The sequence below is a fragment of the Microcoleus sp. B5-D4 genome, assembly GCF_036705145.1.
Taxonomy (GTDB): domain Bacteria; phylum Cyanobacteriota; class Cyanobacteriia; order Cyanobacteriales; family Microcoleaceae; genus Microcoleus.
On sequence record NZ_JAUBTV010000049.1, the window covers coordinates 1 to 57266 of the forward strand.

The window sequence follows — 57266 nt, forward strand, 5'->3', positions numbered from 1 at the left end:
AACCTTTTAAGTGGACATATAAGGGTAAAGTCTTGGCTGTTTAATAGTCTGTGTATTTACGCCGAGCTGTACTAGTTATAAAATGGAATCTACTAAAGATCGCGATCGACTAAATTCTCACAACCCTTCACTTGACAAGTGGCTGCGATTTTTAATTATCGCCGTATTAGTCATAGGCATTTTATTTCGCTTCGCCAATCTCGATCGCAAATTTTACTGGATCGACGAAACATATACTTCTTTGAGAGTTTCTGGCTACACCGAAGCTGAAATAATCAAAGAAATTTCGTACCAGAAAATAACCTCGCCTGCGGATTTACAAAAATATCAGCAGATAAATTCCGAAAAAACTTTAAGGGATACCCTGAATTCTTTAGCAACAGAAGACCCCCAACACCCTCCTCTGTATTATGTACTAGCGCGATATTGGGCGCAATGGTTCGGCAGTTCCGTTGCAGCAATGAGAAGTTTGGCCGCCGTGATTAGCCTGCTAGTATTTCCCGCAATTTATTGGCTGGCTTGGGAGTTATTTGAATCTTCAGCCGTAGCGTGGATGGCGATCGCACTTTTCGCAATTTCTCCCTACCACATCCTATTTGCCCAAGAAGCAAGACAGTACAGTTTGTGGACATTAACTACTATTTTATCCAGTGCAGCCTTGCTGCGAGCAATGCGCTCTGACGAAAATCAAAATGCTGTCGCCCTCGTTCTTTCCTGGGCGCTTTATGCAGGCACAGCAACACTGGGATTGTACACCCACTTGTTATTTGTCTGCGTCGCGGCTGCCCACGCACTCTACGTCGCAGTTATTGCCAACTGGCGCGATGTGAAAACATTCATTTCCTATTATGTAGCATCCTTAATCGCATTGAGTGGCTTCATGCCTTCCCTGGTAAATACTGTAGAAAACTTCAATCAAGTTAGAAGCACAACAATATGGGCAGAACAAACAAATTACTTAAGATTAGTCAGCAGGTGGGTTGGTTCCGTCACCATAGCATTTTTTGATATTGGCATTGATGGAAGTGCCAACGCCACACAACTAGCCTTGCTAGTTCCTGTTGGCATAATCCTGCTAGCTTTAGTCGGCTATGCCCTTTATTTTTTATGCCGACAAACACCAAAGCGAGTGTGGTTGATTGTATTGTTATTAATTGCAACAACTGCTTTGTTTTTAGCAGTACCTGATCTAATCAAGGGTGGAAGGCGATCGGCAAATCCGCGATATTTAGTTCCTTGTTATGTGGGAGTTCAGCTAGCAGTGGCTTACCTGCTGTCTGCGAAAATTAGTAACTATTTGGAGAAGTTAAAACAGCAAAAACTGTGGAAAATAGTTATAGTTGCAGTTTTTTCAGCAGGTATTATATCCGGTGGAGTTAGTTCTCAAGCAGATATTTGGTGGAATAAAGGCAGCGGTTGGTTGCGTGCCTTGGAAGTAGCTGAGACTGTCAATCAAGCCAGCAATCCCCTAATTATCAGCGATGCCAATATCGCACATATCATGCCTTTAAGTTATTACCTAGAACCAAAAGTCAAACTGCTAATAGAACCACGCTGTTACACTTCTTGCTACAAAAATCGAGAATTGGCAAAGAAAAAACCCCAACCGCCACCAATTCCCGGCGGTTTCAGTGAGTTGTTTTTATACAGACCTTCCTCTACTTTGCGATCGGCAATTCAGCAACAAAACTATCAAATAGATCCGGCTGACACTAAAGTCGATCTTAATCTGTGGAAAATTACCAAGAAATAATCTCAAACATTAAGGCCAAAAACACGGGTTTGCTGCCAAAAAATAAATGTCTTATTCACTGCGACATACTGACCCTAAACGGCATTTGTGGAAGTATGTCGCAAGTATAGTTTAATAGGGTTGCTTTTCGTGGTAAGCTAAAAGTTAAGAATAAAAAAATAAGATCAAAAATCTCAAATGACAGTCACTGAAACCTCCAACATTCGTAAACTGCTGTGTGATCCAGACTTAGGGCTGATTCCTCACCTAGAAAAGTGCCTGAAAGATTTGCACTCATCTGCGATCGCCAGTGGAGAGAAATTCAAGGTAGAACCTTACGATATAGAACTCAAAAGCTGCCACACCCAGAAGCATCCCAACGACCAAAAACCCCTCGTCACCCAGTCAGTGTTAATAAAAGTTCCCCTGACTGGGAAAGTTCAAGACAAGATGCACCTATATCTGATCGCAACTGAGTTGCAGAACCAAATCGACGTTAAAATTATCGACTGGAGTGCCTTAGAACGCCGCCAATACGACATTCAGGGCATCCCCTTAAAGCAGCCGATCACCAAAATAGACGGCCAGATGAATTACGAGTTAGTATTCGATCGACCAACCTACTGCTGCATCACCCTGTGTCGCCAATTTGACTTAACTTACGCCGCCAATTTTTAATTTGGCTTGTAGGGACGGGTTTCACCAACAATATTTAGGTTAATTAACAATCTATAAAACCCGCCCCTATCCCACGGTAAACCCCTTGTACATTTTTCGCATTCAATACAAATCAATGTTGATGTAGATTGTTAGTTGTGTGGGGGCGGGATATTATGGTTAATCGATCGGACATGATATTATCAATGAATTCAAACCGCTCGATTCGCAGTTTCCGCAAGAATCCTCTTAATATCAGCAGGAGTCAGACTCGGATTAGCTTGCAACATCAAAGCTATCACGCCGGATACTTGTGGCACTCCCATTGAAGTACCGGCAAAATATCGATAGGGAATCCCCGGTTGAGAAAGGGGCACAGTTGAATAAACATCACTAGAATCCGCCCTACCACCGTCGCCGCCCGGAGCAACAAAATAATTAATTGCCTGCGAACCAGCCCGGTTAGAATAATCCCCAAACAAGCCATTTCGGGTAACACCACCGACAGCAATTCCTACCTCATTGGCAAACCGAGCCGGATAATCTACTTGTGGGCGAGCATCATTTCCCGCCGCCGAAATCACGATCGCGCCTTGAGCTTCGACCGCTCGAATCGCCTCCAATTCTTGAGCATTCAACTGTAGGCCGCCCAAACTCACATTTATGATCTTTGCTCCATTTGCTACTGCATAATTAATCGCATTAATTTCATCCCGAATTTTACCCACCCCTGCCCTATCGAGTATTTTCAAAGGCATAATCTTCGCAGTCGGAGCCGTTCCAGTAATCCCAACCCCATCTTTTTTCGCAGCAACTAAACCCGATATATGAGTGCCGTGATTGTTATCATCCATCGGGTCATTATCGTTGTTGACAAAATCCCATCCTCGGAAATCGTCAACAAAGCCATTGCTATCATCATCAACCCCGTTGCTAGCTTTATTGCGACCGATCGCATCAACACCAGTTTCCCCCGCATTACTCCAAATATTCCCCGTCAAATCCGGGTGATTGTAGTCAACTCCGCTGTCAATAACTGCCACCACAATTCCGTCTCCAGTCAAGCCCTGGGCCCAAACCTCTGGAGCTTTAATTAAATCTCTGCCCCACTCGTCGCCACCCAAGTCGGGAACATCAGGGAAAGTTGCAGTACCTTGAGCTTTAGCAACTGCCGCTGCTGCATTCACCAAACCGAACCCAAAACGAGAGTCAAAACCTTGCAAGTTGCTCGGATTGTTAGGAGAAACAGTTGCAGGAGTTGCAGACAGATTGAGGGAGAAATTTGTACTGCCTTGGTATTGATAAACTCGGATAAAGTAAGTTCCTGCCGCTAAACCGTTGATGTCGATCGCTTCCGGCGATAAATTCGGTTGTTGAGAAGAAGCAATAATATCGGTGAAGTCAATAGAATTGTCGCCGTTAATATCTTTAATTAGAGCAAGATCAACATCCGCAGTCAAACCGCTGACAGTTAATTTAAAGTCGCTATTTGCAGGCAAAGTAAAGCGGTAAAGGCCGTCTGGCCGGGCGTTGTTAACCGAGTCTGCGATCGTTTGAGTGCCACCCAAAACGCCTAAATCGCGAGCTTGATCCAGTTGGTTGCCCAATACGGTAGTTGCAGAGATGAATGTATTGGCGAGGTCTTGTGGAGATGCGTTGGCTACCAAGCCTAAAATAGCATTGGATTGGCGAATTTTAATTAATGTATTGGAAAGACCGGGGGCGATCGATATTTCTTCGAGAATCAAGTCAGCTTCGGTAAGATTGTCAGTCAGTCCGATCGAATCCACAAAACTGTTAAAGTCAGTAATCACGTCTGCCGCAGTCGCATCGGAGACTGCAGAGTCGCTGCGGAGGACAAAGGTATCTGGGCCCAAACCGCCTGTTAGCGTATCTTTACCCCCATCGCCCACTAAAACGTCGCTGCCGTCGCCGCCGTTGAGGGCGTCATCTCCCTTACCTCCCTGCAAGGTATCGCTACCGGCATCGCCAAACAGGAAGTCGCTGCTGACACCGCCGTTAAGTACATCGTTGTCTGCGCCCCCTAACAGCGTATCGGAATTGCCACCGCCGAGAATGCGATCGTTACCATTATCACCGCTAATTATTTCGGCATCCGACGAACCGACAATAAAATCGTTGCCGCCGAGGGCAAAAAGTCCGTTAGGATAAGGAGTCACAAAGCCCGGAGTCAAGGCGAAACTATTGGGGCTATCATCTAAAAGATAGGAAAAACCGTCAGGGCTCGGGCCGGGCATAGAAATGTACTCCTAGCGAGGTATATCGATCTAAATTTTAGATTTTAAATTTAAGTTTGTGGTTAAAAACGCCCTAAATAGTCTGTAATGCGGGCATTACGCACAGTCTGTAGAGGTCTGCATAGGTTAGGTTAAACTAAGATGTTCCACCCTTCTCAATTACTTGTTTAGGAACAGGCTTTTCGGCCTGTTCCACAAGAATGTTGATTTATTGTGGAACGGGCATCTTGCCCGTTTAGGAACAGGCTTTTCGGCCTGTTCCACAAAAATGTTGAGTTATTGTGGAACGGGCATCTTGCCCGTTTAGGAACAGGCTTTTCGGCCTGTTCCACAAAAATGTTGAGTTATTGTGGAACGGGCATCTTGCCCGTTCTTGACAAGGGTGCAACATCTCAGGTTAAACAGATTTATTCCGTCATATCATGCCGTGTAAATCAAGCACAATTCCGCCTTAGCCCATCTAAAATATAAAATCTCAAACAGTATAACTTAATCCCAAATTCAAAATCGGGATCAGAAAATGGGAAAACAACACTTGCATCGAATTCAAAATTTTTTCAACATCGCGAAGTCGCATTTAAAGCCTTATTTGCGCTATTTGATTTTAGGCGGGACGTTTTTATTTATTGCCAAAGCTTTTTTAACTCACTGGCGAGAAGTCGCGAATATCCAAATTCGAGCCGAAAGTTTTCCGTTGCTGGCGATCGCCCTTGGCGTCACTTTACTTTCTCTAATTTTTGTCGGCTGGGTGTGGATGTTGATTTTGCGGGAATTCCGTCAACCTGTAACTGCCGCCTGGGCGATTCAAGTTTTTCTCAAAACTAATATTGCCAAGTATTTGCCGGGGAATATTTGGCATTTTTGGGGTCGAATATTGGACGCCAAAAAGGCAGGAATTTTCCCGAAAGCTGCTACTCTCAGCGTGTTGCTGGAACCGCTGCTGATGGCTTCTGCGGGCGTTTTGATTGGGTTGATTTGTTTTGAAAAATTCAATTGGTGGTTGCGGATTGTCGGTTGTGCTGCTATTTTAACGGCGATTCACCCCCGAATTTTAAATCCGATCGTCCTATTTGTAGAGCGGTTGAAGTTATCCAAGAACAATGGGGAAAATTCAGAACTTGGGGAGGATCGGGGCGAGCGACAAACTTTGCGTTTAGAGTCTACCTCCAGTCTAACTAAAAAAACATCGAGTGTCAAGTCTAAGCGCCCAATTAATTTGCCAATTAAACGCTATCCTTTAGTGCCGTTAATCGGACAAATGTGTTTTATCGGATTGCGGGGCGGCGGTTTTTTGCTAACTGTAACGGCTTTAACTCCGGTGGAATTTAGCAATATTCCCAACTTGTTCGGTGCTTTTTGTTTTGCGTTTGTTGTCGGTTTAGTCGTACCGGGAGCACCGGGGGGAATGGGAGTATTTGAAGCAACGGCGATCGCCCTGCTGTCCGATCGCTTTTCTACGGGTATAATTTTGAGTGCCGTGGCTTTGTATCGGATTATCAGCATTCTGGCGGATGTTTCGGGTGCATTTTTAGCTAAACTCGATCGCCAGCGAAATCAGCGCAGTAAAAAAAGGTGAATTTAAAACTAAATATTGTCGTGATTGTAGGGTGCGGGGCTGAGAATGTGAGATTATGTGCGATCGAACTACAAACCTATTTAATTGCGGATGCGATATCAGATTAAAGCATTTTTTCCAGAAATTGCTTGGCGCGATCGCACTTCGGGTGACTAAAAAACTCCTGCGGCGGCACATCTTCCGCCACCTTTCCGCCATCCAGAAACAAAATCCGGTGGGCGACTTCCCGCGCAAAACCCATTTCGTGAGTTACAATTGCCATTGTAATTCCCGTTTTCGTCAAAGCTTTCATTACATCTAACACTTCTTTAACCATTTCTGGATCGAGTGCAGAAGTCGGTTCGTCCATCAACAAAATTTCCGGTTCCATAGCCAAACAGCGGGCGATCGCCACCCGCTGTTTTTGTCCCCCCGAAAGCTTAGAAGGATAAATCTCGGCCTTATCTGACAAACCCACTTTTTCCAGCAATTCTAACCCCTTCAGACGCGCCTCATCCTTAGCCACCTGCTTCACCTTTACAGGGGCATACATCACATTTTGCAGCACAGTCATGTGGGGGAACAAGTGGAAATGCTGAAAAACCATCCCCACTTTCTGGCGGATTTTCAGAATATCTACCTTCGGCAGAGTAATATCCACCCCGTCAATATATATGTGCCCCGAAGTCGGAATTTCCAGTAAATTCAAACACCGCAAAAAAGTAGACTTGCCGCACCCCGAAGGGCCGATAATGGCAATCACTTCTCCTTTATGAATCTCAGTAGTTATCTCGCGCAAAACCTTCAGATTGCCAAAAGATTTATACAGGCGATCGACCTTAACTGCTAGTTTGGAGTCTGCGTTCGAGTACATTGGCCCCCCAAGTTAAACTAAGCACCATCAAATAATAAATTGCACCGACAAATATCAAAGGTTCAAAGTAAATATACTTTTCTGCTCCCACAATTGTAGCGCGGCGCAGCAAGTCTTCTACGCCAATTACTGAAACTAAAGCTGAATCCTTCAGCAAAGCAATACTTTCATTCACCAATGCAGGCAAAATATTTTTCAACGCTTGCGGCAAGATAATATCGCTCATCATCAGTTTGTAGGGAACGCCAAGGGATTCTGCGGCTTCTTTTTGACCTTTATCTACGGCTTGAATTCCCGCGCGGATTGTTTCGGAAATATAAGCCCCAGAATTCAGGAAAAAAGTAATCACGCCAGCTTGCAGCGCCGATATATTATAGCCCGTAAGCTGCGGCGTTGCAAAATAAACTAAAGTCAACTGCAAAATTAGCGGTGTTCCGCGAAAAATTGAGGTGTAAGCAGTGGCAAACCAGAACAGCGGTTTAATGCTAGAAATCTTAAACAGAGACAGCACGATTCCCCAGATAAATCCCAGAAATGCTGACAGCAAGGTAAAAGTTAGCGTTACCCAAAGCCCGGACAAAATATAAGGCAAACTCGGCAAGATTTTGCCAAAATCTAACCCGAACTTGGACGCTACCGCAGGCTGATTTGCTTGAGCAGGTTCTTGCGGAATCGGTCGAGAAAACCACTTAGTAGCTAGTTCCTTAATTTGACCGCTGGCTTTCATTTGCTGAAGGACTCGGTTGAATTCTGGAACTAATCTCGAACCTTTCGGAAAGGCGATCGCCGAACCGCTTTCTTCAGTATTTGGGATTGTGTTAAATTCCAAGTCCGGGTTCGCTGCGGCATAACCCGTAGCGACAGTATCCTCAATCACTCCTGCGGCGATGCGGTTCGATTTAATTTCTTGAATAATGTCAGGAATCCTATTGAGAGCAGCCAGTTGCACCCCGGCCATTTTTTTCACAGCTTCCTGCTGAATGCTTCCGAGTTGAACGCCTACTTTTTTCCCCGCTAAATCTGCCGCTTTGGTCAAATTGCTGCCTTTATTGGCGACAATTGTATTTTGAGCTTCGTAGTAAAGGTCAGAAAAAGCAACATTTTTTTTCCTTTCTGCTGTGGGAGTCATTCCAGCCATCACAAAATCGGCTCTTCCCGCCTGCAAAGCGGGAATTAAGCCGTTAAAATCCATGCCAACTACTTTCAGTTCGTAGCCTAATTTTTTAGTAATATATTTGGCAATATCGATGTCAAAACCGATGATTTCGTTGCCGCTAACAGCAGTATCTTTAAATTCATAGGGCGGGTAGTCTGGGGAAGTCGCTAGTGTTAAAGTCTTGTTGGCTTGGGCGTAGCTGGCGATCGCAATTAAACAAATGGCGATCGCGATCGCCGCCACCAGCATTGACTTTAATTTTAAACGTTTCATATCGAACATTGTCCTAAAAAATCCCCTCGCCAACAAATTATGCGAAACTTCACAATTATGTCACCACTCTCAAGATAGATAAGATGGGTAGGGTGCGTCAGGTTGGAGATTCTTAGTCAGCATAGAAAGTGTGATTCTGACGCACTATTTGTTGCAAAATGCGTTAGTTATGAAATTGTTGGTTTGTAGGAAAAATCATGCTAACTGACGCAGGCTACTTAAAAGTAAATCACGCTCAATACTTAATCCGTGTATCCGTGTCAATCCGTGTCGTGCCTGCCTTCTTCTCTAACATTTGAGAAAGTAAAGCTGGTTCGCACAACTCCCACCCATGTTGTACCGTTGTCTTAGTTGCGATCGGTATTTCTAATCATCCAGCATATTCCATTTGTATGTGGTGCACGGTATTCAGTAGATGAGAGCAAAAGCTGATTGGGCGCGGGTTCCTTACGATTTGTTGGAACTGATCAGGAATCGGATTGTGAATGAGGTTAAGGGGGTGAATCGGGTGGTTTACGATATTACTTCTAAGCCACCGGGTACGATCGAGTGGGAGTGATTTTTAGTTAGCGATCGAGTAGGCGGACAGATTTTTTTGTCCGTCTGCACAGACTATTTAATTGCGATCGCGCATTTCAGCATCCAGGAGCAGTTCGCACTGTTGAAATACGTAATTAATACTGGCAAATAGTCGATTTAGGTCATCAATCAAGTAAGACTGTTTGTTTTTAGTAAAACTATTTGACTTCAGCTTGCCAAACTGCCATACTCCCCCATTCGAGACAATTCCAAATACTTCTTGCTCTGAGTTTTCATTCAGTCGCTGTGCCGCAATCATTTCAGCTAAACACTGAGCCCATCCATTTTCAAAGTTATCTTGTTTCGCTTCCACTAACAGAAAGTAAGGTTGTTCAAAAACCACTTTTCCTAATGAAGAACGTTTAGCCAAAATATATTCAGGAAATCCCGAAAGATATTGGTCATAGGTGAGAGATTGATGGCTCCACAAAACAAACCCGCTGTAATAGCGCTTCCAAACTTCTTTGAGCACTGGGTAAATTAAATTTTCGCAAATTGCAAATTCTGAATTATCAACAACTCCTTCTCGCATTGTAAATTCTAAATCTTCTCTAAAATAGTCAGAGACATGAAACTCTGTTTCTACTATGAAGTTAGATTCCGTGTAGGTAATCTGAAATTCTTTGAGGACTGAACTGACTGTTTTGTAAGCGCTAAAGGGCATAGTTATTTCCTGTGAAAAACGACGCGAGTTTTACAGAGTCGTACAACGTCATGAGCATCAATTTCTTTCCGGGGCGGGTTCGATCGCAATTGCTAATGTCATAGGCTCTACCAAGTTGCTACTTCTATATTAGCAAGCATCTGTTATGGTTCTAGATTACCGCAGTTTTTTCGTGAAAGTCGATCGCCCGTATGGCCCCATAAAGCTTGAAACTCAAGCGAAATTTGCAAATCCGCCCTCAAAATTCCGCGACAACGATTTGTTAGCCCGCTCGGTACACTAGAGTTGTACTCTAATTTGAGAGAGTTCAACCTCCTCTGATTTGATGGCTCTAAAATACTGAAATTTCCCTACTTCAGTATTTTCAATTATTCTAAAACCTGCTAGTTCAAGTCCCCTAATAAACCCTTGAATATCTTTCATGTGGGAAGTGACCTCATAAATCCAGAGCTGTCCATCAAGTTTGAGTGTACGGGCGGCTTCTCGAATATAATCAGCGATGTTTAAACCCATAAGTGACAGATTAAACATAGCAACGTCCAGACAGCTATCCTCCAAAGGCACACGAGCCATATCGCACTCAATAACCGAATCATTTATAGCAATAAAATCAAAGCTATGAACTATATGCTTACCAGCAAGAGCTTTAGCTATCAGTGCTTCCCCACAACCAAAATCAGCCACTACTAAATCCGAGCGCTTCTGAAGCCACTTGATAGCCTCCTCATAAGGAGTAACTGACCAGGTTTTTCGAGCTTCTTGATAAAGGGTATGATATTGCATCCACTCTTCTGGATTGCCTTGCAAGCGTTCATAGTTAGTGTGACTGTAACTGTTATTCCAACGGGCATTCATACGGCTAAAATCACCGTACTGAAAATTGCGTCGCTGCACATCTATAGGATCAACATCTGGAAGTGGAACAAAGATTCGAGGGCGAATAATTGATTTTTGTTCACCTGTTTTCAATCGTTCTAACCACTGCCGCAAGTCTCGAAATGCTTGAGATTCTGTTCTTAATTGTCCTTCAGGCATCACACCATCAACCGCAGCATCGGCAACTGTTTGTTTGTTTTGTAACCGAGCTAATCGCCCCTCATCCCAACTCCAGCGTTCTCCGTTATCGACACCATAAGTTACAGGCATGAGGATTGTGAGAGTATCGTGAATTTGCCCCTGACGATTCAATCGCCCTTCTAGCTGCTCTAATTCAGCACTTGTCCAGGGTGGAATATTCAGAATTAGGCGATCGCAAACTCGTTGAAATCCATCGACACCAGTAGCCATTGCACTACTGGCAATCAAAATGTCTGTAGAGCCATCAATAAAATTGTTACGGCCACTCTTATCTCCCCCCATGTGAAAACCGACAGTCCATCCTTCTCCCTCGATCGCCTCTTTTAGCTGATCGACAATGCCCTCAACGTAATGAGTATAAACAATTGTTTTTGGTTGAAGTTCCTTCAAAATCGCTGGAATTCGGGCGCGGGTAAGGATTTGCTCCATCTTTAGAAGAGATGTAGCTTTTTCTCGCATTTCATCAACCAAGTGAGTACAATTAACTGGAATCGTAACCCTGTTGATTTTGATCTTAGGCTTGACTCTGGAGCGAATTCCCAGAGTAACAAGTGCCTGATGTAAACGCATACAGTTGTTAAGCGTAGCTTTTTCACCTAAATCAGATCGTTCTATACCTGTTACTAATTCAACTAAACTTTTACCTTCTTTTAGGTTATTAATTACAGGAGTTGCACTCATTCCCAGCACATGAAGATCAGGATTGTTCTCAGTTGCATTCGTAATCAGTGCAAGAACCATCTGTCGCCGTTTAGATGGATCATCACTACGATGTTTACAACGATGAATCTCATCCACAATGATGAGGTCAATTTTGTATCGTTCTAGCAGTTGTCGAATGTGAGCAGGTGTTGAGGGTTGCTGGAACATTTCATGATTCAGCAGAATGTAGTGATGTCCCTCCTCAATCTCTAACCAATGAGGATTGAAATTTTTTATTGTTACTCGACTATCTGGAAAAACGTGCTTGATTTCTCCATGCCAGTTTGGAATTGTATCTAATGGAGAGATAATTATTGTGAGATGAGAATCAATAATGCGGCTGCTAAGAATACCACCTATCGTTTTACCTGTTCCTGTCAACGAAAGATTTAACATCCGCTTTCGATTGCGTAGCTGTACCGCCGCTAACTTCTGCATTAAGTTTGGAGGGGTAATTTTGCCATTAATGCGGAATGCCCAACCTGACGGAATTTGCATATCCCGCGCTTGGTTGTATTCGTCAAGAAATTGATCTCTCACCTGACGACCATAACCCTCATCGGTAAATGCTTCTACACCTTCAACAGCAGATTCATCCTCAAAAACTTCTGCCCAAATCCGATTAAGCCTAGAAGCAATAAAGAAATCAATCGCCTCTTGATCTGCTGAAGCAACAACTTGACTACTTAGAAATTCTAGGCTTTTCTGTACTTTTACTTTTGGCAGTTCATTAGATTTATCAAGTTGTTGTGGAGAATCACCCTTTGTTTCAAAACTTTGAGAGGTTTCATCAACAATCTTTAGTTCAGAATCTCCTTTTATATCCTCATCTAAGCTAGTCTCAACCTCAGAGATTTTGATTTGCTTACCTTGAATTAAATCTCGAAGTTTTTGCCCTGTCAGTTTACCCTTGATAATATCTTTGACGATCTTGAGTCCGTCAGTATTCGTTGTATCTAAAACACCTGATTGCTCAAATATTTTATATAGTTCAGCCTGAGTTAGGTTGGGAATATGAACTTCTAAACTAGCTACAAACTGACGAATTGCTTCTAAAGACCAGCCAAAACAACGAGCGCATCCGCTATTACCTCGACTCCAAGAAGCTCTCGTAATACTATTAATCTGAGTTGTCCATTCATAACCATCATGTGGACACTTAAACCAAGCTTCTTGGCTAGATCCCTTAGTCAATGCTGTTGGTTCTAAACCAAGTTGATTATTTTTTTCATAATCCCAATATTGATCAACATAGTCAGGATAAAGAGCAATTAATGATGTAGTTTCAGTAGCAATTTTACCGCTACAAGCTGGACAACCACTGTTTCCTTTTTTCCAAGATCCTTTTGATATGGAAGTGATTGTTGCTACCCACTCATACCCATCAATAGGACATTTAAAGAAAGCTTCTTTTCTCGATCCCGTTGTTAATTTCATAGCATCGATTCCTAGCTCATTATTGGCTTGGTAAAACCAATACTTAGCAACTTCATCAGGAAATTCAATCCCAATAGGATTTGCTTGACCCCATTCCCCTCGCTTTCTTTCATTAGTACCATTACATACTCGGCATCCAGCATTACCCTTTGACCATTGTTGCTTGATTGTTGAGGCAACAATTGCCTGCCATTCATTGCCATCATGGGGGCATTTAAACCAAGCCTTTTTATTACTACCTAAAGAAAGGGTGACTGGATCTAAATCCAGTTCTTTATTTTTTTCGTAATCCCAGTATTGACTAATCAGTTCAGGATAAACTTCTATTAAACTAGCATTTTTTTCAGCCTTCTTTTTTCTACCTGCACACTTTGGGCATCCACTTGTCCCCCTATCCCAACTGGTCTTAATATCGTTAGGTCTTTTTTCCCATGAGTGTCCATCAATAGGACATTTAAGCCAAATAAATTTGCTGGTACTCCCAGCAGCAATATCTTCAGGTTTGATATCTCCATTCTTTTCATAATCCCATAATTTTGCAACTCTTTCTGGGTAGAGGACAGCTAAACTCTTTAAATAAAAGTTATTTTTTAACTGTTCGTTTTTCTCTTGTTCCGCGATGGCTTTCGCTTCTTCTTCAGCAACTTTTTCTTTTTCACGTTCTTTCAAATATTCATGGAATGCAGGATTGACATCAAGAACCTGCCTAACTCTTTCTCTACTTAATCCATGCTGATCGCCTATATCCTGATAGCTAAACCCTTGTTTATAAAGCTCTAAGAACTGATTACTCTTCTGAAGTTTCGCCTCTCTGATTTTAGTTAATTTAGATAATTTTTTTTTGCTTTCACTTTCTGCTTCTGGCGAAAAATCTACTCCTCCATCATCATTCTGCCCTTGCCAAATTTGACAAATAGCCTGCCCCAAATCGGTTAGAGAAACCCGCTCATCTTTTAATTGAACAAGACCTCTATCCTGAAGATTGAGTAATGTCCTTTTGACAGAAGTAAATTTTTTTATGGGTTCAGAGGATAAATATAGCGATTGAAGAATGAGTTTCTGCATCCTACCAAACCCCTTTCTAGCCTCTCGGATATTGTACGCATCATCCATAGCTCAACCTGAATAATTAGAGGTGTCTATGTACTATTTTATAGATAAATGCGGAATATATGCCTAATATAGCCCAAAAACAAATCAGGAGATTTTAGACTAACGGGAGGTCATTGATCCGGGGCTGATGCGGTTGGTGATTTAGACTTGGTTATGGGATGAAACTTACCAAAGTTAGATGGGTGAACTTACCGCCGACGGCATTCGTGACTTCCGCACGACCTATGGGCAGACCACGAACCCTAGCAGTTTCCCCCTTTTTCAATTTACCCGAACCTTCCATAGCCAATAGATCAACAATTGACCCGGAGGTGGTTGGGCGCTTTGGGTTCAGAAGTCGAAATTCTGCTACCTTGGGACTTGCGACCGAAAATGGCCGTAGAAATCCAAAAAACTCGGAACTTGTACCAATAGTCTTTTGCTCGATAATTATCAAAGCTATTGTGGAAAACTTGCCGATTTCTGTGGAAAAACCCCTTTTTCCTGTGGAAAACTGCTACTAAATTAAGTGCGATCGCTCTAACCCGATTGATAGGATTTAAAAAATTGGAGGAATTGCGGTAAGTAAAAATACTTTCCCGATTCTTGAATTAATCCGTATCTCCGTGTCAAAATCACTGGTTGTGCCTTCATTTTTCAGAATCGTAGCTAATTTGGTCGGAATGGTAAGCCGGCGGCTCAACGTGAATTAAGATGCGTACAGGGCTGAAACGTTCTTCCAAACGGGCTTCTACTTCTTCTGTAATCCGGTGAGCTGTTTCTACATCGACAGCATCCACAATCATGTGCATATCAATAAATACTTGACGCCCTACAACGCCACGGGAGGCGATCGAGTGACAGTTGACAACCCCCGGTACATCGATCGCGATCGCGTGAATAACTTCCGGTGCGATCGCCATTTCATCCACCAACCAAGGCAGATTTTCCCTTAAAACCTTCCAACCGCTGCTAAATACCAAAACAGCCACAGGAAAAGACAAAAACACATCCAGAAATTGCAGTTGAGGTATATTCCAAACCTGCCCTTGCCAAACACCAATCAACCCGCCGATGACCATAATTGTCACCCAAACATCGCTCATCGTGTGCTGAGCGTCAGCCACTAAAATCGCGCTACCGAGACGTTTTCCCACCCTGCGCTCGTAAAAAGTGACAAAAATATTAATTCCCAGTACAATCAACAAAATCCACAGTTCATTTGGCGATATTTTGACAACTTTACCCCCGTTAATCAGCCTTTCGACAGCACCGCTGAGAATTTCAAAACAGGCAATTCCCAGAAAAGCAGCAATTCCCAGAGCTCCGAGAGCATCAAATTTTTGGTGTCCGTAGGGATGATCGCGATCGGGCTGCGGATTGGCATAATGATTAGTTACCAATCCTAAAATATTATTAGCGCTGTCCGTGACGCTGTGCAAAGCATCTGCCAGCAAACTGAGGGAACCAGTCAGCCATCCCACGGCTGCTTTAATTGCCATCACCAGCAAATTTAGCAATAAGGTAATTATTAAAACCTTGCGGACTTCGGAACGGTTATCGGCAACCATAAAATCTCCTCTATCTGCCGTCAAGTTTTCTGGTTTCTAGTTTAAAGCTTATCAAGTCCTAAAAGGTTAAAAGTATTGCTGAATCTAGCTGGCAACTAGATTTATATTCATTAATTTAGCCTAGCTTCTTGAGACAAATTTTAATTAATAGCAGTTTCGCTGCCCAATTTTGCTTGCAGGTACTTCTTTTAGGTTATTGTATATTTTATCATTAACTATTGTATGTTAAATTTCATTGCCCATGTCTCTTTCTCCGCTGACACTGAATTTAGTCGAAGGTTCTGTCTCCTTTAGCTTTTCCCCGCAAGCCGCGCGGGATTTGCAAAGCGAGATTGCAGCTTTGATGGAAAGCTTGAAAGCTGTAGCAGCCAAAACCGCTGGCGCTAAAGCTTCTCCCCAAAAACCGATGGAATATCGGTATGCAGGAGATGTATTTTTGGAAGTTTTCTGCAACCCGAATATCTGGCCAACTCCTTTTGCTGCGAAAGTGCTGATTACGGTTCGGGACGATCGTGTGCGCGTGACCACCGAAGCCGAACTCAGCCGCCTGCGTGACGATCTCGCTCAGTATATCGAACAAGTCGGTTGAGAATCTCAACCTGAAACTCGCCCGTTTGTCAAGGTTAAATTCCCATTAGAATCATTGGGGTTTTGGCTTCAGTAGGGTGCGTCAGCTAGGGTTCTTTTGTCGATAATTCAGAGACTCTCTTCTGACGCACCCTACGACTAATTGGCTTAGTAAGGTGCGTCAGCTAGGTTTCTTTTATCGGTAATTGAGAGACTCTCTTCTGACGCACCCTACGACTGACATACCCTACGACTAATTTCTAATTGCTAGTTTTAATTTTTTGTCAGGGGATAGCTATCTGCTGGCGACGCCGACCATTCCCACATTGAACCTGCATAATTCTTAGCATTAAATCCCACATTTGTCAAGACACAAGTCAACCATGCAGAGCGAATTCCCCCGGAGCAATAACTCACAATTTGAGTGGACTGCGAAACTCCTTTTTGCTGCAAAATAGCGACAATTTCCCCCCGATCCAGCATTTTTCCCTGTTTGTCCATTAACTGTTTGTAATAGAGGTGAACCGCACCGGGAATGTGGCCGCCCCGCTTTTCTCCGTAAGGCGTTTTACCTGCATATTCTCGTGGCTCTCTGGCGTCGATAATGACTAAATTATCATTGCCTAAAATAGCTTTTAAATCATCCTGTTTAATTTCCCAATTCGAGGGGCGAGATATTACAAAATCTCCTGTTTGCGGTGGATTGTTTGGACTTTTTACTTGAGAAATTCCAGCTTTGATTAAAGCCCGATATCCTCCATCTACAAAAACAGCTTTTTCCTGTCCCAAAGTCCGCAGCATCCAGACAATTCGCCCGTCTTCGCCCCACCCTTTCACGGAATCGGCAACCACTATCACAGGTTTGTCTTGACAAATACCAATTGCTTGCAGTTTTTGAGTTAAAACAGTGTTATTTTCGATAATTTTTCCTTTGTGGGGAAAGTGCGATTGAGAAAATTCCTGCCAAGTTACGGCAATAGCTGGCGGGAGACGACAAAACCACTTTAAAATAGGTGCGCGAGCATCTAGTAAAGTAGCTTCTTGTTCCAGCAATTGCTTAGCTAAATCTGCATTTACTATCCAGTTATTTTCTAAATTACCCAGTAAATTAGACATAATTTATTGAGTAACTTGGGCTGTATTAGCACCGCAGGCTAAAACCCCTTTGATATTAGTTGGATTAGCTGGTTTAGTCTTGCCAGGAGCAACATTTAGACACAAGATTGTTTGGGTCTTGTTTCCCACCAAAAAGACTCCCCCTACAAAACTTTTGAGATTAGCTTGCTTCGATACTCCGTAGTTAAATACAGCACCTTTTTTCATCATGCCGATCGAGTAGCTATAATTTGCTGCGGCAGGTTTAATTTGGAAACCCATATAAACCAATAGATTGGAAACAGAACTTGTAAAACCTGCTTTTTCAGCATAGTAAACTTGCTGAGCTTTATTCATCGAACCCACAAAATTTTTCGCTTGTGATTCTTTAGGTTTAAGCGTTTGTGAAACTTGAGCTTCCGAGACTGGACTGAAAACAAATGGCAGAGTTAGAGATGCGATCGCAACTTTGATCTGCCAGTTGCTGCTGCTATAAATCCTGCTTAATTTCACAGAAACCATGTGGAATGAGCAGTTGAGAAACATATAATTAAACTAATTGTTTTGCCTGAAACTGTTGCAAGGCCCAAGGAGCAACCGTGCCGTGTTCTGTGATTATTCCCGATATTAATTCCGCCGGAGTTACGTCAAAAGCGGGATTGTAAAATTCTACTCCCACAGGACAAATTCGCGTAGTTCCAACTTGATACATTTCAACTGGATCGCGTTCTTCAATGGGGATTTTGCTCCCATCGGAAAGTTCAAAATCAATTGTTGACAGAGGGGCGGCGACAAAAAACGGGACATTGTGAGCTTTGGCAACAATTGCTAAACTGTAAGTGCCAATTTTATTGGCCGCGTCGCCGTTAGCAGCGATTCTGTCTGCACCCACAACTACGGCGTGAATCATGCCGAGTTTCATGCAGTGAGCGGCCATATTGTCGGCTATTAATGTGACGGGAATTCCTTCTTGGACGCATTCCCAAGTGGTCAGTTTTGCACCTTGGAGACGGGGCCGAGTTTCGTCTGCAAAAACTCTTCCGAGTCTTCCTTCTCGCCAAGCAGAACGAAATACACCTAAAGCAGTACCGTAACCTGCTGTTGCTAATGCACCGGCATTACAGTGAGTTAGTAAGTTCAATTTTTCGGGTGTAGCTGGCAGAACTTCTAAACCTTTGTCGCCGATATCTTTACAAGTTTGCAAGTCTTCTGCTTGAATGGTTTTGGCCATTTCTAACAAAGTTTGTTGCACTTGTTCGACAGAACCGCTAGTTCTCTCGGCAGTTTTGAGCATTCGCGATATTGCCCAAAACAAATTAACTGCAGTGGGACGAGTCGATCGCAATAACTCGCCAACTTGTTCTAGTTTAGTAAAAAACTCGGTACGATCGCCCGTTTCGATTTCTCGCGCCCCCAAATACATCCCGTAAGCTGCTGCTACCCCGATCGCCGGAGCTCCTCGGACTATCATAGTTTTAATCGCCTCAGCCATATCTTCGCAGCGGCTAATTTCGACTACACCGTATTCTTTCGGTAGCCGATTTTGGTCAATTAGCAGAACTCGGTCTTCTTTCCAAGTGACGGGGGAAACAGGGGAGTTTTGAGGGGTCATCGATTTCAATGATGTGAGGGACAAGTTTCTATGATGCCATGAAGGCGACTATTCCCGCCACTTCGATCGACAAAACCCGCCTAATTAAGCGGGTTTTGTAGTTTCCCTAAATATTTTCACTCTTGGGCAATGATTAAACAATCACTCTCCACTTTAGACAGCATATCTGGAAACGCTGATGTGTAGTTCCCATCTTTGTCTACAACCCTGCGAAGTATATATCCGCTCTCAGCAGGTCTGCCGAAAAACGAGTTTGTGCGATGCCAGATATCTCCATTCGGAGTGTTCGGATCTCGATCGATCAAAAAATCTACAAGCCACTGCGGCACAGACCATCCAAACACTATCGGCGTAATGTGTCCGTGCTGCAAAGTTGCATCCGAGAATCGGAACAAGTAGCTGAAACGAGAAAATTTAACTAAATAAAGTAACATCCGTCCCGCCATTGATGAATGAAATGTCCAGATAACAGGGTCAAAAACGCGCAGCAATAACGTCAGTTGGTCAGCATTCCAGTCTGAACTGTGCATCGTCAGACAATGGTCTGGTAAAACATTCCCGTCCATAAAAAAGATACCTTGCAGGACTTCAGGTAACTCGGCTGGATGTTCTACTTTCATCCAATTCGCGATGTCTTTTAGTTGCTTTTGTTCGATTAACATGGTATTATTTATCCTCAAAATAGTTGTGTTTTGGTTTCCTATTAGATACCCCCTGCATTTCTTAGTCGATCGATCGATAGTTTGTGTGGCGTGCGGTTTCAACTGAGATCTTGCACCATTGCCAATAAGTTTTTCAAGGGCGGGCGGGACACCCCACAAGAAACTTGATTTCTTGTGGAACAGGAATCTTGCCTGTTCTTGAGAATTGTGTAAGATCTCAGTTTCAACCGCTATCTGATGCGAGCTTTTGGATTAATTACCGCCGCAAATTCGGCTCAGAAGCTCGTCGCACTTTGCCTACCGTACTCACGACATCCACCAGCATCTTGAGTGCTATGTCTTTAGCTGGGCAAATCCGTCCCGCACTCCGATCGCCCACCGAATGAAAACCCATATGAAAAGGGCACAGATTCTCGCGCTTAGCATTGAATTCGTATACCGTAGAGCCCCAGAAACCCTCGTCTAGCAGCCCCAAACTGAGCGGTATCAGTACCTTGGTTCCGGCGGGGAAAGTGCGCTCTTTGCCCGCTACCGTTGCGGTGAAAGGCTCTGTCGCGACTCGGTGCGTGGCGCTGACGGGGGCCCAGAGGCGGGCGCATTCCAGGAGGAACAGCTCGATCGACTGGCGATCGTCCAAATCGAGCCGATCCCAAAAATCAGTCGGGTTAATTTCGGCCGTCTGCTGTCCTTTATAGGCGGGGAGAGGGCGGTATCCCATTGCCGTGTAACCTAGGTGCAGGGGGCCTTGCAGTCCCGCTATCCCCATAATCGATGTCATCAGCTTTGCCAATTCCCGCTTAGTCATGCCGTTGTTTTCCGAGCTCTCCTCGAAGTCGGCTAAGGCTGGGGAATTTTCATAGATAGTCGCTGCACGCTCGATTAGAGTGGACAAATCCCCGTGTCCAAAGAGGTTCAGGCTTTGCAGCAGGTTCCCGATGACTGCGAAGTAGTGCAGCGGGCTTTGGCGGGTGTAATGCAATTCGGTGAGAAGTTCGATCGACTCTGAATCGTCTGGATTAATCCCAAAGATGACGTAGTGCAGGTATCGGACTAAAAATCCCATCCAACCCCGCTTGACATCGGTAAAAAACGCTCCCCCCGCACCGTGCGACATCTCGGCATAATCTGCAGCTAGCCTCAGCAGCAACCGTCGGGCGATTTCGTCCCCTTGGCGATCCGTTGTCGCACTGTTGAATAGATATTTCTGCATACAGCTTCGGAATGCTGCGTGGTTGCTGCTACCATCAGTGGCGCGATCGGACAAAGACAGCAGGAAAAGGTTTCTGCCGCCGACATCTTGGTTGGGCGCGCGATCGGCATCAAGTACAGATGTACCCAGCCGCCAGCCGCGCGCCTGGGGCGATGTGAGTGCTTTTTCCAGCGTTGCAAACTCTCCCATCACGACTTGCCCCGCGCAGCAAAAGTTCGCTCCGAAAGCCAGCCGTTTTATCTGCAAATAGGTGGGTTCGTTGGCAATCAAACCCTCAATCAGGGCGATCGCGGGTAGCATGGTTTTGCTGAGAGTTTCTTCCGGGTTTTGCAAAACCCAAGCCTGAAACTCGTTCAGGGCAGGGTTCATCAGCGATGAGAAAATAGTATCTAAATTTAGGTTCATCATAATTCCTCCGAGAATTCTTCGCCATAACCCGCTTTGCATTTAGCAGCAAGAGGGTATTGAGCGGCAATTGAGCGGGTATTGAATCCCACTTAATTGCCAAGCCAAAATCAGTAAGTATAACTATAGCCATCTTTATTTGTGAACACAGTGGCAATATAGATATAGTTTTACTGAATATGTCTGCGCCCCAGTCTGGCCTTATCCCGGAGATTGAGTGGAATTTTTAACGATTGCTGGTAAGTAGATCTACTTTCTGCATCTAAAGTATTAGCCCCAATCTCGGAGAGTCGCACATAACTACGGTTATGTGCGACTCCTTGCTATTAGATAGAGCCAAAATCTGCGACATTAATGAGACTGGCACTCACCCCATTGAGAGCAGCTAAAATTTCTCCGTTTACTGAGGAACGGATGAAAGTTGTACTGTTTTCTTGAGTAAAGGACAGTTGGGAGAAAGTAAGATTGTTGCCTAGAGAAAGCAAATCTTTACCATCTTCAAAATCCAAGATAATATCGATACCAGAATTGCTAGATAGCAAGAATTTATCATTGCCATCACCTCCCGTCAAACTATCACTTCCCAAGCCGCCAGTCAGCAAATCATCACCGTTACCTCCCAGCAGAATATCGCTGCCATCGTCGCCGTTCAAAATGTCAGCACCGCGATTGCCAAACAAGGCATCATCACCGCTACTTCCGAGTAAAGTATCGTTCGCCTTGCCGCCGAAAAGAGTGTCATTCCCCACCCCGCCGTCGAGGGAATCATTGCCCCTCATGCCCATCAAAACATTATTCGCGCTGTCGCCAGTCAGGATATCGTCGCCATTCGTACCGAGAATTCGATCGGGGGAATTGCTGCCCAAATCTGCATCGCCGGTGACAACAGGAGTCGCAATCCCAGCAGGTAATATCACAGCTTGAATTTTGGTATCTAAAGCAGCACCAGTATTCTCAGTAACTACCTGGGAAATTGTCTTAGTTCCCGCACCGACTGCTTTGAAGTCTTGAGTTGTTGCGCCCAAAGTTACTTGTTGGACGCGGGCTACTGCTTCAGGAATGGATGTTCCTGTTGGGTTGGAGACAGCGGCATCAATGCGCTGATTGGCTGTTGCCATTACAGTCGCAACTTGCGAGATAATTTGGGTGACTTGTTGACTGTTGAAATTCGAGTCAATTTGCTGAATTTGAGTTGTTGCTTGCTGAATTATTGGTTCTAAAGCTGCTGAAGAACTCAGGTTTAAAACTGTACCCGATTGAATTGAAGTCGTAATTGCACTGACAACAGCCTTGACAATATCGGTATTGGCTGCGCTGGAAGCACCGTCGATCAAAGCGCTAGTTTGAGTGATGAAGTTTTGGACTTTCACCATTTCTGCTAAGACTTGGACACCGCCCGGTACATTGTTGTTGGTGGCTTCTATGGGGTCGAAGCTAGTCAGGTCAAATTCAGCGGGAATCGCCAGAGCAGATTTGACCAGAGATTGTGCTGCTTCGGGTGCAACTCCTTTATCGATTAAGTCGGCGACTAAGCTGGTTAAGAGGGTGACAACAGTAGAATCTGGTGGTGCGGTGACTGGCGTTTCTAGGGGCAAGCCAGTGGCGGTGTCAGTACCTCCAGTAGCAACTAAATTACCTTCTGATGGGTCGATTTCTCCGTTTTTGTTGGTGTCGAAAGTCTCGAAGGCAATATTGAGATTATATTTACCGCTTGCATCGGTAATGGTGGATGGTTCGTTGGTATCTTTGATGCCGTTTTTGTTGGCATCTAGGAAGACTGTCGCCCCAGAAATGTAACCGTCGATGACCCAGCCATCTCCTCTGTTCACTATGTGGATGATCTGGCTGGCACACGCACCATCAGGGTCTGTTGCTGTTAACTTAGCGTAGAAGTTTCCCCAGTTGCTTGGGGGAGTTCCGGTGAACTGGATGGTGTTTGCGGCAGAGTTAAACGACAATCCAAGCCAACTGCTGTTCGGATTGCTCTGTAATGAGCTGTCGTCAGTCTGGGTTAGCGTGTAGGTGAGTAGGTCGCCATCCGGGTCCGTGTAGACGTTAGGAACGTCTACATTGAGAGCAGTGTACCGGGAGCCCAGGTGAATTTTCTCTTGTGGGGGGCGATTGCCGATAATAGCTTGGGCCAAAGCCATCACATCGACGCGCTTGTAATCAAAATTGGTATAGGTAACATTGTCGTCTTCGTCGTCGCCGTCATTGATAGTGACACCGGTTGCTTTCAAAAGATTGGCGAACTCGGTTGGTGTCAGTCGGCGGCCTAATTCTTGCTGTGCTAACTGTTGGGCTAACACTGCAATGCCCCCAATGTGGGCTGTAGCTTGACTGCTACCGTGATAAATGTTTATGGGAGCGCCAGAGGGGGTTGTGAACTCGCCAGGTAGGCCAGCCCCAGCCCCGGTGATGGGTGCCCCCGGAGCAAACACTGTGGTTAATGCCCCGTTACGCTGAGAAAATGGAGCTATGCGATCGGCAGCAGTGGTATTTGCGATCGCATCGCCAAAATAATTTCCATACTGAAAACTACCAATGTTGGAGTTATATACCGCGCTGACAGATAGGGAATTGGGATCGGCTGAAGGGTAGTTGACACCTGGATTATTCTGGTACTCGTAGTAACGGTTTCCTGATGAAGAGACAACAATGATATTCTTTGCAGCCAATGCTGCCAGTTCATCTCCAATTCCGTAGAGTGAAATAGCGCTGGAATAACTTTCACCGCTGCCGAATGCCATATTAACGCTGGCAATGTTTTGAGCGTCTGCATTTTCCAATACCCACTGCAAAGCTTGTTCTACAAACGGAAACTTATTAATTTCGTCTCCTACATTAGCTGGAGGATCCTTTCTCACCTTGAGGTCGATAATATTAGCCCCAGGTGCCATCCCTGTATAGGTTGGGTCTTGGGAGGCAATAATGCTAGCAATGTTCGATCCATGTCCGTCTTGGTCGCTTGCATCTGCGTCGCCGTCGGCAAAATCGTAGTTATAAACGATGCGATCGGCGATGCCGTTAGAGTCAGTATCAGGGCCAAAGAATTGGTGATCTAAGTTGATGCCAGTATCTAATATCGCTACAGAGAAACCGCTGCCGTCAATACCGGAAAAACGCGGTGCGGCGCGGAATTTATCCAGATTGATCAGTTTACTGGATACACTTGCATCGCGCTTATGCTCGGGATAGGGGTCGTTGCCGCTGGCGTCAAAACTACCAAAATATTCTAGGTCATTGTTGTTGCCACCAATACGACTAGAAAGCACTGAAGATATGAAAGAGTTCTCGAACCGGGTACTTGATAGATTGTTATTGATTAGATTGTTGCTGCTTCCAGAATTGTTTTGGGGACTTGCAACTGGCTGCGAAGCTGTGAAGGCCGGGCCTTCATATCCTGTGGTTGTGACACCTTGAAGACGAGGTATAACAGACAAGTTTAAATTGTAGGGAGTTTCTACACTATTAACTGAAGAAACTCGCACCTTGTAAGTGCCGTGTTCCAAAACGCGGTTAATTGACTTTGATGCAATGCCAGAATCTTGTGCAGTTGAAATGACATTTTGACTGCTGTCAAGCAATTCTATTTTGACATCTTGATTGACTCCGTTGACTGACAAATTGAAGTCATTTTGAGCACCTAAAGTGAATTCGTAGTAATCGGGATCGTTAGTGCTGACTGCATCGGGGTAATTTCTGAAACTAGAAGCTGCATTGATTTCCTTGGCTGTACTTGCAGTGTTTTCAGCTAAGTCTCTGGCTGGGATATTATTGGTAACAGCGACATCGGCTGCATTTAAGCCGCTATAATTGTTGTCCGTACTAACAGCAGGGGCAGTAACAATCGTGTAAGGTTTATTGCCGTCAGCAACATTGTCGTTAACACCTGTTACCGTCACCGTTTGCGCTGCATTCCAGTTACCCGGATTGAAAGTCAGCGATACAGGTAAAACTGTTCCTTCTGCTGTATTGGAACTTTCTAAATCTATTTTGACATCAGCAGTAGGTTGGCTGTTGAGTGTGACATCAAATGTTGCTGTTCCCCCTGATTCTGTGGTGATTAATCCACTTACAGGATTAACGGTAATTCCAGCAGGTGTTGGGGTTGGTGTTGGAGGTGTTGGTGTTGGGGTTGGGGTTGGAGGTGTTGGAGGTATTGGAGGTGTTGGAGGTATTGGAGGTGTTGGAGTTGGAGGTGTTGGAGTTGGAGGTGTTGGGGTTGGAGGTGTTGGAGTTGGAGGTGTTGGAGTTGGAGGTGTTGGAGTTGGAGGTGTTGGAGTTGGAGGTGTTGGAGTTGGAGGTGTTGGGGTTGGAGGTGTTGGGGTTGGAGGTGTTGGGGTTGGAGGTGTTGGGGTTGGAGGTGTTGGGGTTGGAGGTGGAGGTGTTGGGGTTGGGGTTGGGGCAGTGTCGTTATCAGTAATGGCGACATTAACAGGGGAAATTGTGATGCTGTTATATTTAACATCGGTACTGGTAAAAGTATGCCCGATCGCCCCCGCATGATTTCCTTCCACAGCCGCATCGTCTGTAGCTGTTACTGTGACTGGTTTGGCAACATTCCAGTTGGTAGCGTCGAAGGTAATTGCACCCATCGCATTTATTTGATTTCCCCCATCAAAACTGATAGTAACTGGTGCAGTTGGCTGCGAATTTAACTTGAGTGTATAACTGCCTGTGGCACCGCCTTCTGTAGCAGTTGTGCTCTGTTGTGAAATACTCACACCTGTAGTGTCGTTGTCAGCAATCGTGGCTGTCACAGGAGAAATCGTCAGGTTGTTATAATTAGTATCTGTACTGACAGATGTGTGAGCGATCGTGCCGCTGCGGGCTCCTTGCGCTATGCTGTCATCGATCGCCGTAACAGTGACATTTTGCGCCACATTCCAATTATTCGGGGTGAAAGTGACAGGTGCGATCGCATTAATTTGATTGCCAGTGTCAAAATTTATCGTGACGTTTGCAGTAGGTGCGGTAGTCAGAATTACGCCGTAGCTATCCGTTGCACCGCCTTCAGCAATAGCTGTCCCGCCTCCTGATTGGACAAGAGAAATACCGGGACTATCGTTATCTGTAATCGATGCTGTCACATTGGGAATGACTTTCGCATTATAATTTGCATCGGTACTCGTAGCTGTGTGAGCAATCGTGCCACTGTGGGTTCCTTGTGCTAGATTGTCGTCGATCGCAGTAACAGTGACAGTTTGAGCAACGTTCCAGTTAGTGCTGTCAAAAGTAATAGGTGTGGCGATCGGATTAAGTTGATTGTCAGTATTGAAACTGATAGTAACCGGTGCCTTCGGTTGCGAAGTTAGCTCGATTTTGTAACTGCCATTTGCGCCACCTTCTGTAGCAGTTATGTTCGTAGGTGCAATGCTGAAATCGGCAGTGTCGTTGTCGGTAATGGCGACGCTAACAGCCGGAATTGTGATGCTGTTATAGTTAGTATCGGTACTGGTAGCTGTATGGGCGATCGCACCTGCATGATTTCCTTCAACTGCATTGTCGTCCACAGCAGCCACCGCAACAGTTTGAGCGACATTCCAATTAGTAGCGGTAAAAGTAAGTGCGGTAATTGGTTGAATTTCACTGCCTGTAGCTAAGTTAATCGTAACAGGTGCGATGGGTTGGGTATTTAATTTAACGCTATAAGTTCCAGTTGCACCGCCTTCCGTCGCAGTCGTGTTAGTCGGAGTAATACTAACGCCTGCGGTGTCGTTATCAGTAATGGCGACATTAACAGGGGAAATTGTGATGCTGTTATAGTTAGTATCGGTACTGGTGGCAGTATGGGCGATCGCACCTGCATGATTTCCTTCAACTAAATTGTCGTCAACTGCTTTCACCGCAACAGTTTGAGCGACATTCCAATTAGTAGCGGTAAAAGTAAGTGCGGTAATTGGTTGAATTTCACTGCCTGTAGCCAAGTTAATCGTAACAGGTGCGATCGGTTGAGTATTTAATTTAACGCTATAACTTCCGTTTGCACCGGCTTCCGTCGCAGTCGTGTTAGTCGGAGTAATACTAACGCCTGCGGTGTCATTATCAGTAATATTAGCATTGACGGTATTGCCAGCAGTGCCATTAACTGTAAAACTTGCAGTAGTCCCGTTATAATTAGCATCGGTACTGATAGCAGTGTGAGTAATCGGGCCGCTGTGTGGCGAAGTTTCTGCTACTGCATCATCAACTGCACTGACTGTCACTGTTTGCGGTACAAACCAGTTAGTTGGAGTGAAACTAATGCCAGCAATCGGTTGAATTTGAGTGTCGGTATTAAGTGCGATCGCCACATTTGCAGTAGGCTGATTAGTGAGCACAACTGTATAAGTATCAGTCGTCCCGCTTTCTGCTACATTAGTGCTGCCGCCCGACTCAACAATCTTTACCTGCGGCCCGCCAGGAATTATTTTAGTAATAAAAGCATCAGAAGCACCTCCCCCATTCGCCGCTTGCAAAGGATTCGCAGTAGGCAAATTAGTAGACGTAGTAGATCCCGCCACATAAACTGCACCAGAAGCATCCACCGCAATACCACTACCGTTGTCGTCGCCGCTGCCGCCAAGATAAGTAGAATCAACTAAGGCAGAACCCGACGCATTGATTTTTGTGACAAAAGCATCTTTCCCGCCGCCGCTAACACTTTGAATAGCATTCTTAGTCGGGAAATTAGTCGAAGTCGTATCCCCGGTAACATAAGCATTATTTGCACTGTCAACAATAATGCGATGGCCTTTGTCATCTCCGCTGCCGCCCAAATAAGTTGAATAAATCAAAGAACTACCGTTAGGACTCAGCTTGCTGACAAAAGCATCATTAGCACCACCTGCACTAGCAGCTTGAATTGGACTAGCGGTAAGAAAATTAGTTGAAGTGGTACTTCCTACAACATAGGCACTTCCAGCACTATCTACAGCGATATCAGCACCTTTTTCATCGCCACTACCACCTAAATAGGTGGAATAAGCACGTGCACCATTCGCGTTAAATTTAGCGACAAAGGCATCTGCACCGCCTCCAATTTTACTTTGAAAAGTAGCATTGGGGAATTCACTGCCTCCATAATATTCCGCCGGGAAGTTAGTCGAAGAAGTAATGCCAGTAATGTAGGCATTACCATTATTGTCTATTGCAATGGCTTGAGCGTCTTCGCGACCAGAACCCCCCAAATAAGTAGAATAAACTAAAGCACTACCTGCGGGATTAACTTTAGTAATAAACGCATCAATGTTGCCTCCAATTTGAGGTTGGGAGGCATTGGCAGTGGGGAAACCATCGCCTGTGATCCCGGTAACATAAGCATTACCGTTACTGTCTACCGCAATGCCGTTGCCTAGGGCGCCACTGGTGCTCGTGCCTAAAAAGGTAGAATAAACTAACGCATTGCCGGCTGCATTGAGTTTTGTTACCCCAGCAGTGTAATTAGGTGTTGTCGGTTGAAAAGCACCCGGTGTAATTGGATAACCCGGATCGATTTGTCCGGTTAAATAAGCATTGCCTTGACTGTCTACCGCAATCCCAAAACCGTATTCATTGCCAATACCGCCGATATAAGTAGAGTAAACTAAGGCAGTTCCTTCGGGGTTAATTTTGGTAACTAAGAAATCAGCGTTACCTGCTGGCGTAGTTTGGTACGCACCGGGAGTAGTCGTAAAATTGTTAAAAGTAGTGCCAATAATGTAAGCCGCACCTGTACTATCTACAGTCATGCGGTTGGCGTAGTCATTGCCGTTGCCGCTTATGCCATCGCCGCTGCCGCCTAAGTAAGTCGAGTAAGCTAAAACCGGGTCAATAACTAGGGGTTGAGTGGGGTCAAAATATCCCAAACTAAAATTAACTTGACCGTTTCCTAATAAATTGTAAGCTGCGGGAACATTCACCCGCTGTCCGTTGATATCTTGATAAACTATCGGTGCGTTATCAATTAATTCGCCCAGCGGTGTCTCTAATATCAGTGCTCCATCCTCACGCAAGCGGATGTCGTTAACACCGCTATAGTTCATCTTAATTTGACTCGGATCGGCAAAAGGTGCAACCAAAAACTCGCTTTTAAGTTGTCCTTCAGTGCCTTTGAAAACGCGGTCAATTCCTTGATAGACGTTTTGATAAACAACGCCGTTAAAAGTAGGAACGTCTGTGTGCCATTGACTGGAATCTTCGCCTAAAATAAAGTTAGCAACTCCCGGCAATTGTTCCAACCCGGAAATTGTGGGATTCGGGTTGCTGTTGGCTAAGCTGCTGCGGACAATTGCAGAATTTGTGGCTTGGTTTCCCGGTTCATTGGGTTGCTGGAAAGCGGTAAAGGTGATTTCGTTTGGAGTGAAATAGATACTGTGACCGGCACCTTTGACCTGGAATTTCACATGAGGGTCAGTTTGTCCAGCATTTGCAATAAAACTTAAGGGAATTTGACCGTAAGATGCCTGTTGATTTTGAGAGCTCATAGCTGGTACCCCTGGTTCATGTTATGCGAGTAAGTATATACAAGTACCAGCTCTGCTGTATAGTACATTCTTGCGAAAAATTTACGAAAAATACAATTTTCTTGCGAAATTTCTCGGATTGTCGATTAAAAATTGTTACAGGGGCTACGGACTCGGTTTTTGTAGCTGGTTTTCTGCATTTCCAACCAGATTCTGATCGTGTCGGGTCGATCGACCGCGATTAAAGGTCGGGGCGGGTTTACAGGCTTTCTCGTTTCTATTAGAGATATTGGTGAACCCGCCCCTACAGGATTAATATCATGTCCGGTCAAATAGATATAATTCCTGTAGGGGCTCCCCTCACCGACAATAATTGCCTAAAACCGACAATCTCATAAACCTGCCCCCACCCAACGACAAATCGCTGTTAAAGTTGAGCGCGATATTTCTTAGGAGTCAAACCGACGATTTTGCAGAAAGTCTTGCTAAAGTGACTTTGGTCGTGAAACCCGACTTGCTCCGAGATATATGTTATTGATAAATCTTGCCTTTTCAACAACTGTTTGGCTTTCTCAATCCGGCAATTGGTGACGTATAGATGGGGCGTGACTCCAATTGATTGTTTGAACAAACGACTGAAATAATAAGGACTAATCTGCACTAAGTTAGCCAGTTCAGCTATGTGCAAATCTCGGTTTAGGTAGTCATTTATGTAGTTAATAACAATCTGCAATTTGACAGGATCGAGACCGCCTTCAAAATCTCGCCTATGCGGTTTTTGTGCACAATAGCGGTGAAGTATGTGCATTGAAAGCGCGTTTTTCAGTGCATCGACATAAAGAGTACCGTTTAATCCACCTGATTCGAGTTCGGTTTTGAGGGCCCAGCCAATGCCGAGAATCAAAGGATCGCTGATTTTCCAGTGCGGTATAATTTCAATGAGGTTTGAATTGGTCGATTCGCCAACTGTATTGTCGAAGTCGGTAGGGTCGATCGCGATCGCGACAAATTCAGGATCTTCGACTGCACCTGACTGGAAATCAGTACCAGCACCACCAATGAAAATCTCTCCTCTTTGCCACGGTTCGCTACCGTAGTGTTTCCCGTTGAGTATTCCGTTTACTGTAACTGAATTGAGTATCAGCCCAATGTTGTGTTGTTGGAAACAGTGTTCGGGAGTTTCGTCTGCTGGCTGACGGTGATATTCGACGTGAATTCCCTCCCATTTTGTGCCGTGACTCGACAGGATTGAGGGACTCGGGAGAATCGATTTCATCGCGTCTGGCTGGGCAAAATCAAGAATTAAGGCTTTCTCTGAGGACATAGCTTGCACCTGGGGCAGTTGCTGTTATTCTAGAGCTCTGAAGTTCCCGCAGTTATACAAAAGATACCCAGCCTTTGACATATTCTAGCTCTGTTTGTCAAGGTTCCGCAATAAAAATTAATGGAGTTTGACTCTAGGGCGGTTTAGAGTCGATCGAGCATCGGCACTTTTATACCAGCCGTTGCGCCTACAATTAATTACTGATAATTATTAACTTTTAAAGCGATAAATCAAAAATCAAAAATCAAAAATCTAACATCTAACATCCAAAATCACCAATCCAAAATCTAAAATCTAAAATCTAAAATCTAAAATCTAAAATCTAAAATCAATTGACGCCCGCTAAAGTTTCCCACCAGTACAAAAGCACTTTACAGGAAAGCCGCAGGCGTCAAAATCAAGCAAACTTAAATCTTAGAAAAGACCCAGTGTGAAAGATTTGTCGATCGGGAAAATAGCACCAATACCCAACCACAGAGTGAACGCAGTTCCCAAGAGGAAAACAGTAGTAGCAACAGGGCGGCGGAACGGATTTTGAAACTTGTTAACGCTCTCGATGAACGGAATCAAAATCAAGCCAACGGGAACACCAGCCATGCAAGCAATACCCAACAATTTGTTAGGCAAAACGCGCAGGAGTTGAAACACAGGCCACAAATACCATTCCGGCAGAATTTCCAGCGGAGTAGCAAAAGGATTAGCCGGTTCTCCAACCAAAGCCGGGTCTAGTACGGCCAAGCCCACGCACAGAGAAATCGTTCCCATGATCACTATAGGGAAAACGTAGAGCAAGTCATTAGGCCAAGCTGGTTCGCCGTAATAGTTGTGACCCATGCCCTTAGCGAGCTTAGCGCGGAGCGCGGGATCGCTCAAATCAGGTTTTTTGATAATAGACATAGTGAGAGTGTTCTCCTTTTAGTTTTACCCGGGCCTGCCATTCCGCTGTATTCGTTAGTCTCAATCAGCGGGGCGATCCCAGGAAGTATTGGCCGTAAATAAATATCTTGACATCCTCACCGACTATCAGGTGCGGTGATTCCTAAACCTCACAATTTAGGTTTCTGCTTCTTTGCAACTGCCTCCACCCTCAAGGAGTATTGGTCTTACGTTCGCTCCACAGACTATCCCCGCAAGCCCTGCGGTTCTTATGTGTCGAAAACCCCAAAAGGAATTCTTATGTATTGTTTTGATTCTAGGGATGTTTGCCATTGCCCTATCCTCTTTTCCCGGTCTACCGATTTGTCTGCGCCGCCAGTCAAACTGGACTTCGCCCGCCCGAGCTGTCTGAATCCATCGACGGACAGTGGGTCAGTGACCATCTAGATGCTAATACAAAGCCGTCCTAGAAGGACGGGGTTTCGTGCCCAATTTTTTGATGAATTCGGAATTTTCAACTCACAATTCAGTGGGGGGGGCAAAAGAATACCGCCCCCACAACTCAAAATTTACAACGGGCCAGAGATACCTTGCTTGCGAATCATCAAGAAGTGAGCCAGCATGAAGACTACAATCAGCCAAGGCAACACAAACGTGTGCAAGCTATAGTAGCGAGTCAAAGTGCCTTGACCGACGCTGACACCGCCGCGCAGCAGTTCAACCATCAAAGAGCCGACAAACGGGATAGCTTCGGGGACGCCGGAAACGATTTTAACTGCCCAGTAACCAATTTGATCCCAAGGCAGCGAATAGCCGGTCACGCCGAAAGAAACAGTGATGACTGCCAAGATTACTCCTGTCACCCAGGTTAACTCGCGGGGCTTTTTGAAGCCGCCGGTCAGGTAAACCCGGAAGGTGTGCAAAATCATCATCAGTACCATCATGCTGGCAGACCAGCGGTGGATGGAGCGGATCAGCCAGCCGAAGTTGACTTCATTCATCAGGTATTGCACTGAAGAAAAAGCTTCTGCTACCGTCGGACGGTAATAGAAAGTCATGGCGAAGCCGGTGGCAAACTGGATCAGAAAGCAAACTAAAGTAATTCCGCCCAAGCAGTAGAAAATATTGACGTGGGGGGGTACATACTTTGTAGTGATGTCATCGGCGAGCGCCTGAATTTCCAGGCGTTCCTCAAACCACTGGTAGGTTTTTGAGTCGGTGATTTGTTTAGAAAACATGGAGCCAGAATTCCTAAAAGAATATTGCTGTGGTTGAGGTTCAGGGCAGCAGCCACAAGGTTTTTTGTCGCCCCGCGCCGAGCAGCTTGCTTTTACTAGCAAATGCCTGAGGCTATTTTTTTAATTTGGAGCTGACGAAAGGAACTCTATTGTGCGATCGCCTGCAAGCCCTGGGAAACTAAGCGGTGGCTTGTCCCTACTCGCTGGCGTTGCCCGATCGAATTCCAGACTGTGATAAAAAATGTAACATAATTGCCGTGCAATTTTCACGCAGGCGATCGCTTTTTGGACACTTAAAAGGCTTTTTTCGGAATCTCAACATCCGCCCAAGCTACTATGCGGGTAGGACTGAGCTACAGAAAGCAGTCCGAGCCGGAAACCGGTTTGCCGGGAGAGGCCAAATTTCATCTCGATCGTAAAACTTTACCTTTTGGCCCCAAACGCCCTCATGGTCGATCGAGTAGCCCGAGCCGGTTCGACAGTCCAACCGAATCTTGTTTTGTAGTAAGGACTGCAGTCTTTACTAACAAAATCTGCTGGCGGCAACCTGCGTATTTCCGTAAAAAAAGCCGGTGATTGCCCCCATCCGTAAAGTCCTATCACAATTGAAAAGAAAGCAAACTTTCCACAAAAACTGGCAGTATTGGCGAGAAAGGAGTGGGACGCGGCGGTATCGGGAAGGGAATTTCAGGAAGAGACGGGAAGGATGGAAAGTCTCGCGATGGCGGTGTAAACCCAGTCGAAACGATCGTGCAATCTGATAGACTCACATCTGTAACATTTTTAACGTCGGCGATTAAATCCGATCCGACAAATATCCGAGTTCCCCGTGTCATACCGTCATCATAAGATTCAAATCGGTAAGAGAAGAAGCGAGAACCGTCACCATCTTGTACGAAGCCAACGACTTGGATTTTGTCGCCTTCGACCCGGTTAAAATCCTCAATAACAGCATAGGCATTGTCACCACTATAGAATAGGTAAGGGCGGGCATTTGACGAACCGAGAACAAATAAGTCGGCTCCATTTTGCCCGATCAAATAATCAATTTGTGCTACTGTTGAGGAAAAGCCGTAACCCAATAATGTGTCATTACCCGGCCCGCCAATCAGGGTGTCGTTGCCTTCATTTCCCTCAAGCAAATCGTCTCCTGCATTGCCGTTAAGGTAGTCATTATCTAAGTCACCTCTTAAAGTGTCGTTCCCACTGTCTCCCAACAGGCGATCGTTACCTTTGCCACCAATTAACAAGTCGTTGTTGCTGCCACCAAACAAGCGATCGTCTCCATCTCCTCCGATCGCCGTATCATTGCCTTGACCGCCATTAAGACAGTCATTGCCAGCCCCTCCCAAGATACTATCATTATTGTCTTCTCCTCTGATTAAATCCGCGCCTTCGCCACCCTCAAGAATATCATTCCCGGCACCTCCTTCAATTTTGTCATCGCCTTCGCCACCGCTGAGACTGTCGTTACCAAAGTAGCCCAAAAGGCGATCGCTACCGATTCCACCTGCGAGACTATCATTTCCTACTCCGCCATCTAAAGTGTCATTACCATCCAAACCAGATAGAGTATCATTCCCTCCCAGCCCGCACAGGGAATCATCGCCAATTTCACCGGCTAGCAAATTATCGAGATTGTCCCCGCATATAACTACCATAAATTTGTCCTCCTGAAAACTATTTCACAAGTACAGTCACTCAATTTTAGATTTTAGATTTTAGATTTTAGATTTTTACCCTCCCCGCAATTTCAAATTGTGAATTTTGGATTTTGTAAGGACTTTAGTTCTGATTGACATTTTGTAGTAAGGAATGCAAATCTTGATTGACCCAAATCTGTAATAAAAAACTCAAGTCTTACTAGAAAACGAATTTCAGGGACACAGGCAAATCCTGTGTCCCTAATGTTTTAACTGAAATCAGCGAGGCTAATTTGGTTAGCTGTCACGCCATTGATAGCAGCTAAAATTTTACCAGTTTCTGTCAAGCTGATTAAAGTTGCAGTGTTGCTAGGGATAATAGAAAGTTGCGAGAAGGTTAAATTGTCGGCAAGTACGAGGAAGTCGATGCCGGCTTCAAAATCAACAATGATATCGCTGCCAGAATTGGCTGAAATTAAGAAGCGATCGCTCCCATTTCCTCCTATCAAACTGTCATCGCCGTTTTCACCGCTGAGAAAATCAGATCCGTTACCGCCGAGGAGAATATCGCTAGCTTGACCGCCGTAAAGACTGTCATTGCCTTCACCTCCACTCAAGCTATCTTGACCGCGATTTCCAAATAGGATATCTTCCCCATTATTGCCGAACAAATTATCGCTTTCTTTGCCGCCGTAAACAGTGTCATCGCCGTCGCTACCGTCGAGGGAATCATTGCCTTGATTGCCCTGTATCCAGTCGTTGCCACCCAAACCGCTGAGAGTATCATTGCCGCGTTTGCCGGCCATTGTATCGCTGCCACTGTCGCCGGAGAGGCTGTCGTCGCCGTCAGTGCCGATGAGATTGGAGTTGGCTGCGATCGCATCTATTTCTCCTTCAATCACCGCAACGGCAGGTGTATCGGGCAATGTCGTTTGTTGAATTGTGGTATCTAACGCAGTACCAGTATTTTCGGCAATAACTTGGGCGATCGATTTCGTACCTGTACCGACTGCTTTTAAGTCTTCAGAGGTTGCGCCTAGGGCTACTTTTTGCACGCGGGCAACTTCTCGGTTAATTGAAGCTGTTGCAGTGTTGGATACAACTTGGTCAATGCGCTGATTTGCTTCGGCCATTACCTTAGCTGCATCGGGGGCAATTTGCAACAATTGCTGAGTGTTTAAATCCGAGTCAAATTGTTGCGCTGCTGTGGCGGCGCGATCGACAATTGTTGCTAACTGGTTGGCATCGCCCAGATTGAGAGTTGTCCCCGATTGAATTTGTTGAACGATCGCACTTACAACTGCTTTTACGGTGTCGGTATTATCCAGAATCGACCCACCGTCTATTAAAGCAGCAGTTTGGGTAATGACGTTTTGTACCTTGACCATTGCAGTCAAAGTTTCTACTCCACCCGCGATCGCGTTTTCGGTAGCTGCGATCGGATCTAAGTCAGTGATGTCAACATTAGCGGGAATGGAAAGAGAAGATTTGACGAGAGATTCGGCGCGATCGCTGTCAATTCCTTTGTCAATTAAATCCGCTACTAAACTGGTTAACAGGGTGACAACTGTAGCGTAAGGCGGGGCAGTGACAGGCGTTTCCAAAGGCAAACCAGTTGCCGTATCAATGCCACCAAAAGCCACAATATTGCCTTCTTCCGGATCGAGTTCGCCGTTGCGATTTTTGTCAAAATTTTCCAAGGAAATATCGAGTTCGTATTCACCTTTTGGGCCAGTTGTTGCAGAGGGTTCGCTAGCATCAAGTTCGCCATTTTTGTTAGCGTCTAAGAAAACTGTAGCCCCAGCGATGTAGCCGTCAATAACAGAACCTCGACCTCGATTATAAAGATCGAAGAATGCTATATCCGATGCACCAGCAGCATCCCTTGCTGTTACTCGAATCCAGTAGTTGCGATGGCGCTGCAAGCTATCATCAACCCTGAAAGTGCGACTGGCAGGATCGAAAGTCATGCCAGTTGGTAAGGGGCTAATGCGACTCCAACTTGTCGGGATTGGCGATCGTCCGCCGCTGACATTTCGCCACTCGAAATTGGTGACATTTTCATACCAATCAGCAGTGTAAGTCAGCGTATCGCCCGGATCGGGGTCAGTGAAAGTGTTGTTTTGAAAAGTAAACTGCAATTGAGGACTCGCACCCGGTTGCAAACGCAAACCTTGTTCGCGGAACGGAATGTTTAAAACAGGCGGGCGGTTGACACCAGGACTCAGATTCAGATTAATATAACCTGACGATCCGCCGAAGCCATCTACTGCTATTTTGTAAGTCGTACCCGCAGTAGCAGTAAAATTGACTCGACTGGTTTGACCTCCAGCAGGGTCGTTATTATTGCTAGCAACAGTTGTTAAACTAGAAACAGAACCGCCAGTGTAAACTCCCAACAAAGTATCGAAGGAACTGCCGGCCGTAGAAACTGTTACCGCGCCAGAACTTGGGGCTGTCCAAGACCACCAAATAGATTTACCGCCGCTGTTACCTGCATGGTTTAATTCTCCTGTTTGTTTGGTGCCGTTGACATTTAAACCAGTTGAGGAAAAAGAACTACCCGTGACAGTTTTAGCATTCTCAAGATTATCGTTTGAGTGCCGCCAATTAGCAGCATAAATAGCAGTATTATTCAGCGTCCGAGCATTATCTGTGGAACTCGTTCCTGTGGGTTCGCCGAGATAAGTGCGATCGGGATTGGACCAGCGATTGATCCGCGTAATGGGAGGATCGGGACGGCGGGTCTGGTAAGACATGATGGTGCGGAAAGTGATTGGATCGGTGGTATCCCGATAGCCGTAAGCATAGGGATAAGCGCCAGCACTGCTTGCATTTTGTTCATTATGATGAGCACCTTGGTTATGCCCTAGTTCGTGGGCAAAGGTGTAAGATCCTGCTGCATTATTCCTCTTGACTACAGTAAAGGCTGAATTTGCAAACCCATAGCTAGGATCTGTCATTAAGTAACCTATACCGCCGTAGTCTAAGCTATCAACAAATAAGCTCACCATGTCGGCCGAATAGGTATTCCGCAGTTGGTGAACTTCGTCTATAAAACCATCGGAAGTATTGCGAAGCCTGTTTAAATCTGTGCTGGCATTGCCACTTTCTGTGTAGTCTATTTCCTGTCTGTGTACTATCCGTATCCGGTGATTGACGCCACTGTTTTCATAACCTAAATTTGTTTCAGATTCAGCCAGGTCAATCAAGGTATTCATGGCATCAGTACCTCCCTCAGCATCTTTGGCTGCTGCGGTATAAACGACCATGACATCTATTACTGCGGGGTCGTCACCGGTCAAATCTGGGCTGCTGTCTGGAAGGTCAGCAAAACTGTCGCTGGGAACGGGAACTGCATCGCTGTCTTGATGAACGTCGGGAAAAGCTGCTTGGTCGATTTCTCGAATGCTGTGCAGACCGTTACCGGCGTAGCGAATTTGGTAAAATTTGTCTTTGTACCTGATATTGCCGATCGCAACGCCATCTTTTTTGCTATTAGTTAAGATGACTTCACTGTCATCTAAAGCACCTTGAATACGACCGATACGCACCCAACTTTCTCCATTGGATGAGGATGTTACCTGATCGAAGATTACATCAAAAGATGTATCGTTAAATAAGTTAATGTTGAGCGGCCCCTCGTCAAAATCCTGCTGCGGGTCATCTATGAGACCAAAATTTACATTTGATAACCGCTGGCGTTTAACAGTAGGGTCATCAAGGTCTGGTTCTGCGACAACTTGCCCCGGTGTTAGGGGAATCAATAAAGAATTGCGTTTGCCAGCAGCAGTATTATCCGTGCTGGTAACGATCGCATCTGCTGCATTTAAACCGGAATAATTGCGATCGTTGCTGACAGAAGGTTTGGTAACAATGCTGTAAGTTTTATCACCGTCAACAACCTTGTCATCAACACCAGTTACCGTCACCGTTTGCGTTTGATTCCAATTAGCAAAGTTGAAGTTCAGCGAGGGTGGAGAAACTATGCCTTCTGCTGGATTGGAACTTTCTAAATCAATTCTGACATCAGCAGTTGGCGGAGTATTTAGTTTGACTGTAAATGTTGCTTTACCTCCCGCTTCTGTGGTGACTAATCCTGATGTCGGATCGACAGTAATGCCAGCAGGTATCGTCGGCGGCATGATTACTGGCGGTAGTGGAGTTGGCGTTGGTGGAGTTGGCGTTGGTGGAGTTGGAGTTGGTGTTGGTGGAGTTGGTGTTGGTGTTGGCGGTGTTGGTGGAGTTGGTGTTGGTGGAGTTGGTGTTGGTGTTGGTGTTGGTGGAGTTGGTGTCGGTGGAGTTGGTGGAGTTGGTGTCGGTGGAGTTGGTGTTGGAGTTGGTGTTGGCGGAGTTGGTGTCGGTGGTGTTGGCGGTGTTGGTGTTGGCGGTGTTGGTGTCGGTGGAGTTGGTGTTGGAGTTGGTGTTGGCGGAGTTGGTGTCGGTGGTGTTGGCGGTGTTGGTGTTGGCGGTGTTGGTGTTGGCGGAGTTGGTGTCGGTGGTGTTGGCGGTGTTGGTGTTGGTGTCGGTGGTGTTGGCGGTGTTGGTGTTGGCGGTGTTGGTGTTGGCGGTGTTGGTGTTGGCGTAGTTTCGTTATCAGTAATGGCGACAGTAACAGGCGCGCTCGCAATTCCGCTATATTTCGCGTCGTTACTTGTTACCGCGTGATTGATTGTGCCACTGTGAGTACCTTCTATAACTGTGTCATCCGTCGCAATCACAGTTACAGTTTGGGCAATATTCCAATTAGCAGCGTCGAAACTAATGGGGGCGATCGCACTTATTTGATTCCCCCCGTCAAAGCTGACTGTTACCGGCGCTGTTGGCTGCGAATTTAGCTGAAGTGTATAAATTCCCGTTGCACCGCCTTCTGCTGCTGTGGTACTGGCGGGATTAACGGTAACGCCGACAGTATCGCTGTCGCTGTTAGTAACGCTGACATCGGCAGCACTGAAATTGCTGTAATTGCTGTCTGTACTAACAGCAGCCTCAGTGACAATAGTGTAAGCAATATCGCCGTCAGCAATATTGTCGCCAACACCTGTCACCGTTACCGTCTGCGCCTGATTCCAGTTATTGGGAGTGAAACTTAAGGTATTAGTAGAAACTGTTCCCTCCGCAGGATTGGAACTGCTTAAAGCTACCGTAACAGGTGCCGTAGGTTGAGTGTTGAGGACAACACTGAAATTTGCCGTACCTCCAGCTTCTGTTGTAGTTAATCCTGCTGTGGGATTAACGGTAATGCCTGCAGTTTCGTCGTCGCTATTCGTAATGCTGACATCGGCAGCACTGAAATTGCTGTAATTGCTGTCTGTACTAACAGCCGCAGCGGTGACAATATTGTAAGTTTGATTGCCGTCAGCAATATTGTCGTCAACGCCTGTTACTGTTACTGTTTGGGGCGCACTCCAATTGGCGGGAGTGAATGTCAGCGAGGGTGTAGAAACTGTTCCCTCGGCAACATTGGAACTGCTTAAGCCAACAGTCACGTTAGCAGTTGGTTCAGAGTTGAGTTGGACAGTAAATGTTGCTGTTCCTCCTGCTTCTGTTGTAATTAATCCGCTAGCGGGATTGACGGCAATTCCAGCAGTGTCGTCATTAGTAATAGTAGTTGTCGCACTAGCAGTACCAATTGTCGAACTGCCGCCGGGAAGACCGCCATCAGGCAATGTGACGGGATTTGATAGAGTGACGGTAATAGTTTCGTCTGGTTCAACGCTATCATCACCCAACACATCGAGGGTGACAGTTTTCGATGTTTCGCCAGAGGCAAAATTAATCAGACCAGTCGTACTTGCTGCGCCCGAAGTGCCGCCGATATTGTTGTAATCGCTGCCGTTGGTTGCAGTGCCACCAATTGCATAATCGACAGTCCCTGCTGTATCAGTACCGCCACTGCGACTAACAGTAAATATCAGTGGATTTGTGCCGGCGTTGCCTTCAGGAACAGTACCAGCACTAGCACCAACTGTGTAAATAATCGGATCGTTAGCAGGAATTGTTAGGGTTGTTTCAGAGATTGTACCTCCAAACCCTCCTCCTCCCGGACTCGTACCAAAACTCAAGACAACTGCTTCATCTATTTCTGCAAGGTTGTCTGGTTTGATAGTGACAGCTATATTTTGAGTCAAACTGCCGCTACCTGCGGGAAAAGTGAGAGTATTAGTAGAAAGAGCATAGTCAGAATCTTGAGTCGCTCGTGAGGTAGCAGGAGGAACGGGCAAGACAGTTGCGATCGGTACAATCAAGTCTGTAAATCGTAAACCGTCTTCGAGTGTCACAGGAATATTAACAGTCGCATCTGCGTCTCCTTCAAGGCTGCTGTAGGCAGAATTAGCAAAACTTGCTTTCAATAGCACATTCAACAGAATTGAAACTCTGTTACTGTTGGTATTGGCGACAGCAATATCTGGTCTGGTATCAGAGTTAAAATCTCCAACCGCGATCGCGCTCGGAGTGAGTCCCCCGGTATTATAATTAAATGGCCCGTTAAAGGTTCCTTGACCGGTTCCAGTTAAAATTGAAACATTATTAGAAGCGGCGTTCGCTACAGCTAAATCCGGTTGACCGTCAGCGTTGAAATCACCAACTGCAATATCATTAGGACCTGACCCAACATTAAAGTTAGCAGGATTGCTAAAAGTGCCTTGACCTGTCCCTGATAAAATTGATACGTTCTGGCCTGCGGTTACAGCCAGATCGGATCTGCCGTCAGCGTTAAAATCTCCAACGGCGATCGCGCTGGGACTTGTGCCGACACTCAAGTTGGTTGGATTGCCAAAAGTGCCTTGACCCGTACCGAAAAAAATAGAAACGCTGTTAGCCGGATTCCCGTTAGTGGCAGCGACATCGAGATTGTTGTCGCCGTTAAAATCTCCGATCGCGATCGCTAAGGGGCTGATTGCAGTCCCCACATTGTTAAACTCACCAAAAGTTCCTTGATTATTGCCTAAAGCAATAGAAACTTGGTTCTCTTCTGCCACAACTAAGTCAGCGAAGGTGTCTTGATTAAAATCTCCCGCAGCGATCGCCTCTTTAGTGATCCCAGGGCCAAAGTTGTTAGGATTGCTAAAGTTGCCTTGCCCTGTTCCTAAAAAGACATAAGCCCCTCCTCCTATATCGCCGCCAATTGCTACCGATACAGCTAAATCGGGAAGCGTATCCCCATTAAAATTGCCCGCAACAATACCGCTGGGAGATCCTCCACTCCCCAAGGTCAAGTTAGTAGCAGTTCCAAAATTACCTTGACCTGTTCCCAACAAGATCGACACACTGTCAGAACTTCTGTTAGCTACGGCTAAATCGAGAACACCATCTCCGTTCAAGTCCTGGCTAACAATAGCTGTAGGGAGATTTCCTGTTGTCAAGCCAGTAGGTGTTTGTTTAAACGTATTGAGAACGTGGCCGTAAGCTGCGATCGCTTCTGGCCCAAATGCAATGCCAGCTTTAATTGTCCCCGCTGTCACTGCCAATTCCCAGTCGCCGCCACCTTCTGCACAACCTGTCAGATTCTCAGAAGCAGCAACACTTGCCCCTGTTAGTTGACTCAGGCTGTTTACAAATGCTTTGCCTATATTTCCTTGGCCAACATTGCAGCCGTAGATCATAATTTCGGCATTTGCTGTCAGCGATCGCGCCCATCCTTGGACTGCTTGCACGAAATTACTGGCGCGATCGCTCAAATTTTTCCAACTCAATTCAACGTTCCCCAGTTGCACGCAACCGGGTTGCCCGTGGGCAATAATGTGAATTACTGAAAATTTCCTTCCCTGCAAAGCTTCGGCAATTTGTTCCAGGCCGTTGCGGTTTGACTCTAATTGAATTACTTCGGTTTCAGGGATAACGCCGTCGATTAAGGTTTGAGGGTCGGGGACGGCAGCATCGATAAATGCGATCGCTTTTGAGGAAAGCTGAGTCATTGACTTTAGGGAAACAGCCGTTGGGGCGATCCCTAAGTCTGGGATGTTTAAGTCTGGGATGTTATCGTTATTACAGTTTTCGGCACTGAGGGATTGGGGACTTGTGCCGGCAGGAAACTTGGTACCAATACTGAAAGTAGACATGATTAATTTACCTAGCTGATACTTCGGGTTTATGTGATGCGAGCAAGTCTACAAAAGCACCAGCTCTGCTGTATTGTAAATTCTTGCGGAAAACTTGCGAAAAATATAATTTTCTTGCGGAATTTATCCCTATTTGATGAAGAATTGTAACAGCGCCGGCGGGCTGGGGTTTTTATACGACAAAACTTACGCCTAGATACCAAAGAAACCGGGTTTTGTACCAAAATACACAGGTTTCCCGATCGGCTAAAAAACCCGGTTTCTGAACCCCCGCAAGCCCTATGCGAAAATACTTTGCAACTACAAACTGCTTTTAATGTGACAGAGGCTTGAGTTTTGTTAAAGCCGATCGCGATATTGCTTAGGAGTCAAACCGACAATTTTGCAGAATGTCTTACTAAAGTGACTTTGGTCGTGAAATCCCACTTGCTGGGAGATATATTTTATTGATAACTTCGGTTTTTTCAACAACTGTTTTGCTTTTTCAATTCGGCACTGGGTCACGTACTGATGGGGGGTTAATCCAGTCGATTGTTTAAACATACGGCTGAAATGATAAGAACTAATGTTCACTAAATTAGCAAGTTCACTTAAGTGCAAATCTCGGTTTATGAATTCATTAATGTAATGAATAACTAATTGCAATTGACCGGGGTCAAGACCGCCTCCAACATCTCGCAGGTTCGGTTTTTTCGCGCCATAGCGGTGCAGTATGTGCAGTGAAAGCGCGTTTTTTAGTGCATCGACATAAAGAGTACCGTTTAATCCGCCTGATTCCAGTTCGGTTTTGAGAGCCCAGGCAATTCCGCTAATCAACGGATCGCGGGTTTGCCATTGCGGTATAATTTCAATGGAATTTGAATTGATCGATTCGCCAACTGTATTGTCGAAGTCGGTAGGTTCAAGAGCGATCGCCATAAATTCATAGTCTGCTGCTGCAACTGACTGGAAATAAGTACCAGCAGCAGCGATGAACATCTGCCCACTTTGCCACGATTCGCTACCGCAGTTTTTCCCGTTCAGTGTTCCTTTTAGTGTGGCTGAATTGAGCATCAAGCCAACCGTGTGCTGTTCGAGACAGTGTTCGGGACATTCGTTTGGCGGCTGAGAGTGATATTCGACATGAATTCCTTGCCACTTTGTGCCGTGACTCGACAGGATTGCGGGGCGCGGGAGAATCACTTTCATCGCGTCTGTCTTGGCAAAATCAAGAATTAGTGGTTTCTGTGGGGACATAGCTGGCACCGACTGGACGAGTTGCTATTTTGTAGTTGACAACTCCTCGCCGTATAACGGCGAGGATTCTTCTAAGCATCCGAGTGCCTTCGGGACTGACCGTCGGGAAACAAATCTGAGTTAAATCTGCAACAGCGTTCCGAGCGTACAAACGTAAAATACATAAAATGTAATACTTACTGGTATTTTACAGAAAAATCATGCACAGACGAGTTTTCCAGATTGCTATTGTACTTTGCCTCCAAGTCGTCCTAGTTCTAGGTGGGTGGGCGCAGCCTGCCGCGGCGCTGACTCCTGAACAGCAGCTATTGAGCGAAGCTTGGCGAATTGTCAATCGCTCATATGTGGACGACAGCTTTAACTCTCAAAACTGGTGGTCGATTCGCCAAAAAGCTGTCAAGCAACCGCTTAACGACAGACAGCAGACTTACACGGCGATTCAGGGGATGCTGGCGAATCTCGACGACCCCTTCACTCGACTACTGAAACCCGAACAGTACCGCAGTTTGCAGGTCAACACTTCGGGAGAATTGACGGGTGTGGGGCTGCAAATTGCGATCGACCCCCAGACAAATACCCTGACTGTGGTGGCTCCTTTGGCCGGCTCACCGGCGGATAAAGCTGGCATCCAACCCCTCGATCGCATTCTGAAAATTGACGGCACTCCTACCTCAGAATTGAGCCTAGACGAGGCTGCAACTCGAATGCGCGGCCGCATCGGCACTCCCGTTACCTTGACCTTGGGGCGCGAGGGAAGGGACGTTGCTGAGGACATTGAGCTAGTGCGCGATCGCATTGCTCTGAATCCGGTTTACGCGGAATTGCAGTCGGGGTCGGAGAATTTAGCGGTGGGCTACATTCGCTTGAGTCAATTCAGCGCTAACGCCACTGAAGAAGTCGCTCACGCGATCGACCGCTTGGAAAAACAAGGAGCCGCCGCCTACATTCTCGACCTGCGGAACAACCCGGGCGGACTGTTGCAAGCAGGGATTGAAATTGCCCGCCTGTGGCTCGATTCCGGGACGATCGTCTACACGGTGAACAGACAAGGCATTCTCGGAAGTTTTGAAGCCTCTGGACAAGCCCTAACTAACGATCCGCTGATTGTTTTGGTGAACAAGGGAACTGCCAGTGCTAGCGAAATTTTGGCGGGTGCGCTGCAAGATAACGGCAGAGCTCAACTGGTAGGAGAAAAGACTTTTGGCAAAGGACTGATTCAGTCGCTGTTTGATTTGTCTGACGGTTCTGGGTTGGCCGTGACTGTTGCTAAGTACGAGACACCGAACCATAAAGATATTAACAAGCTGGGGATTGCGCCCGATCGCGTAGTGCCTTTGGAACCCATCGCGCGCGATCAAATCGGCACCGCAGCAGACTTGCAATATCAAGCTGCACTGCAACTACTGAAAGAAAAAACCGTGCTGGCAAAGTCAGTATAAGCCTGAGTTTGAAGTTTTGAGATTGCAATAGGTGACAATACGCAGGTCTGTCTGTCTCTGCGTTTGCTTCGCCACGACAGACAAGAATCATCAAAAAAACTCTTTTATTCAAAAGTGATATCAAGTCCGACAGATTCATCTGTCATTCTTCGCTGTGCGAACCAATGACATACAAGAATGATGCACATCGGACGTGATATCAAAACCCAAAACAGCCGTTCCCTTAAGGTTGCGGGGTTGATTCCTCGGCTTCGGGCACCTCGGCTTCTTGCAAAATTACCTGACGCTGCTGCGGGTCAGCTTGGTTGCTTTGCTCTTGCATCACAGTTTTAGCAAGACTAGGGTCAAAGTAGCGGTTAAAGTCCGATCGCGACTGATTTACTCGCCCTTGGGTAAGATTGACTTCTGCTTGGATTTCGTGCAATTTTTCTTGCACCGCCCGGTAGTGAGGCCAAAGCTGAAGCAAAGCAGAAGTGGCACAGACTGAAAGTACCATGTTGACTGCCAACTTGACCCCTGTTTCGGCCGCGAGGGTTTGGTGAGGGTAGGAACGCTGGCGGCTGCTGCTGCGACGAGGAGTAACCCGAGGGGAGTTTTTTACAGGACGCAGTGGGGTAACGGTGGGTTGAATCGCTTGCATAATTTTTTTTCAAATACCTGAGACTGACGTTTTAGAGTTCACAAGAGCAAATTCTGAGCTTAACGCACACTCGTCGCTGTTTGTCAGGGTGCTGACAGCCAAAATTGTTGAGACAAAGGTGACGCCTTAAGACGGAATTTTCCCATAAAAATGCCTGCCCTTGCAGTCTCGTCTTGCGGAACACAAACAATCTACTGCACTGGGGCAGCAATTGTCTGTATCTGTAATGCGAGAGATTTAACTGCTCAGGCAGGCGTTTTGCGGTTCGCAACTGGTGTCTGGAAACTATTTGTACAGTTCAGTTGACAACCGGAAAGCCAAGATTCCGGGAATCAAAGCAATTACGAGCGCTACGTAGACTTGGGTATCTGTTAAAGACATATTCGCAAAACTCCTTTTCGCGGGGACGAGCTTTCACCAATTTGAGACAAATTGGCGCTTTTGGGAATCATTTGTTACAACTTGCAACACAAATGCTGCCTCCGGGGAGGAGTGGCCTAGTGGCGCAGTGGCGCAGTGGCGCTGTTTTTGAGTGTCGGAGGGGGAGAATTTTTCCTTGTTTCCTGGGACTGCTTCCTTGGGACGTTGTTCGGACGATCGTCTCCCACAGAATTACCGCGTTAGGTTAAGATTTAACTAATGCGAATGGGAAGTCTTGCGCTCTACCGAAGGTGAGCGTCGGGATGAAAACGCAGCCCGAAAATAAATTGAGCGAGAGCGAATCAATATCCTTTTTGTGCGCTATGATAATTTTATCGGTATTCTGCAACCTTGATAAATGTATAAAGCTTACAAGTACAGAATTTATCCGACAGATGAGCAAGATGTCTTGCTGGCAAAGTCTTTTGGCTGTGCGAGATGGTTCTGGAACTATGCTTTGAATCTATGTCAAGAAACTTACAAGAATACTGGCAAAGGACTATCTAGGGCATACATACAAGGCTTGCTCCCTGCACTCAAAAAAGAATACGAATGGTTAAAAGAACCTTATTCTCAATGCTTGCAGGTGGTTGCATTGAATTTATCTACTGCCTACAAAAACTTCTTTGACAAGAGGGCGATGCTGCCCAAGTTCAAAGCCAAGCATGGCAGGCAGTCGATCAGCTACCCTCAAAATGTCAAATTCGACGGTGACTATATCAACCTACCTAAGATTGGTTTAGTTTTCTGTCGGCGACATCGTGATTTTCAGGGCGATATCAAGACCGTTACCGTATCTCGCAACCCGGACGGTAAACATTTTGTTTCTGTTTTGATTGACGATGGGAAAGAACAGCCTGAGTTAGTCCCAGCAGATAAAGCTATTGGCATTGACGTAGGGTTAACTCATTTTGCGATTACCAGTGATGGTTCTAAGTTCGGCAATCCCAAGTATTTCGTCAAACGTCAACGAAACTTAAAACGTAAACAACAAAAGCTCGATCGCAAAAAGAAAGGCAGTCAAAACAGGAAAAAGGCAAGACGGGCGGTGGCAAAAGTTCACTCCAAGATTGCCCGATGCCGGGAAGATTTTCTACAAAAGCTATCCCGCAAGATAGTTAACGAAAACCAAGTTATTGCAGTAGAAAATCTCAATATCAAAGGCATGGTCAAGAATCATAATTTAGCCAAAGCCATTAGTGATGTTGGCTGGGGTATGTTCTGCACAATGCTTAAGTACAAGGCCCAAAGTGAAGGTAAACAATACATTGAGATTGATCGATGGTTTCCTAGCTCAAAAACTTGTCATGCCTGCCTAAATCAAGTTGAGCATCTCACTCTTGATGTTAGGGCATGGACTTGTAAACATTGTGGTACTCATCATGACCGTGATGTAAATGCAGCCCTCAACATTAGAAATGAAGCCTTGCGGATTTTGGCGTTAGGAACTAGCGCTTCTGCCTGTGGAGGGGATGTAAGTCGATCTGGCAAAACTTCGGTTTTGTTGGACGCTATTCCCGTTGAATCAGGAAGCCAGCGCTGTACCAATGAAGTGGTCAGCGTCTGGTAGTTCACGTGAAGGTGACACTAATGTTAGACAGAGCGGGTAATTTGTGCTGCGCTCGATCCTTGGCAATCTTAGGTGCACAAAATAGTTAATGATAGATCAATTTCTCGACGCTTCACCCAATTTTGGAGTTGACGGCTTTTTATTATTGTTGGTTTTGGTGGCTTTGGAGGCTGTACTTTCGGCTGACAACGCGATCGCCCTGGCGTCTATTTCTAAAGGTTTGGAAGATGCCAAGGATCAGCAAAGAGCTCTCAACTTGGGTTTGATAATTGCTTTTGTACTGCGGATAGCCCTCATTTTAACGGCTACTTGGGTGATCCAATACTGGCAGTTTGAACTGCTTGGTGCTCTCTACCTGCTGTGGCTTGTTTTCCAACATTTTACTTCAGAGACAGACTCCGAAGGAGAACATCACGGGCCCAGATTTGCCTCTGTGTGGCAAGCAATTCCCATGATTGCTTTTACGGATTTAGCGTTTTCATTGGATAGCGTTACTACTGCGATCGCTGTTTCTGATAACACTTTTATCGTCGTAACAGGCGCTACTATTGGAATTATTGCCCTGCGATTCATGGCCGGGTTGTTCATCCGCTGGCTGGATGAGTTCGTTCACCTAGAAAGTGCTGGTTACATCACAGTTGGGTTCGTGGGAATGCGGTTGTTGGTGAAAGTAATTAATCCCGATTTAGTTCCTCCGCAATGGCTGCTAGTTTCCAGTATCGTCTTGATGTTTGTCTGGGGATTTTCTAAGCGTACTCCTGAGTCAGTCGAGATTGCAAAATCTCTAGAAATGGCTCTCACTCAGCCGGATTCAGAAGTGGCTGTGCGAGAATCGCAAGGACAGAAGTCCGAAAATTAACATACTTTCATTTGAATACAATTAGCTTAAATCTGTCAAACCAACAAGATTGAAGGCTGGTCAAAACGTGCAAAAGCCTTTCATCCCGGTGACTTTAGTCTGGGGATGAAAGGCTTTTATTTTGTAATATCCTTTCCTTCACTAGCCGATCGAACTTATAGGAGTAAAATTGGGCCTATGGTTCGGCAGTTATCAAAATCAGACTCAGCAATGGTTAGGCTGGTGGGATAGCGAGGGGAATTTTTTGCTGACGGGGTTGGCGGCATATTGGCGATCGATCCAGATCTGATTTTAGCCTTGGTGGTTGCTGTATTTTTTGAGGCTTTAGGGAAATAAGGCGGGCGAGGGGAAGAGGTTGTAGGCGATCGCATTTCACCTGTCGGTAAAAAATGTAACATTTCTGTTGAGTGGCTGCCAGAAAAATTCGCGATGCACCAGAAATCTGAGTCAATCCACTCCCACAGAGATGTGATACGTCAGTCACCTACAAGTTCATTAGGAATCAATACAGGATTACGGCTCTTCCGAATTCTCTCCGAGCCGCCAAGACTAAGATTTTGTTCCGCTTTAATAACCCTAAGCTGCGCCATTTTATGATGATATCGTCGAAACTTATCCTTTAACTCTTGATCAATCATAGTTGTTTGAAACTGGGCATCCTGGGACATTAACAACATTTCAGGTTTTATTTCAATATCATTAGCGCCAATAAAAGTGTTCACAAGAACCTGAAATGTCAAGGGCTTTTTATGGTCAAGATGGCTCTCATAAATAGCTACTTTATCACCAGTAATATCGCATTCAACTCTTCCATCCTGATCGGCAAACTTTTCAAAGAATATTTTTTTAGTTAGCCGAAGATCATCTTGAACAGCGGCACGGCAGGCTTCTAAAAAATCTTGATAAAGAGACTTTCCTTTAGCAGAAATCGCTGTGCGATAAGAAAAATCTGTTTTAGATCCATCTGTTCTTTCTATCCAAAAGCAACTTGTCGGCATATCGGTTCTATATTTGTACAAACGTTTTATACCACATCCAATCTTTTTATCTGCTTCAGGATGGCGCTCCAGAAGAGCTAGTAACATATCGTGATCATCACCTGCTATGCTTTGACCATTTCGATAGCGCTCCAACATATTTCTGAAGTGTTCAATAGCATCTTTCTGGAATTTGAACTCTATTCCATTGAGAACAATTGGTTGCCTTGCCATTTAAACTCCCTACCAGTTTTATATGACGTATAACTTAAATTGTATCGCAGATGTGTTACCCTATATCATAATAAGCGATATCTGCAAGACATAGGAGTTCAAAAAGTCCCTGCTTATCTTTCCTAACCTCAATTCTCGAATGTCGAATGTCTAGACGCGATAATTTACACTTCTCTCTACGTCGCACCCTCGAAAAAGACGGGTGGACAATTACGGACGATCCTTTAGTCTTAGTGTTAGAACAGACACTTTTGAAAGCCGACTTAGGAGCAGAAAAGTTTTTTACTGCGGAAAAAGAAGGGCAGAAAATCGCTGTTGAAATCAAAGACTTCGATTCACCCTCAGTCATCAGTGAACTGGAAAAAACGATGGGACAGCTTCAGCTTTACCAATGGGCATTGGAAGGGCAAGAGCCGGAGCGTCAGTTGTTTTTAGCTGTGAGCCAAGCCATCTACATTAAACACTTTCAAAAACCGATTTTTCAGTTAGCCGTCCAGCGAAATAAAATTAACTTATTAGTTTACGAACCAAGTCAAGAGGTGATTCTCCAATGGATAACTCACTAAGCTATGCAGACATCCTCAAAAAAACCCTGCAAGAAGCAACTCGCGCCCAACCGCGTTTACAGGCGATCCAGCTTTACCCCGTCTGTGATGTCGATTCTGGTCACTTTCTGATTCTCGCTACAGGCTGGGATAAACAGCGCTGGATTGACACGATTCTGTTTCATGCTCGTTTAGTCGATAATCAAGTTGTAATTGAAGAAGATAACTTCGAGGAAGGTCTAAGCCAAGCGCTGATTGCAGCGGGTATAAAAGCAGAGGATATTGTGACTACCCTCTTCCCTGACAACAGCGATAGAGAGAAAACGTATCAGACAGTATAAGGAAGAAGGAAGAGGGGGAGATGGGAAGAGGGGGAGGATTTTTCCCCTATTAGCAATTAGCCATTAGCTATGGCCTAGGCTTACCGACAAAGAAAGCTAAGGGAGAATTATCACCACAAGATAACCGAACTTTAGAACCAATGGGAAAAACATTCCCTGTGGTTGTGAGTGCATATAACTTTTCGCCCGAAGGAGTCTTTAAACAATAACGATTTTCTCTGCCTAAAAATTGGCGATCGCAAACCACAACAGCCGAATCTTCATCTAAGTATAAACTCAAGTCTTCCTGCCGGATCATCAATTCTCCTTGAGTAGAAACATCACAGGGAACTTGTGAACATGAATCTCGTTTAACAGCAAAACAACCTACTTCTGTTTCCCAAAAATCCTGCTTCAGCGATGCAGACACAAAATTAGCTTGCGTCACAAACTCAGCCACAAATCGAGATGCTGGTTCTTGATAAACTTCCTCTGGAGTGCCAAACTGTTCTAATTTGCCTTGACGCATCACCGCTACCCAATCTGAAATCGAAAGTGCTTCTTCGCGATCGTGGGTGACAAATACACCAGAGGTTCCCGTTGCTTTGAGAATCTCGCGGACTTCCTGACGCAATCTTAACCGTACTTGTACATCTAAATTACTCAACGGTTCATCTAGTAAAATAATCGCAGGTCTAGGCGCTAAAGCACGGGCCAGCGCCACTCGCTGTTGCTGACCCCCGGATAATTCATGGGGATAACGGTTTTCCAACCCTTCTAATCCCACCAGCGCTAATGCTTCGGTGACACCTTTCTGAATATTATGCTTTGACTCTTTTCCTTGATGTGTCAAGCCAAAAGCTACATTTTTCGCGACTGTCAAATGGGGGAAGAGTGCATAGTCTTGAAACACCATACCAATGTCTCGCTGTTCCGGCGCGACTGACATATTAACACTCGCTACAGTTTTTCCTGCTAGGGCGATCGTCCCTGCTTGTAGCTGTTCAAAACCCGCAATTAACCGCAGCAACGTTGTTTTCCCACAACCCGATGGCCCCAACAACCCCAGTATATCTCCTTGATGTAAGGTCAGGGTGACAGATGCCACCGCAGGTGATGCTGCTTGGGAATACTGTTTTGTTACACCATCCAAATGCAGAATTATCGGTCGAGCCATTATTGCTATAAATAATCAACAACTTACTATTCTACAATATACCAGTTTAGTGAGATTAATTATCATAAAGGCTTGACAAATGTTTACAACTACTGATAAACTAGCAAACTAGACTTTTTACTAGCGATGAAAAATTCCCAAAAATCACTACAGCAAACAGGAATCAGGACAATCCAATGGCTATCGACCTTACGCGGTTTATCCGCTAGTGGGTGGACACTTGCGGTTATCGCTTTAGCATTGCCGATCGCCATACCAGTCATCAGTGTCTTATCCAGTATCTTTTTTGAAGCTAAAGATACATGGCAACATTTAACCGATACAGTTTTAACCCGTTATATCATCAACTCTTTATTGTTAATGATCGGTGTAGGCTTTGGTGTTATCGTGATTGGCGTAGGATGTGCGTGGCTAGTAACAATGTGTCGCTTTCGGGCCAGTCGCGTATTTGAATGGGCATTACTGTTACCCTTAGCGGCCCCAGCTTATGTCCTAGCTTATATTTATACAGACTTTTTAGAATTTTCCGGCCCAGTTCAAACTGCTGTGCGTTATATTTTTGGCTGGAGTTATGGAGACTATTGGTTTCCTAACGTGCGATCGCTCCCTGGAGCAATCTTAATGCTAATCTTAGTTTTATATCCCTACGTCTACCTATTAACACGAGTTGCATTTTTGGAGCAATCCACTTGTACCCTAGAAGCTAGTAGAATACTTGGCTGTAGCCCTTGGCGGAGTTTTATTACAGTTGCCTTACCAATGGCTAGACCTGCAATTGTTGCAGGTTTAGCACTGGCTTTGATGGAAACTCTCAACGATTATGGAACTGTTCAGTATTTTGGAGTTGATACTTTTACCACAGGTATTTATCGGACTTGGTTTGGCATGGGAGAACGAATTGCTGCCAATCAATTAGCTGCCCTGCTATTATTATTTGTTCTGGGTTTAATTTTACTAGAACGCTGGTCGCGCAGTCGGACTAAATATTATCAAGCTAGCAGCCGCTATCGCCAATTACAGACTTATCAGCTTAAAGGAATTAGGGAAATTTTAGCGGTAATTGCTTGTTTGATACCGCTGTTTTTTGGTTTTTTATTGCCAGCGGGTCTTTTAGTAAAGTTGACCTTAGCTAATTGGCAACTCACTTTAGATGAACGCTTTTGGATATTTGCCCGTCATAGTTTAATTTTAGCCACCCTGACAGCAATTTTGGCCGTAGTTATTGCCTTGATTATGGCTTATGGCTTACGGTTATACCCTAATTTAGGAGTGCAGTTTGGAACGAGAGTTGCGGCAATGGGCTATGCTGTACCTGGTTCTGTGATTGCAGTGGGGATTATGGTTCCCATTGGAAAATTTGACAATCTATTTGATAGTTGGATGCGTGAAAACTGGGGAATTTCTACAGGCTTGTTGTTAAGTGGTACGATCGCAGCTTTGGTATTTGCTTATATAGTTCGCTTCCTTGCTGTTTCTTTAAATGCGGTAGAGTCAAGTTTGAGCAAAATTAAGCCTAATTTAGATGATGCGGCTAGAAGTTTGGGTTATAGCCCGATGCAAACTTTAGTTACAGTTCATACACCTATGATGACGGGAGGTTTACTAACTGCTATGATGTTAGTATTCGTTGATGTCATGAAAGAGTTACCTGCTACTATAATTATTAGACCTTTTAACTTTGATACTTTGGCTGTGCGAACTTATCAACTTGCCTCAGATGAGCGATTGGCTGAAGCTTCTGGCCCAGCATTGGCAATTGTTTTAGTGGGGATGTTACCGGTTATTTTATTAAGTTGGAAAATTGCGCGATCGCGCAATTCTTCAACCGAGTTAACAGTTAACAGTTAACTGTTAACTGTTGCCATTATTCCTTTGAAAATCAAGATGATTAATAAAAATTCAGCAATGTTTACCCGCACTACTGGCACAATTTCCTTGTTACTACTTACTATTTTTGTCACCTTTGGATGTCAAAAACAGGCGGCGGGTCCCCTCGAAACATTACAAAAAACTAAGCAATGTCCAGGATGTGACCTGACTGATACCAAGTTAAGTGACATGGATTTAACAAACGCTAATCTCAATGGTGCTAAGTTGGAAGGTGCAATGCTAGAAAAGGTCAAACTTAATGAAGCCTTACTCGATAGCGTCAATCTCAAAGGTGCAAATTTAAAAGGTGCTTCTCTGGAAAAAGCAGGTTTATTTTCGGCCGATCTCACAAATGCTGATTTGAGTAATGCAAATCTCAAGGGGGCTTTTTTGCGAGGGGCAAAACTGAATAATGCCAATCTTAGTAATGCCGATTTAAGTGAAACTGACTTAAATAGTGCTGATTTGACAGGGGCAAACCTGACAGGGGCAAACCTCAAAGGCGCTATAATGCCGGATGGTAAAATTAAAAATTAAAGTTGATGGGATTCGGCGGTTTCAACCGCCGAATCACAAAGAGTAGCTTTTTGTTCAAAAAGCCTCTATTTCCATCCGGCCCGATCGGCAACCTTTAAAGCTTCGGGGTTATTTTTCCCATACACATCAGGGTTGAGAGGGTCAGATTTGAATGTACCAAAACTTGCCACTACAGGATCGATCGCCACACCTGAAATCACAGGGTATTCGTTATTACTCCTAGCAAAAATTTGTTGCGCTTCGGGACTGGCTAGGTGTTCCAAGAATTTGGTCGCGCCTGCTTTGTTACGGGAGGTTTTGACTACACCTCCACCACTAATATTGACGTGGGTACCGCGATCGCGCTGGTTCGGGAAAAATACACCTACTTTCGCCGCGATCGCTTTTTCTGCTGGATCTTTCGATTTCATTAAGCGAGCTACATAATAGGTATTAACAATGGCAATATCGCCTACCCCATCAGCAACAGCCTTGATTTGCGCTGTATCATTTCCCTCTGGAGGACGCGCAAAATTAGCCACCAATCCTCGCGCCCAAGCTTCTGTTTTTTGAGCTCCATGAGCTGCTAACATAGCCCCAACCAGAGATTGATTATAGATATTAGTGGACGATCGCACTAAAACTTTGCCTTTCCACCGAGGTTCTGTCAGCGCCTCATAGGTTGACAACTGGGTAGGGTTCACCTTGCTTTTGTTATAAACAATCACCCGTGCCCGGCGCGATAGACCAAACCAGAAACCTTGAGGATCTCGCAAACTTGCTGGAATTGCCGATGTCAGGACTGTTGAAGACACAGGTTGCAGAATACCTGCTTGTTTTGCCCGCCACAAACGCCCACCATCCACCGTGATGAAAACATCAGCGGGGCTATTTGCACCTTCACTTCTGATCCGTTCAATTAGTTGGTCAGCATCCGCTTCAACGAGGTTAACCTTGATCCCAGTTTTTTTGGTGAAGCTTTGGTACAACTCATTATCAGTATCGTAGTGACGTGCTGAATAAAGGTTGAGAGTCCCGGTTTGGGCTGCGACAGGGGCTTTTTTGCTTAGTTCCCCCACGGCCACGACAGCCATTGCTGTACCGCTGGCAAGAAAAATACGCCGAGAAATGCTCATTGTTCTATAATGATAGATTTTTTCATCTGGTAATTGACACGATGGTGCATCCACAGCCATCTATAGTCAGTGCTTTACTATATTAATGCAAGTAATTCTTATTTGATGATCGAGATCGTAACTATTTTAGGGCTGACGCACTGCTGGTCAATCGATTTTAGATTTTAGATTTTAGATTTTAGAGGCGACCCCACGGATAAATGCTCTTTCTTGAGGATTTTCGATTTGAGATTTGGGATTGATTCCACGGATAAATCACGTGGCCGGTACCACCTTTGAAATTCCGGGTCAGGGAAAACGATATTACCCGAAAGCAGGGCACGGTAGTGCGGTTTCCCTACAAATCCGGCGATCGTTACATCCGATCCGTGCGATCGGGCGATCGACAAAATTGCTGTAGGGAAACGGCACTACCGTTTCCTGACTGCCGTTTTCTTACCCCCAGTTTTTTTAAAGTCGCATAAATTTTCAGTAAATACCGATCTACACACTCGCCAAACCCAAAGTTAAAATATAGCCAATAAAAAATAGCTCGTCCTAGCTGTTTTTTGGGCCAGCTAAATATCAGGGAGTGCATCTACGTGTCAATAAATAAAACGCTCAAAGGCAGAGCCACTACACCTGCCCCAGGTTTTACCATGATTGAGCTATTGATAATTATTTTAATCATAGGAATATTTTGTGCGATCGTCGCCCCCTCTTGGCTAATGTTTATCAACAACCACCGTTTAAAGGTATCGCTCGATCGAGCTTATTGGGCAATGGAACTTGCCCGCAGCAACGCCAAACGATCCAAAATTTCATGGCAAGCCAGCTTCAAACAAGTAGGAGAAAACGTACAAGTAGCAGTCCATCCAGCCGACATTCCCCCCGGTCAAGTAGCAGCCAGTCAATGGAAAAGCCTAGAACCGCAAATTCAAATACATACAGCCATAAACGACAAAGGAGAATCGGAAACAACATTGCTCAACGTCAATGAAAACAACAAAGCCACAGGAACCAAAACAATTCGGCGAGCCATGTTCAACTTCAGAGGTTGCGCTGTTTATAACAGTACCGACGAGTGCGGCCAAACAAACCTACAAGCAAAAGGGAGAATAACACTATTCCATCCCCATTTAAAAAATAGTGAACGGTGTGTCATAATCTCTACTATTTTAGGACATAAGCGCATCTCTCAAAGACAACGCACAGCTAAAGACGGAAGATATTGTTACTAACACGGCGATGAATTATTTTGGGGGTAGGGAAACGGCATTACCGCGTCGTCAATAGCCTTGTTGTCGATGCTTATATTCGATGTCAATTCTTGACGCAATATCTCCGATCTAACTCACGCCCAGAGCACCATTCTCGGTTAACAGGCTTTTCTGCCTGTTCCGCAAAGAGTGAATTTTGTTGTGGAACAGGCAGAAAAGCCTGTTCATAAAAGGCTTATTGAGAATGGTGCAACATTTCAGATACAGCCTCTTCCAGGTTCATGAAGTACACACAATCTTGTAGTAAGGATCGCGAATTAAATAACTTACAATTTTAATTGTTATTGTGGGATGGGCGTCCCGCCCGTCCTTTTTGGACGG

36 protein-coding genes and 2 pseudogenes are annotated in these 57266 nt (G+C 45.2%); 15 read left to right on the plus strand and 23 right to left on the minus strand.

Annotated features, from left to right (window positions below; genetic code table 11):
• Positions 1-82 precede the first annotated feature (82 nt).
• Positions 83-1753 (plus strand): glycosyltransferase family 39 protein, encoded by a 1671-nt coding sequence (locus QUB10_RS21155; protein WP_333205272.1) that lies wholly within the window; start codon positions 83-85, stop codon positions 1751-1753.
• Between the two features lie 177 nt (positions 1754-1930).
• Positions 1931-2410 (plus strand): hypothetical protein, encoded by a 480-nt coding sequence (locus QUB10_RS21160; RefSeq protein ID WP_333101727.1) that lies wholly within the window; start codon positions 1931-1933, stop codon positions 2408-2410.
• 191 nt (positions 2411-2601) lie between these two features.
• Here the strand turns inward: QUB10_RS21160 and QUB10_RS21165 are convergent, their stop codons facing one another.
• On the minus strand, positions 2602-4647 hold the full coding sequence (locus QUB10_RS21165) for a S8 family serine peptidase (protein WP_333205273.1): 2046 nt from the start codon (positions 4645-4647) through the stop codon (positions 2602-2604).
• A 520-nt stretch (positions 4648-5167) separates the two neighbouring features.
• Between QUB10_RS21165 and QUB10_RS21170 the strand changes: the two genes are divergently transcribed.
• A complete protein-coding gene (locus tag QUB10_RS21170; RefSeq protein ID WP_333205274.1) occupies positions 5168-6223 on the plus strand; it encodes a UPF0104 family protein in 1056 nt (351 codons plus the stop codon).
• Between the two features lie 103 nt (positions 6224-6326).
• Here the strand turns inward: QUB10_RS21170 and QUB10_RS21175 are convergent, their stop codons facing one another.
• Both QUB10_RS21175 and QUB10_RS21180 read right to left on the minus strand, forming a co-directional pair.
• Positions 6327-7076, minus strand: a complete 750-nt coding sequence (locus QUB10_RS21175; RefSeq protein ID WP_333205275.1) for an amino acid ABC transporter ATP-binding protein — start codon at positions 7074-7076, stop codon at positions 6327-6329.
• On the minus strand, positions 7042-8505 hold the full coding sequence (locus tag QUB10_RS21180; protein ID WP_333205276.1) for an ABC transporter substrate-binding protein/permease: 1464 nt from the start codon (positions 8503-8505) through the stop codon (positions 7042-7044). The genes QUB10_RS21175 and QUB10_RS21180 overlap by 35 nt, the downstream gene beginning before the upstream one ends.
• 427 nt (positions 8506-8932) lie before the next feature.
• Here QUB10_RS21180 and QUB10_RS21185 point away from each other — a divergent pair.
• Positions 8933-9064 (plus strand): annotated as a pseudogene (locus QUB10_RS21185) (GMP synthase (glutamine-hydrolyzing)); the annotation flags it as partial.
• Positions 9065-9121: 57 nt separating this feature from the next.
• Here QUB10_RS21185 and QUB10_RS21190 read toward each other — a convergent pair.
• From QUB10_RS21190 to QUB10_RS21200, 3 genes are all read right to left on the minus strand, one after another.
• Positions 9122-9748 (minus strand): hypothetical protein, encoded by a 627-nt coding sequence (locus tag QUB10_RS21190; protein WP_333205277.1) that lies wholly within the window; start codon positions 9746-9748, stop codon positions 9122-9124.
• A 279-nt stretch (positions 9749-10027) separates the two neighbouring features.
• Positions 10028-14077 (minus strand): zinc-ribbon domain-containing protein, encoded by a 4050-nt coding sequence (locus QUB10_RS21195; protein ID WP_333205278.1) that lies wholly within the window; start codon positions 14075-14077, stop codon positions 10028-10030.
• A gap of 629 nt (positions 14078-14706) precedes the next feature.
• Positions 14707-15627 carry a cation diffusion facilitator family transporter gene (locus QUB10_RS21200; protein ID WP_333205279.1) on the minus strand — a complete coding sequence of 307 codons (921 nt, stop codon included), beginning with the start codon at positions 15625-15627 and terminating at the stop codon, positions 14707-14709.
• A 241-nt stretch (positions 15628-15868) separates the two neighbouring features.
• Here QUB10_RS21200 and QUB10_RS21205 point away from each other — a divergent pair, with 241 nt between their 5' ends.
• Positions 15869-16216, plus strand: a complete 348-nt coding sequence (locus QUB10_RS21205; RefSeq protein WP_015174783.1) for a hypothetical protein — start codon at positions 15869-15871, stop codon at positions 16214-16216.
• A gap of 251 nt (positions 16217-16467) precedes the next feature.
• Here the strand turns inward: QUB10_RS21205 and QUB10_RS21210 are convergent, their stop codons facing one another.
• The 12 genes from QUB10_RS21210 to QUB10_RS21265 form a co-directional block, all read right to left on the minus strand.
• Positions 16468-17310, minus strand: a complete 843-nt coding sequence (locus tag QUB10_RS21210) for a rhodanese-like domain-containing protein (protein WP_333205280.1) — start codon at positions 17308-17310, stop codon at positions 16468-16470.
• A 3-nt stretch (positions 17311-17313) separates the two neighbouring features.
• A complete protein-coding gene (locus QUB10_RS21215; protein ID WP_333205281.1) occupies positions 17314-17835 on the minus strand; it encodes a type IV pilin-like G/H family protein in 522 nt (173 codons plus the stop codon).
• A 4-nt stretch (positions 17836-17839) separates the two neighbouring features.
• The gene (gene mtnA, locus QUB10_RS21220) at positions 17840-18901 is read right to left on the minus strand and encodes an S-methyl-5-thioribose-1-phosphate isomerase (RefSeq protein WP_333205282.1); all 1062 of its coding nucleotides are present in this window, start codon (positions 18899-18901) and stop codon (positions 17840-17842) included.
• Positions 18902-19017: 116 nt separating this feature from the next.
• Entirely contained in the window at positions 19018-19563 is a 546-nt protein-coding gene (locus tag QUB10_RS21225) for a hypothetical protein (RefSeq protein ID WP_333205283.1), read from the minus strand.
• Between the two features lie 256 nt (positions 19564-19819).
• Entirely contained in the window at positions 19820-21181 is a 1362-nt protein-coding gene (locus QUB10_RS21230) for a cytochrome 450 (protein WP_333205284.1), read from the minus strand.
• Between the two features lie 323 nt (positions 21182-21504).
• Positions 21505-29625, minus strand: a complete 8121-nt coding sequence (locus tag QUB10_RS21235) for a DUF7948 domain-containing protein (RefSeq protein ID WP_333205285.1) — start codon at positions 29623-29625, stop codon at positions 21505-21507.
• 406 nt (positions 29626-30031) lie between these two features.
• A complete protein-coding gene (locus tag QUB10_RS21240; protein ID WP_333205286.1) occupies positions 30032-30928 on the minus strand; it encodes an AraC family transcriptional regulator in 897 nt (298 codons plus the stop codon).
• Between the two features lie 414 nt (positions 30929-31342).
• Positions 31343-31825: a cytochrome b6-f complex subunit IV gene (petD, locus tag QUB10_RS21245; protein ID WP_333205287.1), complete on the minus strand. Its 483-nt coding sequence runs from the start codon at positions 31823-31825 to the stop codon at positions 31343-31345.
• 548 nt (positions 31826-32373) lie between these two features.
• Positions 32374-33042: a cytochrome b6 gene (petB, locus tag QUB10_RS21250; RefSeq protein WP_172190423.1), complete on the minus strand. Its 669-nt coding sequence runs from the start codon at positions 33040-33042 to the stop codon at positions 32374-32376.
• 599 nt (positions 33043-33641) lie between these two features.
• On the minus strand, positions 33642-34703 hold the full coding sequence (locus QUB10_RS21255; RefSeq protein WP_333205288.1) for a calcium-binding protein: 1062 nt from the start codon (positions 34701-34703) through the stop codon (positions 33642-33644).
• Between the two features lie 251 nt (positions 34704-34954).
• Positions 34955-42748, minus strand: coding sequence for a DUF4347 domain-containing protein (locus QUB10_RS21260; RefSeq protein ID WP_333205289.1), 7794 nt, complete (start codon positions 42746-42748; stop codon positions 34955-34957).
• Positions 42749-43087: 339 nt separating this feature from the next.
• Complete coding sequence (locus QUB10_RS21265; protein ID WP_333205290.1) at positions 43088-43984, minus strand: AraC family transcriptional regulator; 897 nt, start codon at positions 43982-43984, stop codon at positions 43088-43090.
• 200 nt (positions 43985-44184) lie between these two features.
• Between QUB10_RS21265 and ctpA the strand changes: the two genes are divergently transcribed.
• Positions 44185-45423 (plus strand): carboxyl-terminal processing protease CtpA, encoded by a 1239-nt coding sequence (gene ctpA, locus QUB10_RS21270; RefSeq protein ID WP_333205291.1) that lies wholly within the window; start codon positions 44185-44187, stop codon positions 45421-45423.
• Positions 45424-45646: 223 nt separating this feature from the next.
• Here the strand turns inward: ctpA and QUB10_RS21275 are convergent, their stop codons facing one another.
• Together QUB10_RS21275 and psaM are read right to left on the minus strand one after the other, a co-directional pair.
• Positions 45647-46063, minus strand: a complete 417-nt coding sequence (locus QUB10_RS21275; protein WP_333205292.1) for a slr1601 family putative cell division protein — start codon at positions 46061-46063, stop codon at positions 45647-45649.
• 285 nt (positions 46064-46348) lie between these two features.
• Positions 46349-46444 (minus strand): photosystem I reaction center subunit XII, encoded by a 96-nt coding sequence (gene psaM, locus QUB10_RS21280; RefSeq protein ID WP_015174804.1) that lies wholly within the window; start codon positions 46442-46444, stop codon positions 46349-46351.
• Positions 46445-46841: 397 nt separating this feature from the next.
• On the opposite strand from psaM, the gene tnpB reads away from it, so the two are divergent.
• The 3 genes and pseudogenes from tnpB to QUB10_RS21295 form a co-directional block, all read left to right on the plus strand.
• On the plus strand, positions 46842-48053 hold the full coding sequence (tnpB, locus tag QUB10_RS21285; protein WP_333205293.1) for an IS200/IS605 family element RNA-guided endonuclease TnpB: 1212 nt from the start codon (positions 46842-46844) through the stop codon (positions 48051-48053).
• An 88-nt stretch (positions 48054-48141) separates the two neighbouring features.
• Positions 48142-48912, plus strand: a complete 771-nt coding sequence (locus QUB10_RS21290) for a TerC family protein (RefSeq protein WP_333205294.1) — start codon at positions 48142-48144, stop codon at positions 48910-48912.
• 148 nt (positions 48913-49060) lie between these two features.
• Positions 49061-49168, plus strand: a pseudogene (locus QUB10_RS21295) (Uma2 family endonuclease); the annotation flags it as partial.
• A gap of 220 nt (positions 49169-49388) precedes the next feature.
• Here the strand turns inward: QUB10_RS21295 and QUB10_RS21300 are convergent.
• Positions 49389-50123 carry a DCL family protein gene (locus QUB10_RS21300; RefSeq protein WP_333157102.1) on the minus strand — a complete coding sequence of 245 codons (735 nt, stop codon included), beginning with the start codon at positions 50121-50123 and terminating at the stop codon, positions 49389-49391.
• A 146-nt stretch (positions 50124-50269) separates the two neighbouring features.
• Between QUB10_RS21300 and QUB10_RS21305 the strand changes: the two genes are divergently transcribed.
• Together QUB10_RS21305 and QUB10_RS21310 are read left to right on the plus strand one after the other, a co-directional pair.
• Positions 50270-50689 carry a XisH family protein gene (locus tag QUB10_RS21305; RefSeq protein ID WP_333157103.1) on the plus strand — a complete coding sequence of 140 codons (420 nt, stop codon included), beginning with the start codon at positions 50270-50272 and terminating at the stop codon, positions 50687-50689.
• Positions 50674-51009, plus strand: coding sequence for an element excision factor XisI family protein (locus tag QUB10_RS21310; protein WP_333205295.1), 336 nt, complete (start codon positions 50674-50676; stop codon positions 51007-51009). Before QUB10_RS21305 ends, QUB10_RS21310 begins: the two co-directional genes overlap by 16 nt.
• 67 nt (positions 51010-51076) lie before the next feature.
• Here QUB10_RS21310 and QUB10_RS21315 read toward each other — a convergent pair whose 3' ends face one another.
• Positions 51077-52165, minus strand: a complete 1089-nt coding sequence (locus QUB10_RS21315; protein ID WP_333205296.1) for an ABC transporter ATP-binding protein — start codon at positions 52163-52165, stop codon at positions 51077-51079.
• A 126-nt stretch (positions 52166-52291) separates the two neighbouring features.
• Here QUB10_RS21315 and QUB10_RS21320 point away from each other — a divergent pair, with 126 nt between their 5' ends.
• Positions 52292-54013, plus strand: coding sequence for an iron ABC transporter permease (locus tag QUB10_RS21320; protein WP_333205297.1), 1722 nt, complete (start codon positions 52292-52294; stop codon positions 54011-54013).
• A gap of 36 nt (positions 54014-54049) precedes the next feature.
• Positions 54050-54571 (plus strand): pentapeptide repeat-containing protein, encoded by a 522-nt coding sequence (locus tag QUB10_RS21325; protein WP_333205298.1) that lies wholly within the window; start codon positions 54050-54052, stop codon positions 54569-54571.
• A 65-nt stretch (positions 54572-54636) separates the two neighbouring features.
• Here the strand turns inward: QUB10_RS21325 and QUB10_RS21330 are convergent, their stop codons facing one another.
• Positions 54637-55686 carry a Fe(3+) ABC transporter substrate-binding protein gene (locus QUB10_RS21330; RefSeq protein ID WP_333205299.1) on the minus strand — a complete coding sequence of 350 codons (1050 nt, stop codon included), beginning with the start codon at positions 55684-55686 and terminating at the stop codon, positions 54637-54639.
• Between the two features lie 259 nt (positions 55687-55945).
• Between QUB10_RS21330 and QUB10_RS21335 the strand changes: the two genes are divergently transcribed.
• A complete protein-coding gene (locus QUB10_RS21335; RefSeq protein ID WP_333149913.1) occupies positions 55946-56086 on the plus strand; it encodes a hypothetical protein in 141 nt (46 codons plus the stop codon).
• Between the two features lie 181 nt (positions 56087-56267).
• Positions 56268-56906, plus strand: coding sequence for a transcriptional regulator (locus tag QUB10_RS21340; protein WP_333205300.1), 639 nt, complete (start codon positions 56268-56270; stop codon positions 56904-56906).
• Positions 56907-57266: the final 360 nt, after the last annotated feature.

Excerpts from the sequence above, each read along its gene's own strand:
- QUB10_RS21330 (WP_333205299.1), bottom strand. The coding sequence starts at position 55,686 with ATGAGCATTTCTCGGCGTATTTTTCTTGCCAGCGGTACAGCAATGGCT.
- QUB10_RS21155 (WP_333205272.1), top strand. The coding sequence starts at position 83 with ATGGAATCTACTAAAGATCGCGATCGACTAAATTCTCACAACCCTTCA.
- QUB10_RS21175 (WP_333205275.1), bottom strand. The coding sequence starts at position 7,076 with ATGTACTCGAACGCAGACTCCAAACTAGCAGTTAAGGTCGATCGCCTG.
- QUB10_RS21180 (WP_333205276.1), bottom strand. The coding sequence starts at position 8,505 with ATGAAACGTTTAAAATTAAAGTCAATGCTGGTGGCGGCGATCGCGATC.
- QUB10_RS21195 (WP_333205278.1), bottom strand. The coding sequence starts at position 14,077 with ATGGATGATGCGTACAATATCCGAGAGGCTAGAAAGGGGTTTGGTAGG.
- QUB10_RS21300 (WP_333157102.1), bottom strand. The coding sequence starts at position 50,123 with ATGGCAAGGCAACCAATTGTTCTCAATGGAATAGAGTTCAAATTCCAG.
- QUB10_RS21200 (WP_333205279.1), bottom strand. The coding sequence starts at position 15,627 with ATGGTTGCCGATAACCGTTCCGAAGTCCGCAAGGTTTTAATAATTACC.
- QUB10_RS21165 (WP_333205273.1), bottom strand. The coding sequence starts at position 4,647 with ATGCCCGGCCCGAGCCCTGACGGTTTTTCCTATCTTTTAGATGATAGC.
- QUB10_RS21170 (WP_333205274.1), top strand. The coding sequence starts at position 5,168 with ATGGGAAAACAACACTTGCATCGAATTCAAAATTTTTTCAACATCGCG.
- QUB10_RS21215 (WP_333205281.1), bottom strand. The coding sequence starts at position 17,835 with ATGTTTCTCAACTGCTCATTCCACATGGTTTCTGTGAAATTAAGCAGG.
- psaM (WP_015174804.1), bottom strand. The coding sequence starts at position 46,444 with ATGTCTTTAACAGATACCCAAGTCTACGTAGCGCTCGTAATTGCTTTG.
- petB (WP_172190423.1), bottom strand. The coding sequence starts at position 33,042 with ATGTTTTCTAAACAAATCACCGACTCAAAAACCTACCAGTGGTTTGAG.
- QUB10_RS21205 (WP_015174783.1), top strand. The coding sequence starts at position 15,869 with ATGTCTCTTTCTCCGCTGACACTGAATTTAGTCGAAGGTTCTGTCTCC.
- QUB10_RS21160 (WP_333101727.1), top strand. The coding sequence starts at position 1,931 with ATGACAGTCACTGAAACCTCCAACATTCGTAAACTGCTGTGTGATCCA.
- QUB10_RS21325 (WP_333205298.1), top strand. The coding sequence starts at position 54,050 with ATGATTAATAAAAATTCAGCAATGTTTACCCGCACTACTGGCACAATT.
- QUB10_RS21235 (WP_333205285.1), bottom strand. The coding sequence starts at position 29,625 with ATGAGCTCTCAAAATCAACAGGCATCTTACGGTCAAATTCCCTTAAGT.
- QUB10_RS21305 (WP_333157103.1), top strand. The coding sequence starts at position 50,270 with ATGTCTAGACGCGATAATTTACACTTCTCTCTACGTCGCACCCTCGAA.
- QUB10_RS21210 (WP_333205280.1), bottom strand. The coding sequence starts at position 17,310 with ATGTCTAATTTACTGGGTAATTTAGAAAATAACTGGATAGTAAATGCA.
- QUB10_RS21275 (WP_333205292.1), bottom strand. The coding sequence starts at position 46,063 with ATGCAAGCGATTCAACCCACCGTTACCCCACTGCGTCCTGTAAAAAAC.
- mtnA (WP_333205282.1), bottom strand. The coding sequence starts at position 18,901 with ATGACCCCTCAAAACTCCCCTGTTTCCCCCGTCACTTGGAAAGAAGAC.
- ctpA (WP_333205291.1), top strand. The coding sequence starts at position 44,185 with ATGCACAGACGAGTTTTCCAGATTGCTATTGTACTTTGCCTCCAAGTC.
- tnpB (WP_333205293.1), top strand. The coding sequence starts at position 46,842 with ATGTATAAAGCTTACAAGTACAGAATTTATCCGACAGATGAGCAAGAT.
- QUB10_RS21260 (WP_333205289.1), bottom strand. The coding sequence starts at position 42,748 with ATGTCTACTTTCAGTATTGGTACCAAGTTTCCTGCCGGCACAAGTCCC.
- QUB10_RS21255 (WP_333205288.1), bottom strand. The coding sequence starts at position 34,703 with ATGGTAGTTATATGCGGGGACAATCTCGATAATTTGCTAGCCGGTGAA.
- QUB10_RS21240 (WP_333205286.1), bottom strand. The coding sequence starts at position 30,928 with ATGTCCTCAGAGAAAGCCTTAATTCTTGATTTTGCCCAGCCAGACGCG.
- QUB10_RS21290 (WP_333205294.1), top strand. The coding sequence starts at position 48,142 with ATGATAGATCAATTTCTCGACGCTTCACCCAATTTTGGAGTTGACGGC.
- QUB10_RS21265 (WP_333205290.1), bottom strand. The coding sequence starts at position 43,984 with ATGTCCCCACAGAAACCACTAATTCTTGATTTTGCCAAGACAGACGCG.
- QUB10_RS21225 (WP_333205283.1), bottom strand. The coding sequence starts at position 19,563 with ATGTTAATCGAACAAAAGCAACTAAAAGACATCGCGAATTGGATGAAA.
- QUB10_RS21320 (WP_333205297.1), top strand. The coding sequence starts at position 52,292 with ATGAAAAATTCCCAAAAATCACTACAGCAAACAGGAATCAGGACAATC.
- QUB10_RS21315 (WP_333205296.1), bottom strand. The coding sequence starts at position 52,165 with ATGGCTCGACCGATAATTCTGCATTTGGATGGTGTAACAAAACAGTAT.
- QUB10_RS21310 (WP_333205295.1), top strand. The coding sequence starts at position 50,674 with ATGGATAACTCACTAAGCTATGCAGACATCCTCAAAAAAACCCTGCAA.
- petD (WP_333205287.1), bottom strand. The coding sequence starts at position 31,825 with ATGTCTATTATCAAAAAACCTGATTTGAGCGATCCCGCGCTCCGCGCT.
- QUB10_RS21230 (WP_333205284.1), bottom strand. The coding sequence starts at position 21,181 with ATGATGAACCTAAATTTAGATACTATTTTCTCATCGCTGATGAACCCT.
- QUB10_RS21190 (WP_333205277.1), bottom strand. The coding sequence starts at position 9,748 with ATGCCCTTTAGCGCTTACAAAACAGTCAGTTCAGTCCTCAAAGAATTT.